This window comes from Micromonospora sp. NPDC005806 (assembly GCF_042871425.1).
In the GTDB taxonomy this organism is placed as follows: domain Bacteria; phylum Actinomycetota; class Actinomycetes; order Mycobacteriales; family Micromonosporaceae; genus Micromonospora.
Genome location: NZ_JBIAIL010000016.1, coordinates 54,980 through 112,650 on the forward strand (window position 1 = coordinate 54,980; position 57,671 = coordinate 112,650).

Annotated in this window: 40 protein-coding genes and 1 pseudogene (2 of these 41 running past the window's edge); 29 read left to right on the plus strand and 12 right to left on the minus strand. The window is 70.7% G+C overall.

What is annotated here, in order from left to right:
- The 3 genes from ACFYOS_RS18545 to ACFYOS_RS18555 form a co-directional block, all read left to right on the plus strand.
- Positions 1–513 carry the final stretch of an MFS transporter gene (locus ACFYOS_RS18545; RefSeq protein ID WP_387142630.1) on the plus strand. 795 nt of this gene lie to the left of the window's left edge, so 513 of the gene's 1,308 nt are visible here — the last part of the coding sequence; its start codon lies beyond the left edge, outside the window; its stop codon occupies positions 511–513.
- A 44-nt stretch (positions 514–557) separates the two neighbouring features.
- Positions 558–4,553, plus strand: coding sequence for an ATP-dependent RNA helicase HrpA (hrpA, locus tag ACFYOS_RS18550; protein ID WP_387142633.1), 3,996 nt, complete (start codon positions 558–560; stop codon positions 4,551–4,553).
- 86 nt (positions 4,554–4,639) lie between these two features.
- Positions 4,640–5,167 carry a hypothetical protein gene (locus ACFYOS_RS18555; protein ID WP_387142636.1) on the plus strand — a complete coding sequence of 176 codons (528 nt, stop codon included), beginning with the start codon at positions 4,640–4,642 and terminating at the stop codon, positions 5,165–5,167.
- A gap of 1 nt (position 5,168) precedes the next feature.
- On the opposite strand, the gene ACFYOS_RS18560 is transcribed toward ACFYOS_RS18555, so the two are convergent.
- Positions 5,169–6,098 carry a LysR family transcriptional regulator gene (locus ACFYOS_RS18560; protein ID WP_387142639.1) on the minus strand — a complete coding sequence of 310 codons (930 nt, stop codon included), beginning with the start codon at positions 6,096–6,098 and terminating at the stop codon, positions 5,169–5,171.
- Positions 6,099–6,133: 35 nt separating this feature from the next.
- On the opposite strand from ACFYOS_RS18560, the gene ACFYOS_RS18565 reads away from it, so the two are divergent.
- The 4 genes from ACFYOS_RS18565 (at position 6,134) to ACFYOS_RS18580 (ending at position 11,113) form a co-directional block, all read left to right on the plus strand.
- Positions 6,134–6,865: a succinate dehydrogenase cytochrome b subunit gene (locus tag ACFYOS_RS18565; RefSeq protein WP_387142642.1), complete on the plus strand. Its 732-nt coding sequence runs from the start codon at positions 6,134–6,136 to the stop codon at positions 6,863–6,865.
- A gap of 1 nt (position 6,866) precedes the next feature.
- The gene (locus tag ACFYOS_RS18570; RefSeq protein WP_387142645.1) at positions 6,867–8,801 is read left to right on the plus strand and encodes a fumarate reductase/succinate dehydrogenase flavoprotein subunit; all 1,935 of its coding nucleotides are present in this window, start codon (positions 6,867–6,869) and stop codon (positions 8,799–8,801) included.
- Complete coding sequence (locus ACFYOS_RS18575) at positions 8,798–9,559, plus strand: succinate dehydrogenase/fumarate reductase iron-sulfur subunit (protein WP_387142648.1); 762 nt, start codon at positions 8,798–8,800, stop codon at positions 9,557–9,559. Before ACFYOS_RS18570 ends, ACFYOS_RS18575 begins: the two co-directional genes overlap by 4 nt.
- A gap of 408 nt (positions 9,560–9,967) precedes the next feature.
- Entirely contained in the window at positions 9,968–11,113 is a 1,146-nt protein-coding gene (locus ACFYOS_RS18580; RefSeq protein ID WP_387142651.1) for an MBL fold metallo-hydrolase, read from the plus strand.
- 3 nt (positions 11,114–11,116) lie between these two features.
- On the opposite strand, the gene ACFYOS_RS18585 is transcribed toward ACFYOS_RS18580, so the two are convergent.
- Positions 11,117–12,628, minus strand: coding sequence for a deoxyguanosinetriphosphate triphosphohydrolase family protein (locus ACFYOS_RS18585; protein WP_387142654.1), 1,512 nt, complete (start codon positions 12,626–12,628; stop codon positions 11,117–11,119).
- On the opposite strand from ACFYOS_RS18585, the pseudogene ACFYOS_RS18590 reads away from it, so the two are divergent.
- Positions 12,627–15,133: pseudogene (locus ACFYOS_RS18590) on the plus strand (Tex family protein). The gene ACFYOS_RS18585 and the pseudogene ACFYOS_RS18590 overlap by 2 nt on opposite strands.
- Before the next feature lie 42 nt (positions 15,134–15,175).
- Here the strand turns inward: ACFYOS_RS18590 and ACFYOS_RS18595 are convergent.
- Positions 15,176–16,270: an LCP family protein gene (locus ACFYOS_RS18595; RefSeq protein WP_387142657.1), complete on the minus strand. Its 1,095-nt coding sequence runs from the start codon at positions 16,268–16,270 to the stop codon at positions 15,176–15,178.
- Positions 16,271–16,374: 104 nt separating this feature from the next.
- On the opposite strand from ACFYOS_RS18595, the gene ACFYOS_RS18600 reads away from it, so the two are divergent.
- From ACFYOS_RS18600 to ACFYOS_RS18645, 10 genes are all read left to right on the plus strand, one after another.
- Entirely contained in the window at positions 16,375–16,794 is a 420-nt protein-coding gene (locus tag ACFYOS_RS18600; protein WP_387142660.1) for a hypothetical protein, read from the plus strand.
- 220 nt (positions 16,795–17,014) lie between these two features.
- On the plus strand, positions 17,015–18,202 hold the full coding sequence (locus tag ACFYOS_RS18605) for an aminotransferase class I/II-fold pyridoxal phosphate-dependent enzyme (protein ID WP_387142663.1): 1,188 nt from the start codon (positions 17,015–17,017) through the stop codon (positions 18,200–18,202).
- 332 nt (positions 18,203–18,534) lie between these two features.
- The gene (locus tag ACFYOS_RS18610; protein WP_387142666.1) at positions 18,535–19,524 is read left to right on the plus strand and encodes a lipid II:glycine glycyltransferase FemX; all 990 of its coding nucleotides are present in this window, start codon (positions 18,535–18,537) and stop codon (positions 19,522–19,524) included.
- Between the two features lie 496 nt (positions 19,525–20,020).
- Positions 20,021–20,683: a sugar transferase gene (locus ACFYOS_RS18615; RefSeq protein ID WP_387142669.1), complete on the plus strand. Its 663-nt coding sequence runs from the start codon at positions 20,021–20,023 to the stop codon at positions 20,681–20,683.
- A gap of 154 nt (positions 20,684–20,837) precedes the next feature.
- On the plus strand, positions 20,838–22,100 hold the full coding sequence (locus tag ACFYOS_RS18620; protein WP_387142672.1) for a nucleotide sugar dehydrogenase: 1,263 nt from the start codon (positions 20,838–20,840) through the stop codon (positions 22,098–22,100).
- Positions 22,101–22,285: 185 nt separating this feature from the next.
- Entirely contained in the window at positions 22,286–24,283 is a 1,998-nt protein-coding gene (locus tag ACFYOS_RS18625; protein WP_387142675.1) for a heparinase II/III family protein, read from the plus strand.
- Positions 24,280–25,464: a glycosyltransferase family 4 protein gene (locus tag ACFYOS_RS18630; protein ID WP_387142678.1), complete on the plus strand. Its 1,185-nt coding sequence runs from the start codon at positions 24,280–24,282 to the stop codon at positions 25,462–25,464. The genes ACFYOS_RS18625 and ACFYOS_RS18630 overlap by 4 nt, the downstream gene beginning before the upstream one ends.
- Complete coding sequence (locus ACFYOS_RS18635) at positions 25,458–27,266, plus strand: ABC transporter ATP-binding protein (protein WP_387142681.1); 1,809 nt, start codon at positions 25,458–25,460, stop codon at positions 27,264–27,266. The genes ACFYOS_RS18630 and ACFYOS_RS18635 overlap by 7 nt, the downstream gene beginning before the upstream one ends.
- 433 nt (positions 27,267–27,699) lie before the next feature.
- The gene (gene gntA / locus ACFYOS_RS18640; protein ID WP_387142684.1) at positions 27,700–28,551 is read left to right on the plus strand and encodes a guanitoxin biosynthesis heme-dependent pre-guanitoxin N-hydroxylase GntA; all 852 of its coding nucleotides are present in this window, start codon (positions 27,700–27,702) and stop codon (positions 28,549–28,551) included.
- Positions 28,551–29,153, plus strand: a complete 603-nt coding sequence (locus tag ACFYOS_RS18645; protein ID WP_387142687.1) for a DUF1989 domain-containing protein — start codon at positions 28,551–28,553, stop codon at positions 29,151–29,153. Before gntA ends, ACFYOS_RS18645 begins: the two co-directional genes overlap by 1 nt.
- A 228-nt stretch (positions 29,154–29,381) precedes the next feature.
- Here the strand turns inward: ACFYOS_RS18645 and ACFYOS_RS18650 are convergent, their stop codons facing one another.
- From ACFYOS_RS18650 to ACFYOS_RS18660, 3 genes are all read right to left on the minus strand, one after another.
- Positions 29,382–30,584 carry a glycosyltransferase gene (locus ACFYOS_RS18650; RefSeq protein ID WP_387142690.1) on the minus strand — a complete coding sequence of 401 codons (1,203 nt, stop codon included), beginning with the start codon at positions 30,582–30,584 and terminating at the stop codon, positions 29,382–29,384.
- Between the two features lie 66 nt (positions 30,585–30,650).
- Positions 30,651–31,937 (minus strand): hypothetical protein, encoded by a 1,287-nt coding sequence (locus tag ACFYOS_RS18655; protein ID WP_387142693.1) that lies wholly within the window; start codon positions 31,935–31,937, stop codon positions 30,651–30,653.
- A gap of 184 nt (positions 31,938–32,121) precedes the next feature.
- Positions 32,122–34,254: a bi-domain-containing oxidoreductase gene (locus ACFYOS_RS18660; RefSeq protein WP_387142696.1), complete on the minus strand. Its 2,133-nt coding sequence runs from the start codon at positions 34,252–34,254 to the stop codon at positions 32,122–32,124.
- 212 nt (positions 34,255–34,466) lie between these two features.
- On the opposite strand from ACFYOS_RS18660, the gene wecB reads away from it, so the two are divergent.
- Positions 34,467–35,546: a non-hydrolyzing UDP-N-acetylglucosamine 2-epimerase gene (gene wecB, locus ACFYOS_RS18665; RefSeq protein ID WP_387142699.1), complete on the plus strand. Its 1,080-nt coding sequence runs from the start codon at positions 34,467–34,469 to the stop codon at positions 35,544–35,546.
- Positions 35,547–35,599: 53 nt separating this feature from the next.
- Here wecB and ACFYOS_RS18670 read toward each other — a convergent pair whose 3' ends face one another.
- From ACFYOS_RS18670 to ACFYOS_RS18680, 3 genes are all read right to left on the minus strand, one after another.
- On the minus strand, positions 35,600–35,809 hold the full coding sequence (locus ACFYOS_RS18670; RefSeq protein WP_387142702.1) for a sugar transferase: 210 nt from the start codon (positions 35,807–35,809) through the stop codon (positions 35,600–35,602).
- 101 nt (positions 35,810–35,910) lie between these two features.
- Positions 35,911–37,161, minus strand: a complete 1,251-nt coding sequence (locus ACFYOS_RS18675) for a hypothetical protein (RefSeq protein ID WP_387142705.1) — start codon at positions 37,159–37,161, stop codon at positions 35,911–35,913.
- Position 37,162: 1 nt separating this feature from the next.
- Entirely contained in the window at positions 37,163–38,455 is a 1,293-nt protein-coding gene (locus tag ACFYOS_RS18680) for a glycosyltransferase family 4 protein (protein WP_387142708.1), read from the minus strand.
- A gap of 505 nt (positions 38,456–38,960) precedes the next feature.
- On the opposite strand from ACFYOS_RS18680, the gene ACFYOS_RS18685 reads away from it, so the two are divergent.
- The 3 genes from ACFYOS_RS18685 to ACFYOS_RS18695 all read left to right on the plus strand — a co-directional run bounded on the left by ACFYOS_RS18685 (position 38,961) and on the right by ACFYOS_RS18695 (position 43,719).
- Positions 38,961–40,307, plus strand: coding sequence for a UDP-glucose dehydrogenase family protein (locus ACFYOS_RS18685; RefSeq protein WP_387142800.1), 1,347 nt, complete (start codon positions 38,961–38,963; stop codon positions 40,305–40,307).
- 540 nt (positions 40,308–40,847) lie between these two features.
- Positions 40,848–42,743 carry a polysaccharide biosynthesis protein gene (locus tag ACFYOS_RS18690; RefSeq protein WP_387142711.1) on the plus strand — a complete coding sequence of 632 codons (1,896 nt, stop codon included), beginning with the start codon at positions 40,848–40,850 and terminating at the stop codon, positions 42,741–42,743.
- A gap of 79 nt (positions 42,744–42,822) precedes the next feature.
- Entirely contained in the window at positions 42,823–43,719 is an 897-nt protein-coding gene (locus tag ACFYOS_RS18695; protein WP_387142803.1) for an NAD(+)/NADH kinase, read from the plus strand.
- A gap of 36 nt (positions 43,720–43,755) precedes the next feature.
- Here the strand turns inward: ACFYOS_RS18695 and pgm are convergent, their stop codons facing one another.
- Positions 43,756–45,399, minus strand: coding sequence for a phosphoglucomutase (alpha-D-glucose-1,6-bisphosphate-dependent) (gene pgm, locus ACFYOS_RS18700; RefSeq protein WP_387142714.1), 1,644 nt, complete (start codon positions 45,397–45,399; stop codon positions 43,756–43,758).
- 28 nt (positions 45,400–45,427) lie between these two features.
- Positions 45,428–46,660, minus strand: coding sequence for a glucose-1-phosphate adenylyltransferase (gene glgC / locus ACFYOS_RS18705; RefSeq protein ID WP_387142717.1), 1,233 nt, complete (start codon positions 46,658–46,660; stop codon positions 45,428–45,430).
- 95 nt (positions 46,661–46,755) lie between these two features.
- Here glgC and glgA point away from each other — a divergent pair, with 95 nt between their 5' ends.
- From glgA to glgB, 3 genes are read left to right on the plus strand one after another with little or no spacing between them, the layout of a single operon-like run.
- Positions 46,756–47,964 (plus strand): glycogen synthase, encoded by a 1,209-nt coding sequence (glgA, locus tag ACFYOS_RS18710; RefSeq protein ID WP_387142720.1) that lies wholly within the window; start codon positions 46,756–46,758, stop codon positions 47,962–47,964.
- A gap of 38 nt (positions 47,965–48,002) precedes the next feature.
- Positions 48,003–50,099: a maltotransferase domain-containing protein gene (locus ACFYOS_RS18715; protein WP_387142723.1), complete on the plus strand. Its 2,097-nt coding sequence runs from the start codon at positions 48,003–48,005 to the stop codon at positions 50,097–50,099.
- Positions 50,087–52,189 carry a 1,4-alpha-glucan branching protein GlgB gene (gene glgB / locus ACFYOS_RS18720; RefSeq protein ID WP_387142726.1) on the plus strand — a complete coding sequence of 701 codons (2,103 nt, stop codon included), beginning with the start codon at positions 50,087–50,089 and terminating at the stop codon, positions 52,187–52,189. Before ACFYOS_RS18715 ends, glgB begins: the two co-directional genes overlap by 13 nt.
- 77 nt (positions 52,190–52,266) lie before the next feature.
- Here the strand turns inward: glgB and ACFYOS_RS18725 are convergent, their stop codons facing one another.
- Complete coding sequence (locus ACFYOS_RS18725; protein ID WP_387142729.1) at positions 52,267–53,307, minus strand: App1 family protein; 1,041 nt, start codon at positions 53,305–53,307, stop codon at positions 52,267–52,269.
- A 119-nt stretch (positions 53,308–53,426) separates the two neighbouring features.
- Here ACFYOS_RS18725 and ACFYOS_RS18730 point away from each other — a divergent pair, with 119 nt between their 5' ends.
- The 4 genes from ACFYOS_RS18730 to ACFYOS_RS18745 all read left to right on the plus strand — a co-directional run.
- A complete protein-coding gene (locus ACFYOS_RS18730) occupies positions 53,427–55,037 on the plus strand; it encodes a hypothetical protein (protein WP_387142732.1) in 1,611 nt (536 codons plus the stop codon).
- 22 nt (positions 55,038–55,059) lie between these two features.
- Positions 55,060–55,857, plus strand: a complete 798-nt coding sequence (gene yaaA / locus ACFYOS_RS18735) for a peroxide stress protein YaaA (RefSeq protein WP_387142734.1) — start codon at positions 55,060–55,062, stop codon at positions 55,855–55,857.
- A 114-nt stretch (positions 55,858–55,971) separates the two neighbouring features.
- The gene (locus tag ACFYOS_RS18740; protein ID WP_387142737.1) at positions 55,972–56,643 is read left to right on the plus strand and encodes a hypothetical protein; all 672 of its coding nucleotides are present in this window, start codon (positions 55,972–55,974) and stop codon (positions 56,641–56,643) included.
- Positions 56,644–56,803: 160 nt separating this feature from the next.
- Positions 56,804–57,671, plus strand: the 5' portion of a protein-coding gene (locus ACFYOS_RS18745; RefSeq protein WP_387142739.1) for a TAXI family TRAP transporter solute-binding subunit. The gene runs 95 nt beyond the window's last position; only the first 868 of its 963 coding nucleotides appear in the window; it begins with the start codon at positions 56,804–56,806; its stop codon lies beyond the right edge, outside the window.

Here is a 57,671-nt window from a genome sequence, read left to right on the forward strand (position 1 = left end):
GCCGGGGCGTTCCTGGGCACCCTCACCTCGCTCCGGTTCGCCAGCCGGTTCGGGTACGGGCGGACCTTCGCCGGCGCGCTGACCCTGTCCACCGGCACCCCGCTGCTGATCGCTCTGCTGCCCGGTACCGGGCCGGCCCTGGCCGGCGCCCTCGCGGCGGTCCAGCTCGTCAGCGGGTTCGGGCTCGGCATCGCCAACGTCCTGTCGGTGACGCTGCGGCAGATCGTGCTGCCCAGGGGCAGCCTCGCCCGTAGCAACGGCGGATACCGGCTGCTCACCTTCGGCGTACTGCCGCTGGGCAGCGCGCTCGGCGGTGTGCTCGGGCAGACCCTCGGCAGCCGGGTCGGGGTGGCGGTCGGCGCCGCCGGCCTGGCGCTGTCGGCGGTGCCGATGTTCAGCCGTCGGATCCGGTCGCTGCGCCGCCCCGACGAGGCGAAGCCGCCCGTCATCGACCGGCCGGTGGCACCCGCCGGCCGGGACGGCGCCCGGCTGAGCCCGGCCGCCGGGCGGTAACCCGGGAGCGGTCGGGCCGTGGGCTGCCTATCCTTGGCGACGACATGCAGAATCCAGCCGCACCCGCCGCACCCGAGACCGCCCGTGACCTGCACCGCCGCCTCTCCCCCCTGATGTTCCGCGACCAGCGCCGGCTCCAGCGGCGGCTGGACGGGGTCCGGAAGCTGCGCGACCCGCAGCGGCGCGAGGCGGCGCTGGCCGAGATCGCGGCCGAGGTGGCCCGGGCGGAGGCCCGGCTGGCGAGCCGGCGGACCGCCGTGCCGGCGATCACCTACCCGGCACAGCTGCCGGTCAGCGAGCGCAAGGACGACATCGCCGCCGCCATCCGCGACCACCAGGTGGTGATCGTGGCCGGCGAGACCGGCTCCGGGAAGACGACCCAGCTGCCCAAGATCTGCCTGGAGCTGGGCCGCGGGATCAACGGGTTGATCGGGCACACCCAGCCCCGGCGGCTGGCGGCGCGTACGGTGGCGGACCGGATCGCCGAGGAGCTCGGCACCGAGCTGGGCGACGTGGTCGGCTACAAGGTGCGCTTCACCGACCAGGTCAGCGAGAACAGCCTGGTCAAGCTGATGACCGACGGCATCCTGCTGGCCGAGTTGCAGACCGACCGGATGCTGCGCCAGTACGACACGCTGATCATCGACGAGGCGCACGAGCGCAGCCTCAACATCGACTTCATCCTCGGCTACCTCCGGCAGCTCCTCCCCCGCCGCCCCGACCTCAAGGTGGTCATCACCTCGGCGACCATCGAGACCGACCGGTTTGCCCGGCACTTCGCCGACGCCGAGGGCAACCCCGCGCCGATCGTCGAGGTGTCCGGCCGGACCTACCCGGTGGAGGTGCGCTACCGGCCGCTGGTCGAGGTCACCGAGGCCGAGGAGGAGGACGAGGCCGACGAGGAGAACGTCCGCGACCAGATCCAGGCCATCGGCGACGCGGTGGAGGAGCTGGCCGCGGAGGGACCGGGCGACATCCTGGTCTTCCTCAGCGGCGAGCGGGAGATCCGGGACACCGCCGAGGCGCTCGGCAAGCTGGTGGAGAAGAAGCGCTCCCTGCTGGGCACCGAGATCCTCCCGCTGTACGCCCGGCTGTCCACCGCCGAGCAGCACCGGGTCTTCGCCCCGCACACCGGACGCCGGGTGGTGCTGGCCACCAACGTCGCGGAGACCTCGCTGACCGTGCCCGGAATCAAGTACGTGGTGGACCCGGGCACGGCCCGGATCTCCCGGTACTCCAGCCGGCTCAAGGTGCAGCGGCTGCCGATCGAGCCGGTGTCGCAGGCGTCGGCCAACCAGCGCAAGGGCCGCTGCGGCCGGACCTCGGACGGCATCTGCATCCGCCTCTACGACGAGCAGGACTTCGAGTCCCGGCCCGAATTCACCGACCCGGAGATCCTGCGGACCAACCTCGCCTCGGTCATCCTCCAGATGACCTCGATCGGGCTCGGCGACATCGCCGCGTTCCCGTTCATCGACCCGCCGGACCGGCGCAACATCACCGACGGCGTCAACCTGCTGCACGAGCTGGGCGCGCTGAACCCGGCCGAGACCGACCCGGCGAAGCGGCTCACCGCGCCGGGCCGGCGGCTGGCCCAGCTCCCGGTCGACCCCCGGCTGGCCCGGATGGTCCTCGAGGGCGAACGCAACGGTTGCGCCACCGAGGTGGTCGTGATCGCCGCCGCGCTCTCCATCCAGGACCCGCGCGAACGGCCCGCCGACAAGCAGGCCCAGGCCGACCAGGCGCACGCCCGGTTCGCCGACAAGGAGTCGGACTTCGTCGCGTACCTGAACCTCTGGCGGTACCTACGGGAACAGCAGCGGACCCTGTCGTCCAGCGCCTTCCGCCGGATGTGCAAGGCGGAGTACCTGAACTACCTGCGGGTCCGCGAGTGGCAGGACATCGTCAGCCAGCTGCGCCAGGTGCTGCGTACCTCCGACAAGGGTGACGGCCGGCGCGGCGGCGGCGCGGACCTGCCGGAGGAGATCGACACCCCGAAGGTGCACCAGTCCCTGCTGCCCGGCCTGCTCTCGCACATCGGGCTCAAGGACGCCCAGAAGCACGAGTACCTGGGGGCGCGCGGGGCGAAGTTCGGGATCTTCCCCGGGTCGGCGCTGTTCAAGAAGCCGCCGCGCTGGGTCATGGCCGCCGAGCTGGTGGAGACCTCCCGGCTCTGGGGCCGGGTGGCCGGCCGGGTCGAGCCCGAGTGGGTGGAGCCGCTCGCGCAGCACCTGGTCAAGCGCAGCTACAGCGAGCCGCACTGGGAGAAGAAGCAGGCCGCGGTGATGGCCTACGAGAAGGTCACCCTGTACGGCATCCCCATCGTCACCTCCCGCAAGGTCAATTTCGGGCGGATCGACGCGGGCCTCAGCCGTGAGCTGTTCATCCGGCACGCCCTGGTGGAGGGCGACTGGCAGACCCACCACCAGTTCTGGCAGGACAACCAGCGGCTCCTCGAAGAGGTGGCGGAGCTGGAGAACCGGGCCCGGCGCCGGGACATCCTGGTCGACGACGAGACCATCTTCCAGTTCTACGACCAGCGGATCCCCGCCGACGTGGTCTCCGGCCGGCACTTCGACGCGTGGTGGAAGAAGACCCGCCGGGAGCAGCCGGACCTGCTCACCCACCACCGCGACCTGCTGATCAACTCCGGTCGCGGCGGGGTGGACGAGACCGACTACCCGGACGAGTGGCGGGCGGACGCCGTGACCCTCCCGCTGACGTACACCTTCGACCCGGGGACCCCGACCGACGGCGTCACCGTGGACATCCCGCTGCCGCTGCTCAACCAGGTGCCCGCGGAAAGCTTCGACTGGCAGGTGCCCGGCCTGCGCGAGGAGCTGGTGATCGCGCTGATCCGGTCGCTGCCCAAGGCGCTCCGGCGCAACTTCGTCCCGGTGCCCGACTTCGCCCGGGCCGCCCTCGCGGCGATCACGCCCGGGGAGGAGCCGCTGCTCGACGCGCTCACCCGGCAGCTGCGCCGGATGACCGGGGTGACCGTCCCGCCGGAGGCCTGGGACCCGACGAAGCTGCCGCCGCACCTCCGGGTCACCTTCCGGGTGCGCGGTGAGGACGAGAAGCCGGTCGCCGAGGGCAAGGACCTGCCGGCCCTGCAACGCCAGCTCCGCCAGGAGGTACGCCAGGTCGTCGCGGCGGCCGCGCCGGACGTGGCCCGGACGGGGCTCACCGAGTGGAGCATCGGCACCCTGCCGCGCACCATCGAGCAGGTCCGCGCCGGGTACGCGGTGACCGCGTACCCGGCCCTGGTCGACGAGGGCGCCACCGTCGGGGTGAAGGTCTTCGACTCCCCGGCCGAGCAGGAGGCCGCGCACTGGGCCGGCACCCGCCGGCTGCTCCGGTTGACGGTGCCGTCGCCGGCGAAGTTCCTCCAGGGGCGGCTGAGCAACGAGGCCAAGCTGGCGCTCAGCCGCAACCCGCACGGCGGGGTGCAGGCGCTGATCGAGGACGCGGCTGGCGCGGCGATCGACAGGCTGATGGCGGACGCGGGCGGCCCGGCCTGGGACGCCGAGGGCTTCGCCGCGCTGCGCGACAAGGTCCGTGCCGACCTGATCGACACCGTGGTCGAGGTGATGAACCGGGTCCGCCAGGTGCTCGCCGCCGGGTACGCGGTGGAGCAGCGGCTCGGCGCCACGAAGAACCTGGCCGTGGTGGCCGCCCTGGCCGACATCCGCAACCAGCTCGGCGGCCTCGTGCACAAGGGTTTCATCACCGAGGCCGGGTACGCCCGCCTGCCCGACCTGCTGCGCTACCTCACCGCCATCGAGCGCCGGCTGGACCGGCTGCCCGGCAACCCGCAGCGGGACAAGCAGCAGCAGGACCGGATCGCCGTGGTACAGCGGGAGTACCAGGACATGGTGGCCGCGCTGCCACCGGCGAAGCGGCAGTCGGCGGCGGTCCGGCAGGTCCGCTGGATGATCGAGGAGCTGCGGGTGAACGTCTTCGCCCAGGCGCTCGGCACCCCCTACCCGGTCTCCGAACAACGCATCTACCGGGCGATGGACGACGCCGAGGGCCGCTGACCAGGCCGGTCGCTTCGACATACCCGGCCGCCGGCGGGGTACCCGCACCCCCACGAGCCTCCGACGAGCTGGTGGGGTGGGTACGCATGGCGGCAGGGCCGACGGCCGAGGTCAGCTACCAGGCGCGGCGGCTCCGCGTCACCGTCGAGATGCCGTTCGACGAGTTCCGGAAACGGTACGAGGCGGCCGTTCCCGAGTACGACCCGCCGACGTTCGGCGCGCTCGTGAAGCGCGGGGCGGACTGGTCGGAGATGGTCGCCCTCATGGATCGTTCGGCGCCGCACGGGTTCCTCCGCTACTGGGGCAGCGACGTCGAGCCGCTGATGACCCTGGCCGGCGATCCCGGACCGTGTGCCGTGTACCTGATGGGCAACCACGTGATCATCGAGGAGATGTACCGGTACGACCCGGACGCGTTCCTGTACGCGCCGCTGCGTCCGGTGATCTCCAGCCGCTCGAGCGGCAGCACACAGTTCAGCATCGACCAGCCGAGCCTGCTCTTCGGCTCCTTCGGCGACGACCGCATCACGAAGGTCGGCGTCGAGCTGGACCGGAAGGTCGCCGCCCTGCTCCGACACCTGGGCGCTCCGGTGCCACCGGCCCTCGCCGGCTGACCTACAGCGGCTCCACGCCCGGAGGCAGCTCGTCGCTGGCGGTGGCGTGGTGGACGTACTCCAGGAGGATGCGGCGGAGTTCGCGGCCGGCGTGGGTGGGTACAACGTCCCGGCGGCGGGCCACCGCGATGGTCCGGCGTACGCCGGGTGGGGCGAGCCGGGTGACCCGGATGCCGGACCGGCGGGCCACCACGATGCCGGGCACCAGGGCGACGCCGAGTCCCGCCTCGACGAAGCTGAGCACGGCGTCCATCTCCCCGCCGTCCACGGACAGGGTGGGCTCGAAGCCGGCCTCCCGGCATGCCTGAAGGGTGGCGTCGCGCAGGTCGTAGCCCTCCCGGAACATGACCAGGGGCTGGTCGCGCAGGTCGGTGATGCGCAGCTCGCCGGTGGCGGAGGTGGCGGGCAGTGGGTCCACCGAGGCGACCACCAGGCTCTCCCGCAGGATCGGGTCGGCCCGCAGCCCAGGGTCGGTGCCGGCCGACGGCATGATGATCAGCGCCAGGTCGAGGTCGCCGCGGAGCAGGTCGCGGACGAGGTCCTGGGAGCCGCCCTCCTCGACCCGCAGGTCGACGGTGGGGTGGGCGTCGCGGAACCGGCGCAGCACCGGGGGCGCGAGGGAGGTGGCCAGGCTGGGTGTGGCGCCGAGCCGGACCCGGCCCCGGCGCAGCCCGACCAGCTCCTGCACCTCCCTGGTGGCGGTGTCCACGTCGGCGAGGATCCGCTTGGCCAGCGGCAGCAGCACCTCGCCCGCCGCGGTGAGGGTGATGTTGCCCCTTACCCGCTCGAACAGCGGGGCCCCGAGGTCGGTCTCCAGGGCGTGAATTTGCTTACTCAAGGAGGGCTGGGTGATGCCGACCAGATCGGCAGCTTGGGTGAAATGTCGTACTTCTGCGACCGCCACGAAGTACCGGAGCTGATGGAGCTGCATCTACATAGCTTATGGCTATCAAGACTGCGAAGTCGATGCATTGGACGCCTGATCGAACTGCTCCTAGCGTCGGTCGTGTGGTAATCACGAAAACTCGGTCGCCCATCCGTTCGAATGTCGGCCTCAAGGCCGTCATGGCGGTGACGGGCATCATCCTGGTGCTGTTCCTGGTCGCGCACATGCTCGGCAACCTGAAGATCTTCACGGGCGAGACCTCGTTCGACCACTACGCGCACTGGCTGCGCGAGATCGGGACGCCGCTGCTCCCGTCGACCTGGTACCTGTGGATCCAGCGCACGGTCCTCACCGTGGCCGTGCTGGCGCACATCGGATCGGCCACCGTGCTGGCGATGCGCGCCCGGGCCGCCCGCCCGGTGCCGTACGCGCACCGCAAGAAGATCCACGTGAACTACGCGGCCCGCACGATGCGCTGGGGTGGGGTGATCATCCTGCTCTTCGTGATCTACCACATCCTGGACCTGACCACCGGTCACCTGAACCCGCACGGCGTCACGACCAACCCGTACGGCAACGTGGTCGCGGACTTCGCCCCGGAGCGGTGGTACGTCACGCTCTTCTACGCCCTGGCGATCGTCACGCTCGGCTTCCACCTGCGCCACGGCGCCGCCAGCGCGTTCCGCAGCCTCGGCCAGCAGACCCCGAAGGGCGAGCGCCGCGCCCGGGCCGCCGCGCTGGTCTTCGCCGTCGTGCTCTGCGCCGGCTACCTGGTGGTCCCGTTCGCCGTACTCACCGGATTGGTGGCCTGACATGGATCTCTACACCGAAGGCGACCCGATCGCCGACACCAAGGCTCCGGACGGCCCGATCGAGACCCGGTGGGACCGCCACCGGTTCGAGATGAAGCTGGTCAACCCGGCCAACCGGCGGAAGCTGACGGTGATCGTGGTCGGCACCGGCCTGGCCGGCGGCTCCGCCGCCGCCACCCTGGCCGAGCAGGGCTACCACGTGAAGTCCTACTGCTACCAGGACAGCCCGCGCCGGGCCCACTCGATCGCCGCGCAGGGCGGCATCAACGCCGCCAAGAACTACCGCAACGACGGCGACTCGGTGCACCGGCTCTTCTACGACACCGTCAAGGGCGGCGACTTCCGCTCCCGCGAGTCGAACGTGCACCGGCTGGCCGAGGTCTCGGTCAACATCATCGACCAGTGCGTCGCCCAGGGCGTCCCGTTCGCCCGCGAGTACGGCGGCCTGCTCGACACCCGCTCCTTCGGCGGCGCGCAGGTCCAGCGCACCTTCTACGCCCGGGGCCAGACGGGCCAGCAGCTGCTGCTCGGCGCGTACCAGGCCCTGGAGCGGCAGATCGGCCTGGGCAACGTGGAGATGAACGCCCGCCACGAGATGCTCGAGCTGGTCATCGTCGATGGTCGGGCGCGCGGCATCGTGGTGCGGGACCTGGTCACCGGTGAGATCACCACCGAGATGGCCGACGCGGTCGTGCTCGCCTCGGGCGGCTACGGCAACGTCTTCTACCTCTCCACCAACGCCAAGGGCTGCAACGTCACCGCCTCCTGGCGGGCGCACCGCAAGGGCGCGCACTTCGCCAACCCCTGCTACACGCAGATCCACCCGACCTGCATCCCGGTCTCCGGCGACCACCAGTCGAAGCTGACCCTGATGAGCGAGTCGCTGCGCAACGACGGCCGGGTCTGGGTGCCGAAGGCCAAGGGCGACGACCGCGCCCCGCGGGACATCCCCGAGGACGAGCGGGACTACTACCTGGAGCGGATCTACCCCTCCTTCGGCAACCTGGTCCCCCGGGACATCGCGTCCCGCGCCGCGAAGAACGTCTGCGACGAGGGTCGCGGCGTCGGTCCCGGCGGGCTCGGCGTCTACCTCGACTTCGCCGACGCGATCAACCGGCTCGGCCGCGAGGCCATCGAGGCGAAGTACGGCAACCTCTTCGAGATGTACGAGCGGATCACCGGCGAGGACCCGTACCGGGTCCCGATGCGGATCTACCCCGCCGTGCACTACACGATGGGCGGCCTCTGGGTCGACTACGACCTCCAGTCGACCATCCCGGGCCTGTTCGTGATCGGTGAGGCCAACTTCTCCGATCACGGCGCGAACCGGCTCGGCGCCTCGGCGCTGATGCAGGGCCTGGCCGACGGCTACTTCGTGCTGCCGAGCACCGTGGCGAACTACCTGGCCGCCGGCCCGCTCGAGAAGGTCGACGCCAGCCACCCCGAGGCGGTGGCGGCCCGCACCGAGGTCGAGGATCGGCTCCAGCGGCTGCTGGCGATCAATGGCGACCGCACGGTGGACTCGTTCCACCGGGAGCTGGGCCAGATCATGTGGGAGCACTGCGGCATGGAGCGCTCCGAGGCCGGGCTGCGCAAGGCGATCGACGAGATCCGGACACTGCGCGACGAGTTCTGGCAGCGGGTCCGGGTCCCGGGCGACGGCGAGGGGCTCAACCAGTCGCTGGAGAAGGCCGGCCGGGTGGCCGACTTCTTCGAGCTGGCCGAGCTCATGTGCATCGACGCCCTGCACCGCGAGGAGTCCTGCGGCGGCCACTTCCGGGCCGAGTACCAGACCCCCGACGGTGAGGCGCAGCGCGACGACGACCGGTTCGCCTACGTGGCGGCCTGGGAGTACACCGGCACCGGTCAGCCCGTGCTGCACAAGGAAGACCTGAAGTTCGAATACGTCCACCCCACGCAGCGGAGCTACAAGTGAACCTGACCCTGCGCATCTGGCGCCAGAACGGCCCTGAGGACAAGGGTCAGATGGTGACCTACCAGGTCGAGGACGTGTCCCCGGACATGTCGTTCCTGGAGATGCTCGACGTACTCAACGAGCGGCTCATCCTGGACGGCGAGGAGCCGGTCGCGTTCGACCACGACTGCCGCGAAGGCATCTGCGGCATGTGCAGCCTCATGATCAACGGCGAGGCGCACGGCCCGCAGCGCGGCACCACCGCCTGCCAGCTGCACATGCGGCAGTTCTCCGACGGCGACACGATCGACATCGAGCCGTGGCGCGCCCGGGCCTTCCCGGTCGTCAAGGACCTGGTGGTCAACCGGAACGCCTTCGACAAGATCATCGCCGCCGGCGGGTACGTCACCGCCCCGACCGGCAGCGCCCCCGAGGCGCACTCCACCCCGGTGGCCAAGGCCAACGCGGACGCCGCCTTCGAGTCGGCCGCCTGCATCGGCTGCGGCGCCTGCGTGGCCGCCTGCCCGAACGGCTCCGGCATGCTGTTCACCGCCGCCAAGATCACCCAGCTCTCGCTGCTGCCGCAGGGCCAGCCCGAGCGCTACACGCGGGTGATCGGCATGGTGGACGCGCACGACGAGGCCGGCTTCGGCGGCTGCACCAACATCGGTGAGTGCGCGGCGGCGTGCCCGAAGGGCATCCCGCTGAACACCATCGGCCGGCTCAACCGGGACTACCTCAAGGCGTCGTCCAAGCGCGCCGGCACCCCGGGCTCCTGAACCGACCGTCGACCCACCCCCGGCCGCCGCACCCATCGAGGGTGCGGCGGCCGGTCCGTTTCCCGGGCCAGCCGACCGGGACAGATGTGCAGAGACGTCCTTTGGAGCTGAGTCGTCTGCGATGTCGCCAGCCCGGCCAACGCCCACGCGAACGCCGCGCAGGGCGGCCGGCGCGACAGCGGTGAGTCGCCTGCGACATCAGCTCCAAAGGTGCTCGCCACCTCTGCGGCGCCCTCACCGCGGCGGGTTCAAACCCTCCCTCACGGGTAGCAATCCGATGGTCGGTATCCAAGAGGAGACATTCCGGCACGAAGGCGTCGAGCTGCTCACGCCGTGACCTCCCGCGGCTCACGGGGCAGCGCGCCGGGTGGATACCGTGTACTGCGGACGACGGCGGAGGGACGGATCATGCGCGCACCAGCGGACCGGGAACTGGACCGGGCACTCGGCGGGCGGCTGTGGCGGATGGCCGGGTTGGCCGCAGTGGCCGGCCTGGCGTGGGCGGCCCGGGACGTGCCCGCCCAGCTCGGCGGCCGGCTCACCGGGGCCCGGGCGGAGCGGGCCGCCCGCTCCCCGCGCTTCCGGGACGGCACCTTCCACAACCCATCGAGCACCCGCACCATGGTCGCGGACCCGGGCCGCAACCTGCTCAAGGAACTGGTCTTCGGTAAGCAGAAGCGGCGGCCCGACAGCCCCGTCCCGCTGCTGCGCCCGACCGACGACCCGACGCCGACCGACACCGGGCAGGAACTGGCCGTCGTCTGGTACGGCCACGCCTCCGCGCTGCTCGAGATCGAGGGGCACCGGGTGCTGCTCGACCCGGTGTGGAGCGACCGCTGCTCCCCCTCCGCCCTGGTCGGCCCGCGCCGGATCCACCAGCCGCCGGTACGCCTCGAGGAACTGCCCCGCCTCGACGCCATCCTGATCTCGCACGACCACTACGACCACCTGGACATGGCGACCGTGTGCGCGCTGCTCGCCCAGCAGTCCGCGCCGTTCCTGGTGCCGCTCGGCGTCGGCGCCCACCTGGAGCGCTGGGGCGTGCCGGAGGAGCGGATCGTCGAGCTGGACTGGTCGGAGAGTCACCGCGTCGGCGGGCTGACCCTCACCGCCACCGCCGCCCAGCACTTCTCCGGGCGCGGGCTGCGCCGCGACGGCACCCTGTGGAGCTCCTGGGTGGTGGCCGGGGCGCGGCGCAAGGTCTTCTACACCGGCGACTCCGGCTACTTCGACGGCTACGCGGAGATCGGCGCCGCGCACGGGCCGTTCGACGTCACGCTCATGCAGATCGGCGCGTACGACCGCGCCTGGCCGAGCATCCACATGTTCCCGGAGGAGGCGGTCGCCGCCCACCTCGACCTGCGCGGCGGGCTGTTCATCCCGGTGCACTGGGCCACCTTCAACCTCGCCCTGCACGACTGGTCCGAGCCGGTGGACCGGCTCTGGGCCGAGGCGAAGGCCCGGGATGTCCGGCTGGCGGTGCCCCGCCCGGGCGAGCGGGTGGTGGTCGACGAGCCGCCGGCGGTGGACGGCTGGTGGCAGGCGATCGCCTGAGGCCTAGAGCACGAACGCGTCGGTCCAGAGCGCGCCGGAGCGGCCCGAGAGGGAGTCCAGCATCGCCACCGCCTGCCCGTCGGTGAGCTGGGCGACGAAGTCGACGATCGCCCGGCCCCGGGCCCGGCCGATCCGGTCCGGCGTACGCGGGTGCAGCTCCGCCTCGGCCAGCTCGACCAGGTCGTGCAGCCGGCGGGGCAGCCGGGACTCCTCCTCCGGGTCGAGCAGCCACTCCCAGAGCGCCTCCACCAGCGTGCCGAGCAGCCGCGCCTGGCCGCGCTGGTGCAGCGCCAGGTCGGGCCGGGCCAGCACGAATCGGTGGTGGACGAACTTGAGCACCTGCACCTCGTGCCACTGCGCCGGGGCCAGCAGCACGTACCCGGAGCGGACGTCCGGCTCCGGGGTCACCGTGATGGCGTCGACGAAGCGGGTGGACCAGCGCGCGGAGAAGCGGGCGACGTACTGCTCCGCCTCGATCGAGCCGTCGAACGGCAGCGCCAGCAGCCCCTCCACCAGCTCCTCGCGGACGTGCTCGACCGCGGCGGCGAACGCCTCGTCGTCGGCGATCCAGGCGTCCTTGCGGCGCAGCTGCCGGCGCAACCGCTCGATGGCCGCGCCGGGCCGGCGCCCCGCCGCGGTCAGGGCCGACCCGGTGATCGAGCGGAAGTGCCCGCACTCCCGCTGCCAGGCCATCAGCTCCGCGGCCACCGCACCCTGCTGGAGCACCCCGACCCGGTAGAAGTCCTCCACGTCGTGGATGGCGTACGCGATGTCGTCGGCGGTGTCCATGACCGACGCCTCCGGGGTCTGCTGCCAGTCCGGGATCCGCCCGACGAACGGCTCCCGCGCCTGGCGCAGGTCGTCCACCTCCGTCCGGTACGCGCCGAACTTCACCGACCCGCTCTGCGGGTCGTCCAGCGGGGCGGCCGCGCCGCGCGGCGCCGGGTCGAGGTGCCGCGGGTGCGGATCCGGGTGGTCCAGCCGGGTCCACGGGTACTTCAGCATCGCCGCCCGGACCGCCGCCGTCAGGTCCAGGCCGGTGGTGGCCGCACCGCGGATCTCGGTGCTGGTGACGATCCGGTACGACTGGGCGTTGCCCTCGAAGCCGTCGGGCAGCCCGAGCCGCTGCCGGGCCAGCCGGTCCAGCACCCGCTCCCCCAGGTGCCCGAAGGGCGGGTGGCCGAGGTCATGGGCGAGCGCGGCGGCCTCCACCACGTCCGGGTCGCAGCCGCCCAGCTTCTCCAGCAGGTCGCGGTGTGCCGGGTCGGCGGTCAGCCGCTCGGCGATCGCCCGGGCCACCTGCGCCACCTTGAGGCTGTGGGTGAGCCGGTTGTGCACCAGCAGGCCCGACCCGCCCGGGCTGATCACCTGGGTCACCCCGTTCAGCCGGGCGAAGAAGGGGGACGCGACGATCCGGTCCCGGTCGGCCCGGAACGGGCTGGCGGCCAGGTCGCCCAGCGCCCGGGCGCTACCGCCGAACAGCCGCCGGGCCCGAGGGTCGGGAGGTGGTTCCATGATCGCCACGCTAGCGCGCGGCCGGGCCCGGCGGCAGTCGTCCGGGGGGCCCGGCACAATGCAGGGCGGAACCCACCGGAGAAGGCGGATCAGATCGTGACCCAGTCTGTGCATCAGCGGATCGCCGAGGAGCTCGGCGTCGCCGAACGTCAGGTGCGGGCGGCCGTGGAGCTGCTCGACGGCGGCGCCACCGTGCCGTTCATCGCCCGCTACCGCAAGGAGGCCACCGGCCTGCTCGACGACGCGCAGCTGCGCACCCTCGAGGAACGGCTGCGCTACCTGCGCGAGCTGGACGAGCGGCGCGCCGCGGTGCTGGAGTCCATCCGCGGCCAGGGCAAGCTCGACGAGGCCCTCGAGGCGCAGATCATGGCGGCCGACTCGAAGTCCCGGCTGGAGGACATCTACCTGCCGTACAAGCCGAAGCGGCGGACCCGGGCGCAGATCGCCCGCGAGGCCGGGCTGGAGCCCCTCGCGGACACGCTGCTCGCCGACCCGACACAGGACCCGAAGGCGGTCGCCGCCGGCTACGTAGACGCGGACAAGGGCGTCGCCGACCCGGCCGCCGCGCTGGAGGGCGCCCGCGCCATCCTCATCGAACGCTTCGCCGAGGACGCCGACCTCATCGGCACCCTGCGCGAGCAGATGTGGTCGCGGGGCCGGCTGGTCTCCCGGGTACGCGACGGCCAGGAGACCGCCGGCGCCAAGTTCGCCGACTACTTCGACTTCGCCGAGCCGTACACCAAGCTCCCCTCGCACCGGATCCTCGCCATGTTCCGGGGCGAGAAGGAGGGCGTGCTCGACCTGACCATGGACCCGGAGGCCGAGGGCGATTCCGACGCCGTGGTCACCGGCCCGACCCGGTACGAGGCCGGGATCGCCGGCCGGTTCGGCGTCACCGACCAGGGGCGCCCGGCCGACAAGTGGCTCACCGACACGGTGCGCTGGGCCTGGCGTACCCGGATCCTCATCCACCTCGGCGCCGACCTGCGGATGCGGCTCTGGCAGGCGGCCGAGGAGGAGGCCGTCCGGGTCTTCGCCATCAACCTGCGCGACCTGCTGCTCGCCGCGCCCGCCGGCAGCCGCGCCACCATGGGCCTGGACCCGGGCCTGCGCACCGGCGTGAAGGTGGCCGTGGTGGACGCCACCGGCAAGGTGGTCGCCACCGACACGATCTACCCGCACGAGCCGCGCCGGCAGTGGGACGCCGCCATCGACAGCCTGGCGAAGCTGGCCGCGACGCACGGCGTCGAGCTGGTCGCCATCGGCAACGGCACGGCCAGCCGGGAGACCGACAAGCTCGCCGGTGAGCTGATCAAGCGGCACTCGGAGCTGAAGCTGACCAAGGTGGTGGTCTCCGAGGCCGGCGCGTCGGTCTACTCCGCCTCCGCGTACGCCTCACAGGAGCTGCCCGGGCTGGACGTGTCGCTGCGCGGCGCGGTCTCCATCGCCCGCCGCCTCCAGGACCCGCTCGCCGAGCTGGTCAAGATCGATCCGCGTTCGATCGGCGTCGGGCAGTACCAGCACGACCTGTCCGAGGTGAAGCTGTCCCGTTCCCTCGACGCGGTCGTCGAGGACTGCGTGAACGCGGTCGGCGTGGACGTCAACACCGCCTCCGCGCCGCTGCTCACCCGGGTCTCCGGCATCGGCGCCGGGCTGGCGGAGAACATCGTGCTGCACCGGGACGCCAATGGTCCGTTCCGCACCCGCGCCGAGCTGAAGAAGGTGGCCCGGCTCGGGCCGAAGGCGTTCGAGCAATGCGCCGGCTTCCTGCGGATCCCCGGCGGCGACGACCCGCTCGACTCGTCCAGCGTGCACCCCGAGGCGTACCCGGTGGTGCGCCGGATCCTCGCGCACACCGGGCAGGACCTGCGCGCGCTGATCGGGAAGTCGACCATCCTGCGCGGGCTCAGGGCGACCGAGTTCGTCGACGACACCTTCGGCCTGCCCACCGTGACCGACATCCTGACCGAGCTGGAGAAGCCCGGCCGCGACCCACGCCCCGAGTTCAAGACGGCGACGTTTGTCGAGGGCGTCGAGAAGATCAGTGACCTGGTCCCCGGCATGCTGCTGGAGGGCGTGGTGACCAACGTGGCGGCGTTCGGCGCGTTCGTCGATGTGGGGGTGCACCAGGACGGGCTGGTGCACGTGTCGGCCATGTCGAACACGTTCGTGAAGGACCCGCGGGACGTGGTGAAGTCCGGCGACGTGGTCCGGGTCAAGGTGCTCGACGTGGACGTGCCGCGCAAGCGGATCTCGTTGACCCTGCGGTTGGACGACGAGACCTCGGGCAGTGGTGGGCGACCGCAGGGCGACGGTGGCGGACGCGAACGCGGTGGCCGGCGGAGCGACCAGGGCGGTGCGCGCGGTGGCCAGAGCGCGGCAGCGCGCGGTGGCCAGAGCGCGGCAACGCGCGGCGACCGGGGTGGCCGGCAGCAGCGGCAGGGCGGGGCCGCAGCGGCCAACAGCGCGATGGCCGACGCGCTGCGCCGGGCCGGTCTGGCCTGACCACCGGCGGCCTGGGACCCCCGTCGGTCCCGGGCCGCCGACTCAGTTCCCGTTGACCGCGGACCGGTTCTGGGTCAGCCAGTCGTCCATCCTGTCGTCCTTCACCGCCGCGAAGAGCCTTTCCGAGGCGGCCAGGTCAGGGAAGATCACACTCTGGTCACCGACCATGCCCGTGCCGGTGGTAGGGCTCGTCAGCATGGCGATGGATTCGACCCGGATCTGGCGCAGGCCCCACAGGGTGTCGAACACCGACAGGTTCTGGTCCACCTGCACGGCACCGGCGGTGGCCCGCAGGAAGTCGTTGAGCTGTCCAGGGTTGGTCACGACGCCCTTGCTGGTGGCCTCCTGCACCACGGCGGCGATGATCGCCTGCTGGTGCCGCATCCGGCTGTAGTCGCCGTCGGCGAACTGCTTGCGCTGCCGGGCGTAGTCCAGCGCCAGGGCGCTGTTCATGTGGTGTACCCCCGGCTGCAGGACCCCGCCGGGGGCGAGGTCGGACTTGAAGGGCCCGTCGACGGTGACGTCCACGCCACCGAGGCCGTCGATGACCTTGCCAAAGCCCTCGAAGTCCACCACGACGACGTGGTCGACGCGTACCCCGGTGAAGCCCTCGATCGTGCGGACCAACAGGGGCACCCCGCCCCACGCGTACGCCGCGTTGATCTTCGCCTTCACCGGCCCGCCGCCGTCCTCCGGCAGCGACTGCGGAATCGTGGTCCAGGTGTCCCGCGGGATCGAGATCAGCTGCGCCCGGTCCCGGCTGTGCGGCACGTGGAACAGCATGATCGTGTCGGTGCGCGAGACGATGTCGCCCGGCTCGGCCCGGTCCTTGCCGACCACCAGGAAGTTGAGCGCCGAATCGGCCGCCCGTACCGGCCGCTGCTCCTCCTGCAGTCCTTGGAACGCGTCGAGCTTGTCGACCTGGTTCTCCAGCGACCGCACGTACAGCCAGCTGCCGAGGCCACCACCGCCGATCACCACGAACGCCAGGATCGCGATCACCGCCGCCACCTGCGCCAAACGCCGCCGGGGCCACCACCGCCGGCGGCGCCCGCCCGGCCCGGCCAGGTGCCCGTTCGGGTCCCACGGCGGCCGCGACGTCTGCCCCATCTCGCCGGGACGAACCTTCTCCACCATGGAAACGGAGGGTACGCCATGAAAAGTGATAAAGGGGTAAAACGGGAAAGATGGTCGCCCCCCTGTCCAGGCCCGACCGCCTGACGTCGCGTACCGTCTGCGCGATGGACGACTGGCGTGCGCAGCGGGAGCGGGCGGTACGGGCGCACGCGGCCGCGGAGGAGCGGCGCCGGCTCGACGAGGCGGCGGAGGCCGCCCGGCTGGTGGCCTGGTTCGCGGCGGAGGCGGACCGGCGCGGCCTGCGGCGCACCCGACTCACCGTCCGGCCCTGGCACGGCGGCGGCCGGTACCGCAGCCGGCTTACCGGGTGGTACGTCGATCGGGCCCGCAGCCGGGCCGTCGACGCGCGCGGGAGCTTCTACCTGTTGACCGTCCCGCCGAGCCTGCGGGCCCGCCTGTTCGGCGCCGACCCACAGCCGCAGCCGGCGCCGCTGGTCGTCGGGCAGGGCGGACGCGACGGCGAGTCCATCCCGCTCCGCGCGCTCCTCACCCGCCGGCTGGACGCGGGCAACGACTGGCCCTGACCGCCCCGGGTGGTCCGCCGCGCCTCCAGGAGAGCGCGTCGGGCCGCCGTGCGGTGCCCGCTGCCGGGAGCCAGGCGGCGATGACCGAATCGCTCGCATTGCCATGACTACGGGCAAAACAGTCACAAAGCGCCCCTTTTGTCGTTAGGTCACCGAGAAGCCGCCCAGCCGGTCCGACCGGTCGGTGCCGGGCAACGCGATCAGCACCGGAGGTCGACCAATGACGTTCCCGGACCGGGTGAGCGCACCTGTGGTCCGCCAAGCCGGGCCCGAGCCGGCGGCCGAGCGGATCCTCCTGTCGCCCCCCGACGTCGGCGCGCTCGAGGAGACGTACGTCCTGAACGCGCTCCGGTCCGGTTGGGTGGCGCCCGTCGGCCCCGACCTCGACGCGTTCGAACGCGAGGCCGCGGAACGGGTCGGTTGCGCGCACGCGGTGGCGCTCTCCTCCGGCACCGCCGGACTTCATCTGGCGCTGGTCGCGCTCGGCGCCGGCCCCGGGGACGTCGTGGTGGTGCCGACCCTCACGTTCGCGGCGACGGCCAACGCCGTGGTCTACACCGGAGCGGAACCGATCTTCGTCGACTGCGAGCCGGCGACGGGCAATCTGGATCCCGACCTCCTCCACGATCTGCTCCGTGACCTGCAGCTACGGGGCCGCCGGGTCGCCGCCGTGCTGCCCGTGGACATCTTCGGCAGTTGCGCCGACTACGGCCGCATCCTGCCGCTCTGCGCGGAGGCCGGAGTGCCGGTGGTGGAGGATGCCGCCGAGGCACTCGGCGCGGTCCACGCCGGACGCGCCGCCGGCTCCTTCGGCCGCGCGGCAGTCCTCTCGTTCAACGGCAACAAGATCATCACCACCTCGGGCGGCGGAATGCTGCTGTCCGACGACGCCGCACTCGCGGCCCGCTGTCGCTACCTGTCGACCCAGGCCCGGCAACCGGTCACCCACTACGAGCACACCGAGGTGGGCTACAACTATCGGTTGAGCAACCTGCTCGCCGCCTTGGGGAGGGCCCAGCTGCGCCGCCTGGACGAGATGGTGGCCCGGCGTCGGCGCCTGCGGGAGCGCTACGCGAAACTGTTCGCCGCGGTCCCGGGGGTCCGCCTGCTGGCGGACGAGGACGAGGGGGCCAACTGCTGGCTCACCGCGATCATCGTCGATCCGACCGTCGCCGGCTGGCGAGCGCGGGATCTCGCCGACCATCTCGGCGCACTGAGGATCGAGACCCGTCCGGTGTGGAAGCCCATGCATCTGCAACCGGTCTTCGCCGGCGCGCGGTCATTGCTCACCGGAGCAGCGGAACGACTCTTCGCGGACGGTCTGGTCCTGCCCAGTGGCTCCGCGCTGAGCGAGCGCGAGATCGTCCGCGTCCTCCACGCGACCCGACAGTTCCTGGGCGGCCGTTGAGGGGACGCGCGGAAGCGACGCGATGAAACTGGAGCGTCGTGTCGCCCGCAATATCAGCGCAGCTCTGGAACGGCAGGGTGCCCGGCCGGCGAAGGCGATCGCGGGAACACTGCTCCGAGCCACTCCCTTTCCTGGTAGAACCAGAACGATTTGCCGCGGCGCCGGAGAGGCATTAGCTGACCCACCGGGGGCAGGGTGCAGCTGCCGAAGGAAGGACGGTTGTTACGATGCGAGTTTCGCTATGGGATGCGCGGGATCCGGAAACAGCTTCCGAATGGCGCTCACGTTGTGCGAACTGGCCGGCCCGCGAGGTCTTCGCCGATCCAGCTTACGTGCGACTCTTCGCCACCGAACGGGATCAACCGCTCGCAGCCTTCGCAGAGACCGATTCGGGATTCATTCTCTACCCGTTCGTCCTCAGGCCGATCGACGCTCCGCACCTGTGCGGACAGTGGCGTCCGAGCTTCGACATCACCAGCGCCTACGGTTACGCCGGCGCTTTCACCAGCGGCGCAACCGACGTTGACGCCAAGAGCTTCTGGAGCGCCTTCGACGAGGTCTGCCGGGAACGCCGCGTCATCGCGGAGTTCACCAGGCTGTCCCTGTTCGAGTCGGAGCGCCTCGCCCCGCCGGCGCTCGTGACCCAGAAACTGACCAACGTAGTTGTGGACCTCCGCGTGCCGGAGGACCAACTGTGGCGCTCATTCGAGTCAAAGGTGCGGCGCAACGTCAACAAGGCGACGCGTAGCGGGGTGCAGATCGAGGTCGACGAGGACGGCCGGCGACTGACCGACTTCGTACGCATTTACACTGACACGATGCGCCGGCGACAGGCGGCGGAGAGCTACTACTTCCCACGTTCGTTCTTCGAGGCGATCGTGCGCGATCTGCCCGGGCAGTTCACCTTCTTCCATGCCCTGCACGACGGGCGCGTCATCTCGACAGAACTGGTGCTGGTCTCCGGCCTGAGCCTCTATTTCTATCTCGGCGGCACGGACGAGGCCTTTTTCGACCTCCGCCCGAACGAACTGTTGAAGTTCGAGGTGATGCGGTGGGGTCGTGCACGCGGGAAAGAGCGCTACGTGCTCGGCGGCGGGTACGCCCCTGACGACGGAATCTTCCGGTACAAGAAAGCCTTCGCCCCCCAGGGACTGCTTCCCTATCACGTCGCCTCGCGCGTGCTCGATGCAGAGCGGTACGAGTCACTGGTGCGGGCACACCTGGCCGAAGGGCGGCGGCGGGACGAGGCATGGCAACCGGACGACAGCTTCTTCCCCACGTACCGGCGCCCCTTGCCCTCCAGCAGACCCGAAGGCGATTGAGCACCCGATAGGCGGCAAAGCACCGCGCATGGTCGGATTGTGCGCCAGATCCGGCCTCTTTCCCGGGTACCGCCGGCACCTACCGTCCGCACCGGCTTGACCAAGACTCCCCGCGGCCCACCGGCGCCGGGAACGGGCCCGCCACGGCGCCCCGTCGGTCCGAACACGCCGATGTCGAGCGTGCCTCCGGCACCGCGTCGACGCGATCGCCGGATTAGTACGATTTGGCGATTTCGGCAACATTCGGTCGAACGGCACGATACGGTTACATACGCGCGTGCACCGGACATATCGGCCCGACCACCGATGCAGTGCATTGGCAGGTTGCGACGAGCTTCCGTCCGGCGCGGCGTGCCTCGCGGTGACTACGGGGTCGCCGGGGCAACGCGGACGACATTTCGGAAGTCGGGCTCCGCCCGGCTGCCGCGCGAAGCCATGCCCAGACGCCAACGGACTACATGGCTGACGCGACGACTGAATTGTGGGGAGCACTATCGTGGTCACTGAACGCCATCCGCACGACCGGCTCAAGCGGGCACTTGACATCTTCGTCGCCAGTCTCGCGCTGCTGGTCCTGTCACCGGTCCTGCTGGGTGTGAGCGTCGCGGTTGCGCTGGCGATGGGCCGCCCCGTGCTCTTCCGGCAGAGCAGGCCGGGACGCTACGGCGCGTTGTTCGAGCTGCGGAAGTTCCGGACGATGCAGCCGCCGGGTCGTGGTCGGGTCAGTGACGGCGAACGACTGACCCGCCTGGGCAGGTGGCTGCGCCAGACCAGTTTGGACGAGCTGCCGACGCTGTGGAACGTGCTGCGGGGCGACATGAGTCTGGTCGGACCGCGCCCCCTCCTGGTGCAGTACCTCGACCGGTACACCCCGGAGCAGGCGCGCCGCCACGAGGTGCGTCCTGGCGTGACCGGACTGGCCCAGGTCCGCGGTCGCAACGCGCTGAGCTGGGAGGAGAAGTTCGCCTACGACGTGCGGTACGTCGACGGGCGGTGTCTCCGCCTCGATCTGCGCATCCTGCTGGAGACGGTGGTCAAGGTCGCGCGTCGCGACGGCATCACGGCTGACGGCCACGCAACCGCCCCCGAGTTCTTGGGCACCGCACAGTCGCTGGCAGATGCCAGCCATGGCGGCACCTCTCGTGACGCGACCTGGTGAACCTGGGTGCCCGCTTCAGGCGGAGCCTGGCTGACGCCTGCCGCGCTTCCCTGCCCCTCAACGTGAATGTTCCGTTTTTGTCGGTTATCGAGTCGTCTGAGACGAATGTACGTAAGCTTGCTAGTTGCGCGCGTCGCGCTGTTTGGAGGGCAAAGTGGGGGTTGAGAAGCTGGTCGTCATTGGCCAGGGGTACGTCGGTCTCCCGCTGGCGATGAGGGGAGTGGAGGCCGGGTTCGATGTAGTCGGCATTGACCTCGACGAGAGTCGCGTCAAGCGACTCACCTCGGGCGAATCGTTCGTCGAGGACATCCCCGCCGACCGGCTCGGCCGAGCCTTGGACGCCGGTCACTACCACCCCACCAGCGAGTACGCGGACGCCGCCGGCTTCGACGTCTGCGTCATCACCGTTCCCACACCGCTGCGCGACGGCACCCCCGATGTCAGTTACATCGAACAGGCCGGCGCCAGACTCGGCCCGCACGTCAGCCACGGGTGCACGGTGATCCTGGAGTCGACCACCTACCCGGGCACCACCGAGGAGCTGCTCCGCCCGCTGCTGGAGGCGGCCAGTGGGTTGCAGAGCCCGGGCGACTTCCACCTGGGATACAGCCCGGAACGCATCGATCCGGGCAATCCGACGTGGCGGCTGGAAAACACGCCGAAGGTGGTGTCCGGGATGGACGCCGCGGCGTTGCATCGGGTGGAAGCGTTCTACCGGCGGATCGTCCAGCGGACCGTCCCGGTCGACTCGACCCGGGTGGCAGAGCTCACCAAGCTGATCGAAAACACGTTCCGTCAGGTCAACATCGCCCTGATCAACGAGGTGGCGGTACTGTCGCACGAACTCGGCATCGACGTGTGGCAGGCGATCGACGCCGCAGCGACCAAGCCGTTCGGTTTCATGTCGTTTCGGCCGGGCCCGGGCGTCGGCGGGCACTGCCTGCCGATCGACCCCTGCTACCTGTCCTGGCAGGTGAAACGAACCCTCGGCCGGCAGTTCCGGTTTGTGGAACTGGCCAACGACATCAACCACGAAATGCCCGGGCACGTAGTACAGCGGATCATGACTGGGCTCAACCGGCAGGGCCGGGCCGTCAACGGGTCCCAGCTGCTGGTGCTCGGTCTGGCGTACAAGAAGAACACCGGCGACATGCGCGACTCCCCGGCCATCGAGATCATCCGCCGGCTCCAGTTGCTCGGCGCCCAGGTTCGCGCCGTCGAGCCGTACGCCGAGCCGCACCACATTCCTGACGGCGTCGCGGTGGTCGACCTGACCGAACGCGAGCTGCGGACCGCAGACGCGACGGTGGTGGTCACCGACCACGACTGCCTCGACTACGACCTGGTCGTGGACTGCGCGCCCTACGTCTTCGACGCCCGCGATCGCTGCCGAGGCGACAACGTCGAGCAGCTCTGACCGTGGCGGACCGGCCCACTGGAGCTTGGCCCGCCGAACCAGCCACGCCCGGGCAGCCGGTGACGGCAGGCCGGGCCCGGGCGGACAACTAGCACCCGTACGTCCAAATATGCGTGAAATCGGACAGGCGCAGCCGCCGAAGACACCGGGCGATCGCCACGGTCGCCGTACCCGGAGGGAAGTCGATGGGAAACACCGGTCTGCGCACGATCGCCGCAGACACGCGCGCCTTGGGCCTGTCGGCGCCGCTGCGCGCGGCGTACGAGGCATCGAAGCGCGGCGGATTCCACGCCGTCCTGTTTCGCGGCCGGACGCACTGGCACCACCCGGCGACGCCGGTGCCGCTGACCAACACGCTGCCCACCGGCGACGAGGCGGGGCAACGGTGCCTCGACGACGCCCGGGGTGTGCTGCGACAGGGGCTACGCGTCTTCGGGCGCCGGGTGCCGACGGGCGTATCGGCGCCATGGTGCACCGACCCGCTGACGGGGCGGCAATGGCCGGCGCGCGAGCCGTGGTGGCGGATCGACATCCGTTCCGAGGCACGGCTGTCGGACGTGAAGCACGTCTGGGAGGCGGCACGCCACCGTGACCTGGTCGTCCTGGCGCGCGCGGCCCGCCTCGACCCCGCCGGACCGTGGCTGGACGAGCTCACCGGCCTGCTGCGGTCCTGGTGCGAGCAGTCACCGCCGGAGCAGGGCGTGAACTGGTACTCGAGCCTCGAACTTGCCCTGCGCGCGATTGCCTGGAACCAGATCCTGGCGCTGGCCGGCGAGCGGCTCCCCCGCGACTTGGTGACCACCATGGAGCGGCTGCTGCTGGCCAGCGCCCGGCACCTCGTGGTCGAGCTGCCGTACACGGTGAGCAGCATGCGCAACAACCACATGCTCGGCGACGCGCTCGGGTTGATCGTGTTGTCGCGCCTGTTTCCCACCGCGCGGCGGGCGGGGTGGTGGGCGCGCACCGGCGAGAGGATGTTCTCGGCCCAGTTGCGCCGGCACATGGCCCCCGACGGCCGGATGATCGAGGACTCGCTGTCGTACCACCGCTTCGTCCTCGAGATGCTCATCGTGCGGGTGATGCTCGGGGACGCGCCGGCCGACGTGCGACGTGACCTCCACGCGGCCAGCCTGCACCTGACTCGGCTTGGCGTATTCGACGGCGACCTGCCTCAGTACGGCGACTGGGACGAGGGGCGCCTGCTCGCGTCATCCGGCGACCCGCTCGATGTGGCCGGGTCGGTCGCGCTCGGCCTGGTGCTGTCCGGCGAGCGAGTGCCACCGCGGTGGTATGCGGACTTCGACGAACTGGCGTGGTATGCGCCCGTGCCGCCGAAGGAGGCCGCGCCTGGGGCGGCCGCGCCGATCACCTATACCCGGCCGACCTCCGGGGGCATCGCACGCGTCGAGCGCGGGCCATGGCGCGTGTGGTTCAAGGTGGACAGCGGGCCTTCGCACGGGCACGCCGACCTGACCTCGGTATGGATCAAGCACGGCGGCAGGTGGGTGATCGCCGACCCCGGCACCGGTGCGTACAACGGCCCGCTGGAGATACGGAACGGGCTGCGAACCTCCGCCGCCCATCCGGTACGCCGGCCGGACGGGCGCGACCAACTCGTGCCGCATCGCGCGTTCCGGTGGCTCAACACCGCGCGCGGATACCTGGGCCCGCCGCTCGTGTTGCCGGACCGCACCATCCTCTTCGGCTGGCACGACGCGTACGCGCGCGGCCAGCGACCGGTGCGCGTCGGCCGCGCCGTCGTCGTGGCCACCGATTACGTGGCGATCGTCGAGTTCGCCGACCCGCCGGGCACCGCAAAGTGCTGGTCGCTGACCATCCCGCTGCATCCGGACGTCACGGTGGTGGACAACACCCTCGTGGCCGGCGAGAGCACCCTCGATGTGTTCGGGCTGGACGGACATACGGCGGCGCGCGGGCAGAAGACGCCGTTCGCGGGCTGGCACAGCCGCACGTACGGGCACTGGGAGCCGGCGACGTGGATCACGGCCGAGAGCCGGGCCGACACCGCGGTCTGGGGGATCGGGACGGTACCCGGATCGCCGACCGAACCGACCGCGCTCGACGGTCTCCGGTTCGAGGTGAATTGGGATCGCGCCGGCGCGTGCCTCGTCGTCACCAACATCGCGTCGGGAGAAGTCCATCACGTGAGAGCGCCGCAATGACGCAACACAGGGTCCTCGTCTTCAACCACTTCGCCGTGCCCCGGGGCTATCCGGGCGGTACCCGGCACGTCGAGCTGTTCAGCCGGCTACCTGGGTGGTCATACGTGGTCCTCGCGGGTCGCCGCAACATGGTGACCGGGCTGCCGCAGCAGGCAGAGCCGGGATTCCATCCGGTCGCCGTGACGCCGTACCAGGGCAACGGTCTGGGCCGGGTGGTCAACTGGGCCAGCTACGCGGTGACCGCCACGGCGGCGGGCCTGCGGCAACCCCGCCCCGATGTCGTGTACGCGTCCTCGCCGCACCTGCTGGCCGGCCTCTCCGGCTGGCTCGTGGCGGCGGTCCGGCGCGTGCCGTTCGTCCTGGAGATCCGGGACCTGTGGCCGCGCGTGCTCGTCGACATGGGAAAGCTTTCGGAAAGATCGTTGGCGTACCGAGCGCTGGAGCGCCTGGAGCGGTTCCTGTACCGGCACGCCGATCACGTGGTGATCATGGCGCCTGGCGTCCGGGCCGCGGTCGCTGGCAAGGGCGCCGCGCCAGAGAAGATCGCCTTCATCCCCAACGGGGCCGACCCGGAAGACTTCGTGCCCAGCACCGTTCGCGACGAGCTGCGGCGGCGGTACGGCTTCACCCGCCGGACCGCCATCTACGCGGGAGCGCACGGCCCCGCCAACGGGCTCGACCTGCTCCTGGACGCGGCCGAGGCGGTGCCTGACCTCGACGTCGTGCTGGTCGGGTCGGGTGTGGAGAAGCCGCGCCTGCAGGCGGCGGCACACGGCATTCGCAACGTACGCTTCCTCGACCCGGTACCGAAGACCGAGATCCCCGACATTCTCCACGCGGCCGACCTCGGTGTGCACGTACTCGCCGACGTCGAGCTGTTCCGCGCCGGGGTCAGCCCCAACAAGGTCTTCGATTACATGGCCGCCGGGTTGCCGATCGTCACCAACAGTCCGGGGATCGTCGGCGATCTCGTCCTGGGTGCCGGCGCCGGGTACGTGGTCGCCCCGAGCAACCTCGCCCATGGCCTCGGCCAGGTGGCCCAGGCGAGTCCGGAGGAGTTGGCGAAGATGGGCGCGGCGGGCCGGCAGTGGATACGCGAGAACCAGTCGCGCACGGCGATGTCCCGTGCCCTCTGGCAGCTGCTCGCCCCGCTGGTCGGCGCAGGCGAGGCGCCATGCTGACCGCCGTCTGGCGCGCCGCCAGGTTGCTCGACCCAGGTACCCGGCGCGGGCTGATCCTGGGCATTCCCGTCGCGCTCGCGGTGACCCTGCTCGAACTGGCCGGCTTCGTGGCGCTCGCCGCGTCCGTCCAGGTGCTCGCGGCACCGCAGCTGCTGCACGACGCCGGACCGAGCACCCTGGTGGGACTGGCCCGCCGCGTCGCCCACCCGCAGGACCTCACCGACTTCGTGGCGACCGTGGGCGGCGTCGCCGTCACGCTGCTCATCGCGCGCGGTGTCGCGGCTTGCGCGCTCGCGTGGTGGCAGGCCGGGCTGTTGGCCCGCGCCGAGGCGACGCTGTCGGCCAAGCTCTTCCGCAGGTTCATGGGCACCAGCTACGAGTTCCACCTGCAACACCACTCGGCCGACCAGATTCGCACCGTCATCCTGTCGGTCCGGTGGCTGACAGCCCGCGTCCTGCTTCCCGGTACCACGATCATCGTCGACGCGTCGCTGATCCTCGGCCTGGCTACGGCGCTGCTGGTCATGGAACCGGTGACCGCGCTCGTGTCGATCAGCGCGCTCGGCGGCGCGATGGTGATGTACCTGTTCCTGGTGCGCCGGTGGGCGCGGCGGATGGGGGTCGACGACGAGCGGCTGATGTCGCGCGACCAGCGCCTCGTCCAGGAGGGCTTGCGCGCGGTGAAGATGCTCACCACCCTGGGCCGGCGCGGCACCGTGGTGCGGCGGTTCGAGACGGCACGCAGCGAGCACGCTTACGCGCTTCGCGGGCTGTTCTTCATCTCCAACCTGTCGCGGTACTACCTGGAATCCGTGGTGCTGCTGGTGATGGCGGTGGCCGCCGGCACGGCGATCCTGGGCGGCGCGGACGTACTCGCGTCCGTCGGGGTCATCCTCGCCGGGTCGATGCGGCTCCTGCCGTCGGTGCAACGCGTCCTCGCGATGGTCAACCTGGTTCGGGTGGGCATGGGAAGCCTCGACCAGGTGGAGAAGGATCTCGCCGCGGCGGAGAACGACATCGAGAGATCGGCCGCGCACGGCGACCTGCAGCCGGTCGCGTTCGAACGGTGCATCGAGTTTCGCGACCTGACCTACCGCTACCCGGCCGCGGCCACCCCCGCACTCGACTCGATCAATCTCACCGTCGCGATCGGCGAGTCCGTCGGCATCGTCGGCCCGTCCGGATCGGGGAAGACGACGCTGGTGGATGTCCTGCTGGGACTGCTGCAACCCGCCTGCGGCGGCATCTACGTCGACGGCGTCAAGATCACGTCCGAGCGGGTGCACGGCTGGCGCGCCCGCATCGGGTACGTCCCGCAGGACACGGTGATCATTGATGACACGGTACGCCGCAACGTCGCGCTCGGGCTCGACGACGAGGAGATCGACGACGTGGCCGTCGAGCGCGCGATAGCGCAGGCGCAACTGCTCGACACCGTACTCGCGATGCCCGACGGCTTCGACAGCGTGCTCGGCGAGGACGGCGTCCGGCTCTCGGGGGGGCAGCGGCAACGCATCGGGATCGCGCGGGCCTTGTACGTGCAGCCGGACGTGCTGGTCCTCGATGAGGCCACGGCCGCGCTCGACACCGATACGGAGAAGCAGATCGTCGAGACCATCGAGAAGCTGTATGGCAAGATCACGGTATTTGTCATCGCGCACCGGTTGAGCACGGTCCAGCGGTGCGACACCCGCTTGGTCCTCGACCGGGGACGCGTCACCAACGGCCGAGGCCCCGACGCGCAACCGGCGGGCCAACCGGATCCGCCGGATCTCAGCACGCCTGTTCCCGTCGATCTGTGAAGGCGGGCGTCTAACGATCTTCGCGGCTATCCTCCTGGCCGTCGGCCAACGCCTTCGCCTGCCGCAGCAATATCGGTCCGCGCAATTTGTGTCAGTCAGCCTTTCAGTCCGCCGGCACTTCTCTAGTATGGGCCTGGCCGAGTTTTCATAGCTATGAATCAGATAAACGTTCATAATCAGATTCAACGGGAGCGCCTGTGTGCAATATGGACTGGTTCGGAGCGGTTGGGAATACCAATGGTGGCGGTGATCTTTGGTCCGACATCGCCCTCCAGAATGCGTTGGCGACCGACCTTTCCGAGACAGACTCGCTCGGCGGCACACCTACGGCTACCTGGAACGGTAGGTCGTGACGGCGCGACCACTGCCTCCCGCGGGAACAGGTGCACAGGTGGTCTGGGATCAACTACTCCGGCGCCAGGGTGATGGGACGGTGACCCGCCCCGAGCTGATGGTGGAGCCGGCCGCCGGGTGGGTGGCGGCAGAGATTCCACCTACGGACGCGGTACCCGTGGCCCACGGCGTGTTCACCGTCCAAGGGCGCCGGTTGTGCCGGATCAGCGACGGCCGCCCCGCCCACGCACGCACCCGACTGCTCCATGACAAGTTTCGAGCCGCGGTCCTGAGCAGTGCGTACCCGTGCGTGATGGGGGCATCGGCGATGCGCGCCGACAACTACGCCTTTGCTGTGTACGAGGAGCTGGGGGCAGAAGAATCGGCCCGTTGCCTTGCCACGGATCTCGAGTGGTTCGTGCAGAGCTACGCGGCCCGTCGCACGCCGCAGGAACCGTTCGCAACGTTCATCTCGATGTATGAACGTCCGATGGTCGACGATGAGGCCGACTTCGAACGCTTGCTGTGGCGTCACTTGAGTTTCGTGCACGAGTGGGACAGGCGGAGGTGGCCTTGGGATCCAGCTGTTTCGATGGATCCGGATGACCCGCGATTTTCCTTCAGCGTCTCCGGTCAGGCTTTCTTTGTGGTCGGTATGCATCCAAAGGCATCCCGCATCGCGCGAACCGCTCCAGCCCTCACGCTGGTCTTCAACCTGCACGCACAGTTCGACGCCCTGCGACAGCAGGGGCAGATGGATCGGGTCAGCCGGACTATTCGCGCCAAGGACGGACGTCTGCAGGGCCGCCCCAATCCCATGCTCACGCAGTTCGGCGAGGCCCCTGAAGCGCGACAGTACGCGGGGCGTGAGGTCGAAGCCGACTGGCAATGTCCCTTCGCCGCACCCGCCACGAGCACGGCCGGCGCCGCTTTTCCGAATGGAGCAGACTGATGACGGATACCACCACCACCCAGCGTCTCGCGCCCCAGACCGGCACAGCGTTCGAGCTACCGGCCGGGGCATATCTCCGGGTCATCGATCCGACCGGAGAACAGGTCAGCGACCTGTACGCCGTATCGGCCGATGATCGAGCGGAGCACCTCTCGTCCGGCCGCAGCCTGGACTACGCCGAGAAGCTATGGCTTACCACCGGTGACGTGCTCTACAGCAATCGCAGCCAACCGATGCTACGGATCATCGAAGACGCTGTGGGCAGGCACGACTTCACCCTCACTCCCTGCTCTCAGCAGACCTTCGACCTCCTCTATCCGGACCATGAGGGCTATCACCCGAGCTGCCACGAGAACATCGCGGACGCCTTGGCCATGTACGGGGTGGCCGTTGACCACATCGGCGTAACCTTCAACATCTTCATGAATGTTGTCTACGACAGCAGTACTGGGAAGATGCTGCTCGGGCCCCCGATGAGTCGGCCAGGGGATCACATTCTGCTGCGCGCCGAGTCCGATCTCGTTGTGGCACTGACGGCCTGCTCGGCCGAGAACTCCAACAACGGAGCCCTGAAGCCTATCGATTTCACTGTGGACCATTAGACGATCCGCGGTGAACCGCGAGTACGCTGCTGGCCGAAGACCCTCGGTAGGGGCCCTGGACCGGGCGGAACTACCGCGATGGCCGGCGTGCTCGGGATCGTCGCGGCGACGCCGCGTCGGCGCAGCTGGGCCCTGATCTGGCTGGCCATCAACCAGCGCCGCGACGCCGAGCACGTGACCGGGATGCAGAGGCGGCTCGGACGGCTGCGGAGCTCGGCCGCGGGTCTGTCATGCGCGCTCGGTCTGCCGCTCGCCAATACCGCCTGCCGCCACCATTGGCGCCACCGCCCTGCCCGCAAGGCGCGCGAACAGGTCATCCATGAGCGCCCCGCTGGAAACCTGGCTGCCCAGCCAGGCTTGGTACGCATCGAGCACCCTGGTCCGCAACGCGCGCAGCTCTTGCGGCGACATGCGCGCGAGAAGCGACAGGTACGCTGCGAACCCGTCCGTGTCGGACCAGGACAGGGCGACGCCGCCGGCCTGGCGCGCGAGATCGGTCCACGGCGTCGCGTCGGAGATCACCGGGCACAACCCCGCGGCCATGGCCTCCCGGATCGCGTGGCCGAAATTCTCCCCGCTGGTCGGAAGGAAGAACACGTGCGCCCAGGACAGCGCCTCGGCCACGTCCTCATGCCGTACCGAACCCACGAACTCCACGCGGACGTGCCGTGGCAGCCGCGCGGCCAACTCCTGGCAATGGTGGTAGTACGCCCGATCCGATACGGGGCCGATCACGCGCAGGTGTACGGGCTCGGCCACCCTACCCACGGCGGCTATCGTGCCCGCGAGGTTCTTCTTTGGGCCAATGCGCGAAAAATAGCAGACCCGCAGTGCGCCGGATGGCGCCGCAGTTTCGCCGGACTGTTTGGCGACGAGGCACTCCTCGGGTTCGAACGCGACGGAAACCAGCTCGACCGGGCGGCCGGGCAGCCACCTTCTGATGCTGTCCATCTCATCGGTCGAGGTGCAATGGATGGTCGCCCCGAGCCTGGCCAGCAGGAGCCGCAAGACGAGGAGCCCCACCCGTTTGCGCCGCGTCTTGAGCCCGAGCGCGCCGGACAGCAGTTCGCCCCTTGGCGCGAGCAGCACCGGCCGGCGCGCGACCAGGCCAAGGCACATGAGCGTCAGCGGAACCATGGTGAACTCCCGGTTCCACAGACTGTTGAAGTAGTACACGTCATGGCCCAGCCGCATGAAACGGCGCATCGCGCGAAGATACGCCAAGCGTCTACTGAGATCGACATACATCACGTGCCGGCGCCGGAACTCGACAATCTCCCCCGATCGCGCGACGGGGAACGGTTCTGCGTCACCGGCGTCCCGGTCGCGCGTGAAAACCGTATACGTGATATCCGAGTCGCGAGCGGCAGTGATCGCCGAAACGCTGCGGATGGGTCCGCCGGCGCGGTACGCGGGCACGAAGTAGCCCACGAACACGCCTACGCGAACCGCCCCAGTCCGGTCAGGCTCTGGCATCCGGGCCTCCTTGGAAAACGATCACGACTGTGAGGGGATGGCCGGTCCCCGTTCCTCCAGCGATGGGGATGGGCTCACCTGATTGGCCCGCTCGTTGCCGCGCAACTCTGATATCGCGAAACGGACCTTCCCGGTCGGTGTCCGTTGTACTTCGTCAACTCGGACGTAGTTGACCTCCATCGCCTGCCCGACAAAGTTGCGAAGTGAGTGGTCCAGCGCCTCCAAAGAGCCTGCCGACCATCCGACAGACGGCACGTATCTCACGGTCAGGCTGCCGTTCTCGTGCTGAACAACCTGCGCCTCCGCCAGTCCGAGGGCAGGTATGAAAGCGGCAGCTGGCGCGGCAAACCGACCATCGGGAAGGACAATGACGTCATATTGTCGGCCGTCTATAGACGCGACAAGCCTTCCCGCCCGCCCGCAAGTGCAGTGATCCTTGTCAGCGACCGCAAGATCACCAGTAGCGTATCGCAGCAACACAGTTGCCCCGTTGCCGTACGGCGTGCCAACAATCTGAGACAACCCACCACCCTGATTGATCAACTCAACCTCGGCGAAGTCTTCATCGACATGCAGCCGCCCTTCGACACATTCAGAGATATTGGCGACCTGTTCCGCGAGACCGTAATGTTGGACTGGTGTCACACCGAATGCATCCTGGATACTCTTCAGCTGCCAAGGCGTTAGATTCTCGCCACCAACGGTGAGCACGAGAGGCTGGTAATCAAGACCCAGGCCTCTCTCCAGCATGCATCTTGCCAAACTCGCTATGACTGACGGAAAGCCGTGAATCCACGGCAATCGCGACCGATTGAGCCTGTCAACGTAACACTGCACGGTAGCTGGCGATATATGGTGTCCACTGAAACGCACTTCACGGCCCGGGTAATTCGTTCTCCAGTACGGCGCGCCCTGGCCCTCTCCCATGAAGCGCCGGCCGCTAAAGAAGGCGCACCAGGTGCCTCTCGTGATCCCATGCCAATGCCTGTAGCGCCACCAAACAGCCCACATCTCCGCGATCGCGTTGGCGTCCTTGAATATAGCCAGGGATGATCCTGTTGTGCCGGAAGTCCGGACGATGCTGTCGCCCTTCACCCGCGGTCGAGCAAGGAAATCGTTCGGACGGTCACGCACATCGCTTTTGTGCGTCAAGGGTATTTCAATGAAGGCGCTGTCGTCGACCAGGTCACGCCATGTTGCGCCCATCCGTTCGAAAACACTCTTGTAGTACGGGGTACGGGAGGCATGTTCCAGGACAGCAGCTCGCCTCTTTTTGCGGAATGTTGACATCCGCTCCGGGTCCCACATGTCTCGCTCCTCGTACTCGGCAAGGCGCCGATCGAAGAGCCCTCCATACCTCTTTCTGTTCACTCCCACGCCAGCAACTGACATCAGTATATTCTGGGCCATTGCCGGAAGCCGGAAGTAGATGTCATTCCGATTAGTCACAACACATCCTTCGCCCGGCTTGAGTTCAGCCGCGCTTGCGCGTTCATGAGCTGAACCCGGCGCCCACGGCGTTCGCAGGGTCCACCTGCGTCAGCAGGCGCGACGGGTTCACCTGGATGCCGGCCAAGGCGGCAACCACCGACAGCGCGGCCTTCGTCGTACCGAACGATGCTTCGAGCTCCGGTTGGTCGGGCGCGTCCCCGGCGATCGCCGTGCGCACGTGGGCGAGCAGTTCCTGGTGTCCCTTGCCCACCGGTACGCGCTTTACCTCCACGCCGTCGATCTCCAGGCGCCGGAAGTCGTCGATCACCACGCTGTGCCCGCGGCCGAGCACTTCCACGCGTTCCTTCGGGGTACGCCGGTGCCCGCCCGTGCAGTACGTGATGGTCGCCGTGGACCCGTCCGGGTACCCGAGCAGCACGCTCACGTCCTCTTCCAGCGCCGTTTCGCCGCGACCGCTGCCGTGTGCGTGAACGACGCTCGGCTGCTCCCCAATGAGCCACGACGCGAGGTCGATGAAGTGGCACACCTCGCCGCAGACGCGGCCGCCCTGGCACCGGTCGTGGTACCAGTGCGAGTGGGGTAGCGACCCGGCGTTGACCCGGTAGGCGACGGTCAGCGGCCCGGATCCGGCGGCCAGGACCTTCCTCGCGCGTACCACCATGGGCGCGTGCCGGCGGTTGAAGCCGGCGAACAGGTGGCCCGAGTTGCGGTCATAGGCGGCCGTGACCTCATCGAGCTCGTCCTGCGTCAGCGCGATCGGCTTCTCGACGAACACGTGCTTGCCGGCGTCGAGCGCCTGCACGACCAGGCGGGCGTGAGAGTCGTGGCGGCTGAGGATGAACACCACGTCGACGTCGTCGCGGGTCAGCAGGTCGTCGACGGTCGGCACCACGGCAGCGATGTCGTTGCGCTGCGCGAGGTGGGTCGCCGACAGGCCCTTGGCGGAGGTGACGGCGGCGAGATCGTCCGCCCAGCCGGCCGCTTTGAGCGCGGGCAGGAACGTCGCCCTGGCGTAGTTCCCGGCGCCGATCAGCCCCGCCCGCAGCCGCGGCGAGCTGCGGCGCGGCCGGATCGTGATCGCGCTGCGGCACGGCTGCGCCGGCGCCGCGTAGCTGAGCTGCACGGCGAGCGAACGTCGGTCGGAGTCCAGCACGTCGTACGCCGCCGTCGCGTCCTCCACGGCGAAGACATGAGTGACCAGGTCATCGACCGTGACCCGACCACTGGCCACCAGGTCGAGGTACGCCTCGATGTTGCGCCGCGCAGTCCAGCGCACGTGGCCGATCGGATAGTCGACGCCCCATTCCTCGTAGGTGCGGTCGTAGCGGCCGGGACCGTAGCTGCGCGCGAACCGAAGATCCAGTTCCCGCTCGTAGAACTTCCGGCGGTCGAGCTCCAGCCCGACGTCACCGACGACGACCAGCCGGCCGCGATCGCGGGCGATCTCGGTAGCCCGCGCGACCGGCTCCGACGACCGCGTCGCCGCCGTGACCAGGATCGCGTCGACGCCGCGGCCACGGGTGATCTCGATGATCTGTTCGGTGGTCGGCGCGCCGGCCTCGACCAGACCGACCGCGCCCGCGCCTCGGGCCAATTCCGCCGTCCAGTCACGCAGGTCGATGCCGATGACGTTGAGACCGGAGGCGAGCGCCAGGCGTACCGTCAGTTGCCCGACGAGGCCGAGGCCAAGGACCGCGACGGAGCTGCCCACACCCACCTCGGCCTGACGCAGCCCCTGCAGCGCGATGGCCGCAACGGCGCCGAACGCGGCAGCCTGATCTGATACCGCCTCTGGGACTGGCACCGCGAGCAGACCGGGCACTGCCTGATATTCCGAGTGCCCCGCCGATGCCGTGGCCACGCGCATCCCGGGCCGAATGCCATCGGTCGCGGCCCCGGCGGCGACGACGACACCCGAGGCGCTGTACCCGAGCGGCATGTCCTCGTCGAGCCGGTTGCGCACGGCGGCGAGCGTCGAGCGGACGCCCTCGGTCCGCGCCTTGCCCACGACCTGGCGGACCAGATCCGGCCGCGCTCGGGCCTTGCGCAGCAAGCTCGCCGAGGCAAGCTCACGCACGGCGCGCTCGGTTCCCGCGGACAGCAGGGACCTGCGCGTGGCGACGAGCACCTCGGTGGCGCCGGGCTCGGGCTGCGGTACCTCGGCGACCTTCAACTCGCCGCCGGATACCGACTGGACAACTTGCTTCACTGGGCGTGCCTGCCTTCGCGGAGAACGTCGGGTATGCGGCTGGCGGCGCACCAGGGCGGCCGCGCCGCGGCGTATCGGTCAATCGGGATTCTATGGGATCAGAAGGCCCTCAACGGATAACTTGTACTATTAGTACATTGCCCAGCTGGTCAACCCGGAGTGCCACGAGGAGACACATGTCTGCCACCGCTGTCCTGCACGTCGCGGGCGCACGCCCGAACTTCCCCAAGGCAGCGCCGGTGATCCGGGCGCTCGACCGTCACGGCCTCCGGCAATTGCTCGTCCACACCGGACAGCACTACGACGAGCGGATGTCGGAGGTCTTCTTCCGCCAGCTGCGCCTGCCCGAGCCCGACATCAACCTCGGCGTGGGATCGGGAAGCCATGCGTGCCAGACCGCTGGCATCATGGCCGGCCTGGACGAACTGATGGCCGCGACCCGCCCGGCACTCACGGTCGTGTATGGCGACGTCAATTCCGCACTCGCCGCAGCCCTCGTCGCGACAAAGCTGGGGATCCCCGTCGCGCACGTCGAGGCCGGCCTGCGCAGCTTCGACCGGTCGATGCCCGAAGAGGTCAACCGCATCGTCGTCGACCACGTGTCCGATCTACTGCTCGCGACAAGTGCCGACGCCGTGGCACATCTCGGCAACGAGGGGATCGCGGCAGAAAAGATCCACTTCGTCGGCAACCCGATGATCGACACGCTCCTGGACAACCCCGACCGCTTCGACGTCGCCGCTATCCGCGCCGCTCTCTCGCTGCCCGACCGCTACATCGTGGCGACGCTGCACCGCCCGGCCAACGTCGACGATCCCGCCGGCGTGATCGACCTGGTCAAGGCGATGCACGCGGTGGCCGACCAGCTCCCGGTCGTCCTGCCGCTGCACCCGCGCGGCCGGCGCCACCTCGAGGACGCGGGCCTGCTCTCGCACCGCGCGCTACGCGTGGTCGAGCCGCTGGGTTACATCGAGTTCGTCAGCCTGGTACGCGGCGCGGCGGTCGTCGTCACCGACTCCGGCGGGGTACAGGAGGAGACGACGGTGCTAGGGGTGCCGTGCCTGACGCTGCGGCCCAACACCGAGCGCCCGGTCACGATCACCCACGGCACCAACCGCCTCGTCACCCGGGCGGCGCTTGCCGAGGCCGTGACAACCACGCTAGATGCGGAGCGACCCGCTGCGTGTACCCCGCCGTTGTGGGACGGCAAGGCCGGCGAGCGCATCGCGGACATCATCGCGGGTGTGCTCAGGTAGCCAGAGCCCGTCCCCACGCTCCGGCGGCCCGACCAGCACCAACGGGTAGGCGCTCAGGAACTCGGTGCGCTGCCTTGCGCGCCGATACCTTCGCGCCGCAGCACGACGAACACCGTCTCAACGAGAATGGGCAGGTCCAGGCCGAGGCTGCGGCGGTCGACGTACTCGACGTCGTAGGCGAACTTGCCCTCCCACGGCAGCTGGCTTCGCCGGCGCACTTGGCGGCGCACCCCGCGATCACCGCTCTGGACCTCGTGCCGCACGGGGCCCTGATCGACGAATGGCTGGCCGCATCGGCGATCTTTCAATCTCACTCGCGATCGGCGATCCGGCATCACCGGCATATCGGATCCGGTCGGCGACGTCAGACGCGAAGCGCCAGGTGCGGATCTAGTGCGGGTGCCCGATGCTGCTCGGTGCTCTTCTCGCGTTTGGACAGCATGATCGCCAGGAACACGGGGGATGCCGACACGGTGTACTGGAGCAGCCCGATCACCGTGTCGGGGTATGTGCTTATCCAGACCAGGGGACCGGCGATGACCAGGCACAACAGGCAAAGCCGGATGGGGCCCGGTCCTCGTCCCACCGAGAGCAGGCTGGCGACCACAAGTGCCCACAGTCCGCAGTAGACGATGACCGCGATCGGTCCGTCGAGGAAGTACACGGTCCCCAGCGTGAGGAACGTGAATGACGACGTGGCGCTGCCGCCGAAGTATTGATTGATCTTCGCTCCGGTGGAGATGAGTGGCCGCTCCGGGTCCAGGATCCTCGGCACGAGGCCGTACCGGGGAAGGTCTGCAATTCCTGGCTGACCGACGTCAACGGGAACGTCAATGCCGCTGGCCCGGGTGACCTGGGTATCGAACCGCAGCCGGTCGGTGGCGGACTTGTCGGACACAGCGATGCCGTTCGCGACCCGGACCTCGTTCCGGGCAGTGAAGATCGTCGGCCAGACGAGGAAGAGCAGCGCCGTGGCGACGACGACGTAGCGAAACCTGATGGCACCAAGTATCAACCCCGCGGCGAAGACGAACGTCAGGTAGCCGATGAGCGGTGCGGATCTCGCGGTGAGGAACACCAGGTAGACCTGCACTCCGATGAGCGCCAGCGTCCAGCGGTAGAAGGCTCCGGGACGGGCGCGTCCGCTCAGGAAACTGAATAGGAGCAGCGCGAACGCGACGTAACTCCAGCCCGCCACGAGCGCGCTGGCGCCGGCCACGGGGGACGCCGCGACCTTGCCGGTCACCTGGGTGACGATGGTGCCCCGCCCGGCCGTCGTCCCGACGACATCGGCGATCATGCTGACAATCGCGACCAGCCGGGCGATCAGGAAGATGTGCGGATGGTCCGTCCGGGTGGAAATTGCACCCTTACGCCAGGTCTTCCGGCCCCAGATCAGCAGCGCGGCGGTCTCCACCGTCGTCGCACCCGCCATCGCCAGCGCCAGCAGCCGCAGGATGAACCCGGTCTCGGGGTTGTGGTTGATCACTGCCATCGGAACGATCAGAACGGCATAGGGCGCCAGGAGCAGCGCGGTGGCTGGATAGTGCCGCAGCAGCGCGAGCGGCAGAGACTGGGACTTGGTCAACGTGGCCGTCGTGGCCGGTTCCGTCATCTCAGTCATGCTGTCCGTGACCGGCCGGGAGTGGTGTGGTTGACGACGGCCCGAGAAGCCCGTCGTAGACGGCGACAAACCGATCGATGGCGGCTCGGGAGGAGAACTCCGCCATGCACCGGCTCCGGCCGTTGATGCCCAGTTCCCGTCCCTCCCCGGCCAGCACCGCCAGCACCCTCTCAGCGAAGAGATCCGGCACGTCGTCGAGCTTGGCCAGCGGCACGAGCCAGCCGGTGACCCCGTCGACGATCGTCTCCCGGGTACCGTGGGTGTCGGTCGAAACCACCGGGAGGCCGCACGCCATCGCCTCCAGCACCGATATGCCCAAGCCCTCCTCGTAGGACGTCTGGAGAAAGACCGAGGCGGCCCGGTACAACTCGACCAGTTCGGTGAGGGCGACGTCGGAACGGACGGTGACCCGGGACTCCAGCCCAAGCTGTCGCACCAGGGCGGGGATGATCGGCGCCGGAGTGCCCCGGCCGGCGAGTACCAGGGGTGGGACAGCTCCGTCCGTCGCCACCATCCGCGCGTAGGCGCGGATCATCAGGTCGAGGCCCTTGCGTGGCTCGCCCAACCGGCACACAGACAGCAGGTGACCGTCGCCACGCCAGCCGGACGGCGCCGGCGAAAACGTGTCGGTGTCCACCCCCGGCGGAGCCTTGACCACGTGCCGCTGCCCAAGTGACATCACGTAATCCAGCATCGCGGCGTTCTCGACGAGCACGGCGTCGACAGCACGCAACGCCACTCGCTCGAACCGAGTGGTGGCGCTGGTCATCAGCTGACGCCAGCGGCGCACCGGCATGGGCCAGGCGGCCTGGCGGGATGCGCGCTCCCAGACGACCGGGCTCGCCGATTGCACCGCGATCGGCACTTCGGCGGGCAACACGGCGAACGCCAAGGCCGGTGAGCCGGAGACCACCTGGACCAGGTCGTAGCCGCGCAGCGCGGCGGTCAGCTCACGTCGAGGCCGGTAGCGCATGGCCTCCACCTCGACGGCGTTCGCGCCCCAGTGGCGCACCGCGGGGTCCTCGACGTCCAGCCTCAACAGACTCGACCGCGCCCAGGAAGTGGGGGCCAGCAGGCGACGACTCGACGGATCACGGCTGGAGGTCGCCAGGTCGTGGATGTCGACCACGTACGCCCCGGTCGCCGCGAGGTTGGCGGCCAGCCACCGGGCAACGGCGGGTACCCCGCCCCCGATACGGAAACCAGATGTGACGAGGGCCACGCGTCGCCGCTGCGGCGCCGTCCCCCGTCCCTGGGACGCCCCCAGGGTGCGGTCCAGAATCACGTAACTACCACTCTCTCGACAGACGCGCTGTTGCGGTGGCGACGGGGCGAGGATCGGCCGCCAGCGACATCGGCGGCCGGGAGTCGCACAGGACCCGCGGCGTCTACGGACGCGAAGGCAGCCGGGCCCGGCTCCCGCCAAGGCTGCACCTCGGTCAACGACCGACTCAGCACTGGGACACGCGGCCGCCCCTGCCCATCTCGGTGGTGGACTTTCCACCGAAAAACGTGAAACAAGCGTCTTATCCTGATCGCGGTGGCTAAGTATGTATTACCCCCGCGGTTCGGAAGTCCCAACGTGTCGCACCGCCGGGTGAACGCAACCACGAGAGAGCTCATTGGAGCCTCAGATGCCACCCACCACAGCCGTACGCCCCACGTCACTGCGGGCGCACCGGGACCCGACAACGGCTTGCCACGGAGGCCTGACCGTGACCTACCAGCGCCATACGCCGCCGGCCGACGCCGCGGCGGTCACCCCGCCGTCGGGTGCCCCGCGTCCCCGGTTGGCCTTCCTCGGCACCGGATACCTCGGCACGACGTACGCGATCTGCTTCGCTGAGCTGGGCTACGAGGTGATCGGCTTTGACGTCGACATCGACAAGATCGCCAGACTGGCCGATGGCGAGGTGCCGTTCCACGAGCCCGGCCTGGACGAACTACTCAAGCGCAACCTGGCCGCCGGGCGACTACGGTTCTGCACCAACCTGGCAGAGACCGCCGACTTCGGCGACGTGCACTTCATCTGCGTGGGCACCCCGCAACGCGTCGACGGCATGGGTGCCGACCTGTCCCATATCGAAGCCGTGGTCACCGGCCTGGCGCGGCATCTGACCCGCAAGGCGCTCATCGTCGGAAAGTCCACCGTGCCGGTCGGCACCGCCGAATGGGTCGAACAACTCGTCGGGAAACACGCCCCCGCCGAACTGGGCGTCGAGGTGGCCTGGAGCCCTGAATTCCTGCAGGAGGGCTTCGCCGTCGAAGACGTCCTGCGACCCAATCGCATAGTAGTCGGCGTCAACAGCGAGTGGGCCAGCCGCATGCACTACGCCGCCCACAAGGGCGTGCTCGACCTGGCCGCCACCGAAGACCGCGAACTCCCCGTCGTGGTCACCGACTTCGCCACCGCCGAGTTGGTCAAGGTCGCCGCCAACGCCTTCCTCGCCACCAAGGTCTCGTTCATCAACGCCATGGCCGAGGTCTGCGAAGTCGCCGGCGGCGACGTCACCCAGCTCGCCCGCGCCCTCGGCTACGACCCCCGCATCGGCAACCGTTTCCTGCAAGCCGGCGTCGGCTTCGGCGGAGGCTGCCTCCCCAAGGACATCCGTGCCTTCCAAGCGCGCGCCCAGGAACTCGGCGCCGGCGAAGCGCTCCGCTTCCTCCATGAGGTCGACCTGATCAACCAACGCCGGCGTACCCGCGTCCTGCAACTCGCCGCCGACCTGCTCGCCTGCCGCAGCGGGCCCGCTGGTCCCGACCTGTCCGGTACCCGCATTGCCGTGCTCGGCGCCACATTCAAGCCCAACTCCGATGACGTGCGCGACGCCCCCGCCCTGGCCGTGGCCGCCCTGCTGGCCAAAGCCGGCGCATACGTGCACGTCTACGACCCCCAGGGCATGCACAACGCCCGCCGCGCACAACCCGATCTCACCTACGCACCCACCATGACCGACGTCGTCCGCGATGCCGACCTCGTCTGCGTCCTCACCGAATGGGCCGACTTCCGCAACGCCGATCCCCACGCCCTCGGCACGCTCGTCACCAACCGCCGCATCATCGACGGCCGCAACTGCCTTGACCCGACACTGTGGATCCAGGCCGGCTGGGAGTACCGCGGCATGGGCCGACCCTGACTCCACCCCCGGGCGGGGCCGGTTGGGTGACCTCGCCGCTGAGCCGCATTCGGCTCGGGCTCATGTTCCACCCCACCCGGGAGTCGTCGAGGTGGTCCGGACCATCCTCGACCGGGCCCCACCTCGCGGCGTGGAACCCTACGGCGCGGGGGCGCCGGTGCGCCTTCGACTTCCTCACCGAACTGTTCCGCAAGCCGAGGGCAGGCAGGCTTGCCGATCGCCAGCCCCCGTCGACCTGGCCGAACTGCTGGAACAGCATCGCCCTCCGCCGGAATGGCCAACAACATCCGCGACCTGCGTCCTGATCGGCCGGTCCCCGTCGGACGAGGGCACGCGACCAGGAGTTGGGCGCTGACCGGGCACCGCGTCCCCGTGCCCCGGGCTACGGCCTCTCGCGCCACAAGCGGCGCAAAAGGGATCCAACGAGCTAAAGACAGCGAAAGCATCATGACAGGGCCGTAAAGCGGGCTAAATAGTTCTTACCTGACGAAGAGGACCAAAGCCCGCCAGGCATAGCAAACCAGCACTCGGGAGCCATCGATGCAGCTCAGCGCGGCCGCGCCGACCCACACCCACGCAACCGACCGGCGGAAGGAGATCCGGCGCCGCACCGCGGCACTGCTCGCCAGCGATACCGCGGCGTGGATCGGCGGATTCACCGCAGCAGTCTGGACCAGATACGAATTCGACCTCACCACCGGCCAGATCACCCGAGCCATCGGTGCCGGGCTGGCCGCCGCCGGACTGCATTCCGCCATGGCCCTGCTCCGGCGCCGGTACTGGGGGCGACACCCGGTCGGCAGCCTGCACGAGGTGCGAGCGTTGGCCGGCACCGCCGCCTGCACCGTGGCGATCATGCTGCTGGCCGTCCTCCCCATGGCGGAGCGACCGGTGCCTGCCAGCACTCCGCCGGTGGGCGCGGCGGTGGCCCTGCTCATCATGCTGTCCATCCGCACGGCGTACCGCCACCGCCGCGACCGCGCCCTGCGCCCGAGTAGCCACTCCGCGACTCCGGTGCTGCTCTTCGGGTTGGGCTCGGCCGGGCAGTCCCTGCTACGCGCCATGGTGAGCGACCCCCGGGGCCGGTACCTGCCGGTCGGCCTGCTGGACGACGACCCGGAGAAGCAACAGCTGCGCATCGACGGGGTGCCGATGCTCGGCGGGCGCCGGGACATCGCCGCCGCGGTCGCACGGACCGGGGCGACCACCCTCATCTTCTCGGCGGCCAACGCCGACGCCGGACTGATCAGCGAGGTCCGTACCGCCGCCCTGGCGGCCGGGGCCGCCCTCAAGGTTCTTCCCCCCGTACGCGAGCTGGTCGATCACCGGATCAGCGTGGCCGACGTACGCGACGTGAACATCAACGACCTGCTCGGCCGCCGGCACGTCGTGGGTGACATCACGAGCGCCGACTCGGAGATCGCCGGTCGCCGGGTGCTGGTGACCGGCGCCGGCGGCTCGATCGGCTCCGAACTCTGCCGGCAGATCGCCCGCGCCAACCCCCGCGAACTGATGATGCTCGACCGGGACGAGTCCGCGTTGCACAGCCTCCAGCTGTCGCTCTCCGGCCGGGCGCTGCTGGACAGCTCCGACCTGATCCTCGCCGACGTGCGTGACGCCGAGCGGCTCGCCCGGATCATGGCTGAACGCCGGCCGGACATCGTCTTCCACGCCGCCGCACTCAAGCACCTGCCGCTGCTGCAACAGCACCCCGGCGAGGCCGTGCAGACCAACGTCTGGGGCACCCTGGCGGTCCTGGAGGCGTGCCGGGGGGTGGCGAAGTTCGTCAACATCTCCACCGACAAGGCGGCGGACCCGATCAGCGTGCTCGGCTATTGCAAGCGGATCACCGAACGGCTCACCGCGCACGCCGCGGCCAACTTCCCCGGGACCTTCCTCAGCGTCCGCTTCGGCAACGTGCTGGGCAGCCGCGGGTCGGTCGTCACCGCGTTCCGGGCGCAGATCGAGGCCGGGCAGCCGATCACGGTCACCGACCCAGAGGTGACCCGCTACCTGATGACTGTCCAGGAGGCGGTGCGCCTGGTGCTCCAGGCCGCCGCGATCGGCCGGGACGGCGAGGCGCTCGTACTCGACATGGGCAAACCCGTTCGCATCGACGATGTCGCCCGGCAACTCGCGGCCCAGGCCCCCGGCCCCGCACAGATCGTCTACACCGGGCTGCGGCCCGGGGAGAAGCTCCACGAGGAGCTCTTCGGCACCGGCGAGGCCGATGTCCGGCCGCTGCATCCGCTGATCTCGCACGTCACCGTGCCCGCACTCGACCCCATCGAGGTCAATTCCCTCGACCCCGCCGACGAACCGGAGAAGCTGATCGCACAGCTGGCCGCGCTCTGTGATCTGCCGAGCCAGCTACCGTCGGCCGCGCTGGTGCCGCACAGCCGGTCGGCCGAAACCTCTGCCCCGCCGCCGCTGTGAGCGGTGGGTGCACCTTCCGGTACGCCCCCCGGGCGGCCCGTCCCTGTGGTGAGCTGTACGGGTGGCGGGGCTGGGTCTGATGCTGCACCCCACCCGGGACGTCTCCGAGGTGGTCGGGATCATCGAACGGTGGGCGTCGCGCCACCGCAAGACGCTGATGGTGCGTGCGGAGGACGCGCACCGGGTGCCGCCCAGCGTCGAGCCGGTCCCGGTGAGCGAGGTGGCCGGTCGCGCGGACGCGCTGATCAGCATCGGCGGGGACGGCACCATGCTGGGCGCACTGCGCTCGGCCGTCCGCAACCCGAAGCCGGTGCTGGGAGTGCACCTGGGCCGGCTCGGGTTCCTCGTGGAGGTCGAGCCGCCGGACCTGCCGACGGCGCTCGACCGGCTCGTCGCGCACGACTTCACCGTCGAATCGCACGCCTGTCTGGCCTGCGACGTGTGCGGGGACGACGTGGTGGCCTTCAACGACGTCGCGCTGGTCCGCCAGCCCGGCTCCGGCTTCGTCACCGCCAGCCTCGCCGTGGACGGCCAGCGATACGGCTACTACCGCTGCGACGCCCTCGTGATCAGCACGCCGACCGGCTCGACGGCGTACAGCTACGCGGCGGGCGGCCCGCTGGTCTCCCCGGCGGCGGACGCGGTGGTGGTGACCCCGTCGGCGCCGATGGCCGGCATCTCCCGGTCGGTGGTGCTCGCGCCGGAGGAGAGCATCCGGCTGGAGCTTCAGCCCAACTCGGCGGCGGTTGCCGTCGAGATGGACGGGCTGGTGATCCGGGACGCGGCGACCGAGGGGGCCGTGGACATCAGCTATCGCCGGGACGCCGGCCTGGTGGTCCGCTTCGACCCGGGTCGCTACCGGGAGCGCAACCAGCTCAAGCTGAGCCTGCTCGACCTGCCGTTCCTCCCCGACCAGCTCCGCGAGCTGCTCCCCGACGAGCTTCGGCAGCAGCGCGAGCTGCCGCCGCCCTGCTGACCGGGCCGCCGCCCGGAAGATCCGGCGCCGCCCTGCTCAGGCCTTCGACAGCACGCCGTCGACCAGGGCCTTCGCCTCCTCCTGGATCCGGGCCAGGTGCTCCGGCCCGTGGAACGACTCGGCGTAGATCTTGTAGACGTCCTCGGTGCCGGACGGCCGGGCGGCGAACCAGCCCGACGCGGTGGTCACCTTCAGCCCGCCGATCGACGCGCCGTTGCCCGGGGCGGTGGTGAGGATGGCGGTGATCGGCTCGCCGGCCAGCTCGGACGCGCCCACCTGCTCGGGCGACAGCTTGGCCAGCACCGCCTTCTGCTCCCGGCTGGCCGGGGCGTCGATCCGGGCGTACGCGGGCGCGCCGAAGCGCTCGGCCAGCTCGGTCCAGTGCTGGCTCGGGGTCCTGCCGGTGGTGGCGATGATCTCCGAGGCGAGCAGGCAGAGCAGGATGCCGTCCTTGTCGGTGGTCCAGGTGCCGCCGTCCCGGCGGAGGAAGGAGGCGCCCGCGCTCTCCTCGCCGCCGAAGCCGACCGCCCCGTCGAGCAGGCCGGGCACGAACCATTTGAAGCCGACCGGCACCTCCAGCAGCGGGCGGCCCAGGTCCTCGGCGACCCGGTCGATCATGGAGGAGGAGACCAGGGTCTTGCCGACCGCCGCGGCCGGCCCCCACTGGTCCCGGGTCCGGAACAGGTGGCCGATCGCCACCGCCAGGTATTGGTTGGGGTTCATCAGGCCACCGTCGGGGGTGACGATGCCGTGCCGGTCGGCGTCGGCGTCGTTGCCGGTGGAGACCTGGAACTTGTCGCGGGCGGCGATCAGCGAGGCCATCGCGTTCGGCGAGGAGCAGTCCATCCGGATCTTGCCATCCCCGTCGAGGGTCATGAACCGCCAGGTCGGGTCGACGTTCGGGTTGATCACGGTGAGGTCGAGCCGGTGCCGTTCGGCGATCTCCCCCCAGTACGCCACGCTCGCCCCACCCATCGGGTCGGCGCCGATGCGCACCCCGGCGTCGCGGATGGCGGCGATGTCCAGCACCGCGGGCAGGTCGTCGACGTACCGGCCGAGGAAGTCGTACGCCCCGGTGGTGTCGGCGGCGCGGGCGCGCGCGTACGGGACGCGCTTCACCTCCTTGAGCCCGGCGGCGAGGATGGCGTTCGCGCGGTCCTGGATCCACTTCGTGGCGTCGGTGTCGGCGGGCCCGCCGTGGGTGGGGTTGTACTTGAAACCGCCGTCGTCCGGGGGGTTGTGCGACGGGGTGATGACGATTCCGTCGGCGAGGCCGGCGGTCCGCCCCCGGTTGTGGGTGAGGATGGCGTGCGACAGCGCCGGGGTGGGGGTGTAGCCGTCGCGGCTGTCCCGTAGCACGGTGACGTCGTTGGCGGCGAGCACCTCCAACGCGCTGACCTCCGCCGGGGCGGAGAGCGCGTGGGTGTCCCGGGCGAGGAAGAGCGGGCCGTCCAGGCCCCGCTCGTGCCGGTAGTCGCAGAGCGCCTGGGTGACGGCGAGAATGTGGTCCTCGTTGAAGGCGTTCTTCAGGCTGGACCCGCGGTGCCCGGAGGTGCCGAAGGAGACCTGCTGCGCCGGGTCGGCCGGATCCGGGTGCTCGGCGTAGTAGGCGGTGACCAGCCGGGGTACGTCGACCAGGTCGGCGGGCTCGGCGGGCTGGCCGGCACGGGGGTGGGCCACGACGGGATCCTCCTCGAAGTACGGGCGGTCAGGGCTCGACGCGCTGACCCTTGCCGATGACGACGATGCCGTTGTCGGAGACGGTGTAGCGCTGCCGGTCCTTCTCCAGGTCGACGCCGATCTCGGCGCCCTCCGGGACGTAGACGTTCTTGTCCAGGATGGCCCGTCGGACCACCGCGTGCCGGCCGATCTCGACGCCCTGCATGAGCACCGCGCCGTCCACGTGCGCCCAGGAGTGGACCTTGACCTCCGGCGCGACGATCGAGTTCTCCACCAGCGAGCCGGAGATCACCGACCCCGGCGAGACCAACGAGCTGACCGCCCGGCCGACCCGCTCCCCCCAGGCGTGCACGAACTTGGCCGGCGGGTACGGCGGCTGGTTGCTGTAGATCGGCCAGTCGAAGTTGTAGAGGTTGAACACCGGGTGGACGTTGATCAGGTCCATGTGGGCGTCGTAGAAGGAGTCGAGCGTCCCCACGTCCCGCCAGTAGCCGCGGTCCCGGTCCGTGCTGCCCGGCACGTCGTTGTCCCTGAAGTCGTAGACGTTGGCCTCGCCCCGCTCGACCAGCATCGGGATGATGCTGCCGCCCATGTCGTGCTTGCTGCTCTTGTCCTCGGCGTCCCGCTCCACCGCGTCGATGAGCGCCTTGGTGGTGAAGACGTAGTTGCCCATCGAGGCGTAGATCTGGTCGGGCGCGTCGGGCAGGCCGACCGCGTCGGTGGGCTTCTCCCGGAACGCCCGGATCCGCCGGCCGTCCTCGCCGACCTCGATCACCCCGAACTGGTCGGCCATCGACAGCGGCTGGCGGATGCCGGCCACCGTCACCGCGGCACCGGAGGCGATGTGGTCCTCCACCATCTGCCGCGGGTCCATCCGGTAGATGTGGTCCGCGCCGAAGACAATCACATACTCCGGCTGCTCGTCGTAGATCAGGTTGAAACTCTGGTAGATCGCGTCGGCCGAGCCGGCGAACCACCACGGACCGCGGCGCTGCTGCGCCGGCACCGGCGTGACGTAGTTGCCGAGCATGGTCGACATCCGCCACGTCTGGGTCACATGGCGGTCCAGCGAGTGGGACTTGTACTGGGTCAGCACGACGATCTTGAGATAGCCGGCGTTCGCCAGGTTGGAGAGGACGAAGTCGACCATGCGGTACATCCCGCCGAAGGGGACGGCCGGCTTCGCCCGGTCCGTGGTGAGGGGCATCAGGCGCTTGCCCTCCCCGCCGGCCAGGACGATCGCGAGCACCTTGGCAGCCATGCTCAGACGCTATCCATCCCGCCCCAAGTTCACCACTCGTACGCGCACAGTTCCGCACCGGGTGCGGCGTGGGAATCTGCATTAGGGTGCCGGGCATGACCGATTCCGCCCGCCTGCGCGTCGACCTGCTCACCCGCGAGTATCCGCCGGAGGTCTACGGCGGGGCCGGGGTGCACGTCGAGTACCTGGCGCGCGAGCTGCGCCGCCTCGCCGACGTGCGGGTGCACTGCTTCGGCGCGCCCCGCGACGAGCCGGGGGTCACCGCGTACGCCGAGCCGCCCGGGCTGGCCGGGGCGAATCCCGCGCTCCGGACCATGGGCGTCGACCTGGAGATGGCGGCCGGCTGCGCCGGCACCGACGTGGTGCACAGCCACACCTGGTACGCCAACCTGGCCGGGCACACCGCGAAGCTGCTGCACGGGGTGCCGCACGTGGTCACCGCGCACAGCCTGGAGCCGCTGCGCCCGTGGAAGGCCGAGCAGCTCGGCGGCGGATACGCGCTCTCCTCCTGGTGCGAGCGGACCGCGTTCGAGGCCGCCGACGCGGTGATCGCGGTCAGCGAGGGAATGCGGCAGGACGTGCTGACGGCCTACCCGGCGGTGAACCCGGACCGGGTGCGGGTGGTCCACAACGGCATCGACACCGTCCAGTACGCCCCGGACCCGGGCACCGACGTGCTGGACCGGCTCGGCATCGACCCGGCCCTGCCCAGCGTGGTGTACGTCGGCCGGATCACCCGGCAGAAGGGCCTGCCCTACCTGCTGCGGGCCGCCCGGGAGCTGCCGACCGACACCCAACTCGTGCTGCTCGCCGGCGCGCCGGACACTCCGGAGATCGCCGCGGAGGTCGAGGGGCTGGTCGAGGAGCTGCGGGGCAACCGATCGGGGGTGGTCTGGGTCGCCGCGATGCTCCCGAAGCACGAGGTGATCCAGGTGCTCACCCATGCCACGATCTTCGTCTGCCCGTCCGTCTACGAGCCGATGGGCATCGTCAATCTGGAGGCGATGGCCTGCGAGACGGCCGTGGTGGCCACCGCCACCGGCGGTATCCCGGAGGTGGTCGTCGACGACGGGACCGGGCTGCTGGTGCCGATCGAGCAGGCCGGCGACGGCAGCGGCCGGCCGCTGGACCCGGAGCGGTTCGTGGCCGACCTGGCGGGGCGGATCAACGAGCTGCTGGCGGCCCCGGAACGGATCGTGGAGTTCGGCCGGGCCGGCCGCCGCCGGGCCGTCGAGCACTTCTCCTGGGACGCCATCGCGCAGCGGACGCTGGAGGTGTACCGGTCGGCTGGCGCCGCCGGCTGACCCGAGCGCGAAGCGATCTCGCGCAGTAGGTTGAACCGGTGACCGGACGATTCCCGATCGAAGACGTCTCCCCCGTCGTCTCCTGCGGTCGCTACCCGGCCAAGGCGGTGGTCGGCGAGATCGTGCCCGTGTCGGCCCGTGCCTACCGCGAGGGGCACGACGCGCTCGGCTGCAACGTGGTCTGGCTCGGCCCGGACGGCGCGGCCCGCCCGTTCAGCCGGATGCGCCCCGGCGAACCGGGCCAGGACCGCTGGCACGCCACCATCCGACCGGACGCCGTCGGCACCTGGCGGTTCACCGTCGAGGCGTTCCACGATCCGTACCTCACCTGGCAGAACGCGGTCACCAAGAAGCTCGCCGCCGGCCAGGGCCCGGCCGACCTGGCCAACGACCTGGCCGAGGGCGCCCGGGTGCTGGAGGCGGGCTTGAAACTCGTGCCCGACGCCGACCACGAGCGGGTCCGGGCGGCGGTGCTCGCGCTGCGCGACGAGGACCTCGACCTGCCCCGCCGGGTCGGCCCGGCGCTGGACCTGGCGCCGCTGCTCTGGGACCATCCGGTCCGCGAGCTGGTCACCACCGGGGACGAGTACCGGCTCTGGGTGGACCGGCCCCGCGCCCTCTTCTCCGCCTGGTACGAGTTCTTCCCCCGTTCCGAGGGGGGCGTCCCGGGCACCGTCGACACGCCGGCCCGGTCGGGCACCTTCGTCACCGCCCTGGAACGCCTGCCGGGCGTCGCGGCGATGGGCTTCGACGTGCTCTACCTGCCGCCGATCCACCCGATCGGCCGGGTCAACCGCAAGGGCCGCAACAACTCGCTCACCGCCGGGCCCGACGACGTGGGCTCGCCGTGGGCGATCGGCGCCGCCGAGGGCGGCCACGACGCCATCCACCCCGACCTGGGTACGCCGAAGGACTTCCGCGAGTTCATCGCCGCCGCCGCCGAGCAGGGCCTGGAGGTGGCGATGGACCTGGCGTTGCAGTGCGCTCCGGACCACCCGTGGGTGACCGACCACCCGGAGTGGTTCACCACCCGGGCCGACGGCAGCATCGCGTACGCGGAGAACCCGCCGAAGAAGTACCAGGACATCTACCCGCTGAACTTCGACAACGACCCGGAGGGCATCCGCGCGGAGATCCTGCGGGTGGTGCTGCACTGGGTCGGCGAGGGCATCCGGATCTTCCGGGTGGACAACCCGCACACCAAGCCGTTCGATTTCTGGCACTGGCTGATCCGGGAGGTCAAGAAGGTCGACCCGGACGTGCTCCTCCTCGCCGAGGCGTTCACCCGCCCGGCGATCATGCACGGTCTTGGCAAGATCGGCTTCACCCAGTCGTACACCTATTTCACCTGGCGCACGACGGCGGCCGAGATGCGGGCCTACTGCGAGGAGCTGGTCGCGGCCGCCGACCACATGCGACCGAACTTCTGGCCCAACACCCCGGACATCCTGCACGAGTCGCTCCAGCACGGCGGCCCGCCGATGTTCAAGATGCGGGCGGTGCTGGCCGCGCTGCTCTCCCCCTCCTGGGGCATGTACGCCGGCTTCGAGCTCTTCGAACACGTCGCCCGCCCGGGCGCCGAGGAGTACCTGGACAACGAGAAGTACGAGCTGCGCCCACGGGACTGGACCGGGGCGCAGGAGCAGGGCCGCTCGCTCGCCCCGTTCATCGCCAACCTCAACCGGGTACGGCGCGACAACCCGGCCCTGCACCGGCTGCGCAACCTGCGCTTCCACGACATCGACAACCCGGCGCTGCTCTGCTGGTCCAAGCACGACCCGGACACCGGCAACACGGTCATCGTGGTCTGCTCGTTCGACTCACAGGCGGTGCAGTGGGGCAACACCACCCTCGACCTGCCGGCGCTCGGCTTCGACTGGCACGAGCGGTTCACCGTCCACGACGAGCTGACCGGGGCCAGCTACGACTGGGGGCAGCGCAACGCGGTGCGGCTGGACCCGTACCTGCAACCCGCGCACGTCCTCACCGTGCGCCGGCCCGTACCGCCGGCCGAGCCCGAGCCGCCGGCCCCGGCGGCGCCCGACCTGACCGTCGCAGACGTACCCGCCGACCTCTCCGGCGGCACCGCCCCGACCGCACCGGCCGCGAAGGACGACGCACGATGGACCAGCTGATCGCCGGCGAGGCGTACGACCCGCACGCCGTGCTCGGCGCGCATCCCGCCGACGGGCGCACCACCATCCGCACCATGCGTCGCGGGGCGGCCGAGGCGGCCGTGCTCGTCGGCGACGAGCGGCACCCGATGAAGCGGGTGCACGACGTCGGCGTCTTCGAGACGGTGCTGCCCGGGGAGGTGCTCGACTACCGGGTCGAGGTGGACGGCGCGGTGCACGACGACCCGTACCGCTACCCGCCCACCGTCGGCGAGCTGGACCTGCACCTGATCGGCGAGGGGCGGCACGAGCGACTCTGGGCGGCGCTCGGCGCCCGGGTCTTCGACGAGGGCGTGGCGTTCTCCGTCTGGGCGCCCAACGCCCGCGGGGTGCGGGTGATCGGCGACTTCACCGGCTGGGGGCCGGACGACGGCTGGCCGATGCGCTCGCTCGGGTCGAGCGGGGTGTGGGAGATCTTCGTGCCCGGCGCGCCCGTCGGCGCCCGCTACAAGTACCGGATCCTCGGCGCGGACGGGCACTGGCGGGACAAGGCCGACCCGATGGCCACCCGCACCGAGGTGCCGCCGGCCACCGCCTCCGTGGTGCACGACTCGGCGTACGAGTGGGGTGACGCGGACTGGCTGGCGCGGCGGGCGAAGCGGAAGCCGCACCAGGAGCCGATGAGCGTCTACGAGGTGCACCTCGGCTCGTGGCGGCCCGGCCTCGGCTACCGGGATCTGGCCGAGCAGCTCACCGCGTACGTGACCGGGTTGGGCTTCACCCACGTGGAGTTCCTGCCGGTGATGGAGCACCCGTTCGGCGGCTCGTGGGGCTACCAGGTCACCGGCTACTACGCCCCCACCGCCCGGTTCGGCGACCCGGACGACTTCCGCCACCTGGTGGACCGGCTGCACCAGGCCGGCATCGGGGTGATCCTCGACTGGGTGCCGGCGCACTTCCCCAAGGACGAGTGGGCGCTCGCCCGTTTCGACGGCACCCCGCTCTACGAGCACCCCGACCCGCGGCGCGGCGAGCACCCCGACTGGGGGACGTACGTCTTCGACTTCGGCCGCCGAGAGGTGCGCAACTTCCTGGTCGCCAACGCGCTCTACTGGCTGGACGAGTTCCACGTCGACGGGCTGCGGGTCGACGCCGTCGCCTCGATGCTCTACCTGGACTACTCCCGCCGGGAGGGGCAGTGGGCGCCCAACGTGCACGGCGGCCGGGAGAACCTGGAGGCGATCGCGTTCCTCCAGGAGGTCGACGCCACCGTCTACAAGCATCACGCCGGGGTGGTGATGGTCGCCGAGGAGTCCACCGCCTGGCCGGGGGTGACCCGGCCGACCGACGAGGGCGGGCTGGGCTTCGGCTTCAAGTGGAACATGGGCTGGATGCACGACACCCTGCTCTACACCTCGAAGGACCCGATCTACCGGCAGCACCACCACCATCAGCTCACCTTCTCCCTGGCGTACGCCTGGAGCGAGAACTACGTGCTGCCGATCAGCCACGACGAGGTGGTGCACGGCAAGGGCTCGCTGGTGGGCAAGATGCCCGGCGACACCTGGCAGCGGCTGGCCAACGTGCGGGCGCTCCTCGCGTACATGTGGGCGCACCCCGGCAAGCAGCTGCTCTTCATGGGCTGTGAGCTGGCCGACGACCGGGAGTGGAGCGAGGAACGCGGCCTCGACTGGTACCTGACGCACGACCCGGCCCGGGCCGGGGTGCAGCGCCTGGTCGGCGACCTGAACCGGGTCTACCGGGCCACCCCGGCGCTGTGGTCGCAGGACACCGAACCGGCCGGCTTCCGCTGGATCGCCGGCGACGACGTCGCCAACAACACGGTCTCGTTCATCCGGATCGCCCCCGACGGCGCGACGCTGGTCTGCGTGGCGAACTTCTCCGCCCGGCCGCTGGAGGGCTACCGGATCGGCCTGCCGGCCGCCGGGACCTGGACCGAGGCGCTCAACACCGACGCCCACCACTACGGCGGGTCGGGGGTGGGCAACCTGGGCGCGGTGCACGCCGAGAGCGTGCCCTGGCACGGGATGATGGCCTCGGCCTCGCTCCGGGTGCCGCCGCTCGGCGTCCTCTGGCTCCGCCGCGACTGAGTCGACAGCTGCACCGCCGAGGTCCAGGTGGCCGGCTCCGACAACTGACGATCGGTGCGGGCCGGCCGGGTCGTTCGTCAGACCAGGCCCGCCTCGCGCAGGAGCTTCCAGAGGCCGGCGCCGTCGGGGGCGGAGAGCCACTTCTGCCCCACCGGGCCGGCGGTGGGGCGGCCCGCCGGGGCGGGCAGGGTGCCAGCGAGCACCGCCTGGGTGGGCGAGAGCCGGCGGATCGCCACCCCGGCCACGTTGTCCGGGTGCGCGGCGGCGAACTCGCGGTAGATCTCCTGGTCGTGCTGCCCGTCGTCGCCGATCAGCAGCCACCGGACGTCCGGGAACTCCCGGGCCAGCGTGGCCAGCGTGGCCCGCTTGTGCTCCCGGCCGCTGCGGAACCACCGGTCGGCCGTCGGCCCCCAGTCGGTGAGCAGCAGGGGCCCGGCCGGGTAGAGGTGCCGGGAGAGGAACCGGGTCAGCGTCGGCGCGACGTTCCAGGCCCCGGTGGAGAGGTAGAAGACGGGTGCGCCCGGGTGGGCGGTGACCAGCCGCTCGTACAGCACGGCCATGCCGGGGACGGCGGCTCGAGCGTGCTCGTCGAGGACGAAGGTGTTCCACGCGGCGAGCAGCGGCCGGGGCAGCGCGGTGACCATGACCGTGTCGTCGATGTCGGAGAGGATGCCGAAGCGGACGTCCGGATCGAGGATGCGGACCAGAGCCTCGACCGGCTCCGCGTCGGGGACGCTGAGGCGTACGCAGCCCCAGCCCGGGGTGAAGTCGGCCGCGATGACCGTGTCGACGAAACCGCTGCGGTCCGCGGTGACCTCCTGGCGTACGCCGCCGGCCTCGACGGTGACGGTGGCGTACTTGGCCGGCAGGGTGGCGAAGCTGCGCCAGCCACGGACCTTCTCCAGCCGGCCCCGCTGGCGGGTGTCGGGGCGACCGAGCAGCACCCGGCAGAGCACCCGCGCCCAGCCCGGGGCGCCGTACCCGGCGTACGCGATGATGTTGACCTGCCACCCGGTGCGCCGCAGCCGGCGTTCCACCAGGTTGTGCAGGGCATCCTCGATCCGCGCGGCCCGGTGCAATTGCGGCACGGCCAGTTGGTCCGGTGGTGTCGGCGGCACGCTGCCACCCTGCCACAGCCGGCGGACACCGGCCACGCGAGTCGGCTGCGCCGATCCACCCCGTCGCCGGCCGGCACCGTGACAGACTGCGGTCGCAGGCGACGACGGGGGCGTTGGTCGTGTGGACACCAGTGCGGAACCCGGGACGGTGGCGTCCGGCGCTGGACCGGCCGGCGCTGGTGGCGCTGCTGCTCGGGGTGGCCGGAGTCGGCTACCGCCTGGTCCTGACGCTGCTCACGCTGCCCACCTCGAACAGCGACGAGGCGACGTTCGGCCTCGCCGCCGTGCACATCGGCACCGGCCACGAGCGGCCGGTATTCCTGTACGGCCAGCACTACATGGGCATGCTGGAGTCCTACCTGGCAGCGCCACTGGTCGCCTGGGCCGGGCCGAGCTGGCCGGTGCTGCGGCTGCCGCTGCTGGCGCTCTACGCGGCCTTCCTGTGGCTGTCGTACCGGCTGACCCGCCGCCTCTTCTCCCGCTGGCTGGCCACCTTCGTGGTCGGCCTGCTGGCGCTCGGCTCGGAGCGGGTGGTCCGCGACCAGCTCACCATGGTGGGCGGGCGGCCGGAGGTGAAGCCGGCGGTGCTGGCGATGCTGCTGATCGCGGTGGCCCTCGGCGAGCGTCGGGTGCGGCACCGCTGGCTGGCCACCGGCCTGTTCGGGCTGCTCGCCGGGGTCGCGCTCTGGTCGGACTGGTTGATCGTGCCGTACCTGGCGGTGGCCGGGCTGGTGCTGGTGTGGGCGGCGCCCCGGGACCTGATCGGCTGGCCGGGGGTGCTGCTGGTGGCCGGGTTCCTGGTCGGGGTCGCCCCGATGGTCAAGGACAACATCGTTGCCCCGGACGGGCAGGACTCGCTGTCGGTGTTCCGGACGATCAGCACCAAGGACGGCGTGGCCCCGTCCTGGTCGGAGCGGCTGCACGGCGGGCTGGCGGAGGGCGCGCCGCTGGCTTCCGGGCTCTGCCCGACGGCGGGCTGCGCCCGCTGGCAGGAGTGGTTCGGCCTGCTCTACCCGCTGCTGCTGGTGGCCGCCGCCGGGCTCGGGCTGGTCGCGTACCGGCGGGCCGCCGACCCCGCCGCGCGGCTTCGGGCGGTCGCGCGGCTCGCCCTGGTCGTCGGCGCCGCGCTGACCCTGCTCGGGTACGTCCGCAGCGCGCTAGCCGCCACCGATCCGCTGGGCAACGCCCGCTACCTGTCGGTGCTGCAGATCTCGCTGCCGGCGGTGCTCTGGCCGCTCTGGCTGGCCGCCGCCCACGCCTGGCGGGGCACGGCGGCCGTGGCCGCCCGGGTGGGTGGCGCGGCGGCCGGTCTGGTGCTGGCGGCGCTCACCGCGGCCGCGGTGGCGGCCACCGTCGCGTTCGTCGCCGACGCGCCGTCGCTGCGCGCCGAGGAGCAGCGGGCCCGGGCGTTGGCCGACGCGGTCCGCCGCGCCGGCCTGCACGAGGTGTACGGGGACTACTGGACCTGCAACCGGCTGATCTTCAACACCGGCGAGACGGTGACCTGCGGGGTGCTGGACGGCAACCTGACCCCTGGGCAGAACCGCTACCCGGCGTACTGGAAGCGGGTGGGGCAGGCGGCCCGGCCCGGGTACGTGCTGGCGGTCGGGTCGTCGGCGGAGCGAGCGCTGCGCCGGTGGCTCGGCGCCCGGGCCGACGCGGCCGTGGTGGCCGAGGTCGGCGGCTATCGCGTGTACCACCCGGACAGCGCCGTGCGGCCGTGGCGCTGAACCCGGGTCGTACCCTGATCCGATGCTCATCCTGCTTCCCCCGTCCGAAGGGAAGGCCGAGGCCGGCACGGGCCGGCGGCTGGACCTGTCCCGGCTCTCCCTGCCGGAGTTGACCCCGGCCCGCGCGGAAGTGCTGGCCGCCCTGGTCGCGCTCTGCGCCGGTCCGGACGAGGCGGCGGCCCGGGCGGCGTTGGGCCTCAGCGAGGGGCAGCGCGCCGAGCTGCGCCGCAATGCCCGGCTGCGGGAGGCGGCCACCGCACCGGCCGGGCGGATCTACACCGGTGTGCTCTACGAGGCGCTCGACCTGGCCTCGCTGCCGCCCGCGGCGGAACGGCTGGCCCGCCGCTCGCTGCTGATCAGTTCCAGCCTCTGGGGCGCGGTACGCCTCACCGACCGGATCCCGCCGTACCGCTGCCCGGTCGGGGCGAAGCTGCCGGGGATCGGCGCGCTGTCGGCGTACTGGCGCCGGGCGTTGGCCCCGGCGATGGCCACGGCCGCCGGTACCGGTCCGGTGCTGGACCTGCGCTCCGGCGCGTACGCGGCCACCTGGGCGCCGCGCGGGCCGGTCGCCGGGCGGACGGTCACGGTCCGGGTGCTGCACGAGCGCACCGTCGACGGGGTGCCGACCCGCTCGGTGGTGAGCCACTTCAACAAGGCCACCAAGGGGCGGCTGGTCCGCGACCTGCTCACCGCCGACGTCCGGCCGCGCACCGCGGACGCGCTGATCGGGGCGCTGCGCGACCTCAAGTACGCGGTCGAGGAACAGCCCACGGCGGCGGGCCGGCCCCGCCAGCTCGACATCGTGGTCAACGAGCTGTAAGGGCCGGCTGAAGCAGTCCCTTGCCGCAAATTTTGCTCAAGGCTCGGGCGCAGCGGTTTCGCCCCGGCGGTGACGGGTTCACGGTAAAGAAACCCTGACGCAAGGAGCACCCCGATGGCCGCCGAATCCATCAGCCTGCTCGACCGGGCCCGCCCATCGCCCGTACCGCCACCGCTGGACTGGCTGACCCTGGCCGACGCGTTCGAGGTCGCCTGCCTGCTGCGCTGCACCCCACCCCCGGCCACCGACGTCCGCCGGACCGACGTCGGGACGTACCGGGGCGGGGTCGCCGAGTTCAACCGGGAGGACGCGGCGCGCCGGATGCGGCAGCTCCTCGGCCGCCTCGACGTGCCGGTCGAGCACGAGCTGGCCACCGGAGGGCTGCGCCGCCGCTACGAGCTGCACCGGCTGTACGTGCCCCGGGAGCACCGGTCGACGTACGCGACCCTGCTGGAGGCCGGCTGGCGGCAGGGCCGCCGGGAGCTGCTCGGCGGTCCGGTCCCCGGCGCCTCCATGGCGCGGCGGGTGTGGCGGCCCCGGCTGGCCGCCGCCGCCTGGCGGGCGGCGCTGCTGGCCGGCGGGCGGCACGTCCGCCGCCACAGCCTGGGCATCCGGCTCGCCGACCGGGACCTGGCCGCGGTGCTGGTGCGCGGCGCGGCGCTGCTGGAGGTCCCGGCGATGCTCCGGCCGGGCTCCGGCTGCTTCCTGGTGAGCGTCCCCAACGGCGCGCACCGCACGCGGATCGTGGACAGCGCCGCCCTCGTGCCCCCCGCAACGGCCTGCTGAGCCGCACGCCCGGCGGCCGTCCGCGACCGCGCCGCCCGGGTGGCTCCCCTGCTCGGGGGAGCGGGGCCTCCACCGGGACCGAGGCCCCGCTCCCCCGGAATCCACACCGACCGCCGCTCCGGGTTGCGCGGCGGGCGGTGCACGGCGCACAGTGCAGCGCGTGAGCCGACACTGGTCCGTGCCCGGGCGACGCCGGGTCGCCGCGCCGGTGGCGCTGCTGATGCTGCTGGTGCCGGCCGTCGCCGGGCTCTCCGCCTGCCGGGACGAGCCCACCGAACCGGTCCGGATCAGGATCGCCACGGGCAGCCCGACCGCCGTCTACCACGCCTTCGGCCAGTCGCTGGCCGCCATCCTCAACCGGGAACTGCCCGGGGTGCGCGCCAGCGTGGTGGTCACCGCCGCCTCCGCGCAGAACATCCGGCTGGTCGGCTCGGGCCAGGCGGAGCTGGGTTTCACCCAGGCCGACGTGCTGCCCCCGCGCGCCCCGGAGCATGCCACCGTGCTCGCCGTGGCCCGCGTCTACGACGACCTGCTGCACCTGGTCACCACGGCCGGCGGCCCGGTGCGGACCCTTGCGGACCTGCGCGGCCGGCGGGTGTCGGTGGGCGCCGACGGCTCCGGCACCGAGGTCACGGCGATGCGGCTGCTGCAGGTGGCCCAGCTCGGTGGCGACCAGGTACAGCAGGAACACCTGGGCCTGGACGACTCGGTGGCCGCGCTGCGTGCCGGCCGGATCGACGCGTTCTTCTTCTCCGGCGGCCTGCCGGTGCGCGGGGTGGCGGAGCTGGCCGCCAGCACCGCCGTCCGGATGGTGGACCTGGGCGAGTGGACCGAGCCGCTGCGCCGGGGCTACGGCCAGGTCTACGTGACCCGGGACATCCCCCGCTCGGTGTACCGGACGGAACCGGTCAGCACGGTGGCGAATCCGAACTACCTGATCGTCCGCGCCGACCTGCCGGAGGCGCTGGTGCGGGAGGTGACCCGGCTGCTGATGGAACGCCGGGCGGAGCTGGCCGCCGCGCACCCGG

Bases quoted from the DNA above. Each gene is read 5' to 3' on its own strand.
- hrpA (WP_387142633.1), top strand. From the start codon at position 558: ATGCAGAATCCAGCCGCACCCGCCGCACCCGAGACCGCCCGTGACCTG.
- ACFYOS_RS18555 (WP_387142636.1), top strand. From the start codon at position 4,640: ATGGCGGCAGGGCCGACGGCCGAGGTCAGCTACCAGGCGCGGCGGCTC.
- ACFYOS_RS18560 (WP_387142639.1), bottom strand. From the start codon at position 6,098: ATGCAGCTCCATCAGCTCCGGTACTTCGTGGCGGTCGCAGAAGTACGA.
- ACFYOS_RS18565 (WP_387142642.1), top strand. From the start codon at position 6,134: ATGCATTGGACGCCTGATCGAACTGCTCCTAGCGTCGGTCGTGTGGTA.
- ACFYOS_RS18570 (WP_387142645.1), top strand. From the start codon at position 6,867: ATGGATCTCTACACCGAAGGCGACCCGATCGCCGACACCAAGGCTCCG.
- ACFYOS_RS18580 (WP_387142651.1), top strand. From the start codon at position 9,968: ATGCGCGCACCAGCGGACCGGGAACTGGACCGGGCACTCGGCGGGCGG.
- ACFYOS_RS18585 (WP_387142654.1), bottom strand. From the start codon at position 12,628: ATGGAACCACCTCCCGACCCTCGGGCCCGGCGGCTGTTCGGCGGTAGC.
- ACFYOS_RS18595 (WP_387142657.1), bottom strand. From the start codon at position 16,270: ATGGTGGAGAAGGTTCGTCCCGGCGAGATGGGGCAGACGTCGCGGCCG.
- ACFYOS_RS18600 (WP_387142660.1), top strand. From the start codon at position 16,375: ATGGACGACTGGCGTGCGCAGCGGGAGCGGGCGGTACGGGCGCACGCG.
- ACFYOS_RS18605 (WP_387142663.1), top strand. From the start codon at position 17,015: ATGACGTTCCCGGACCGGGTGAGCGCACCTGTGGTCCGCCAAGCCGGG.
- ACFYOS_RS18625 (WP_387142675.1), top strand. From the start codon at position 22,286: ATGGGAAACACCGGTCTGCGCACGATCGCCGCAGACACGCGCGCCTTG.
- ACFYOS_RS18630 (WP_387142678.1), top strand. From the start codon at position 24,280: ATGACGCAACACAGGGTCCTCGTCTTCAACCACTTCGCCGTGCCCCGG.
- ACFYOS_RS18635 (WP_387142681.1), top strand. From the start codon at position 25,458: ATGCTGACCGCCGTCTGGCGCGCCGCCAGGTTGCTCGACCCAGGTACC.
- ACFYOS_RS18645 (WP_387142687.1), top strand. From the start codon at position 28,551: ATGACGGATACCACCACCACCCAGCGTCTCGCGCCCCAGACCGGCACA.
- ACFYOS_RS18655 (WP_387142693.1), bottom strand. From the start codon at position 31,937: ATGTGGGACCCGGAGCGGATGTCAACATTCCGCAAAAAGAGGCGAGCT.
- wecB (WP_387142699.1), top strand. From the start codon at position 34,467: ATGTCTGCCACCGCTGTCCTGCACGTCGCGGGCGCACGCCCGAACTTC.
- ACFYOS_RS18675 (WP_387142705.1), bottom strand. From the start codon at position 37,161: ATGACGGAACCGGCCACGACGGCCACGTTGACCAAGTCCCAGTCTCTG.
- ACFYOS_RS18690 (WP_387142711.1), top strand. From the start codon at position 40,848: ATGCAGCTCAGCGCGGCCGCGCCGACCCACACCCACGCAACCGACCGG.
- ACFYOS_RS18695 (WP_387142803.1), top strand. From the start codon at position 42,823: ATGCTGCACCCCACCCGGGACGTCTCCGAGGTGGTCGGGATCATCGAA.
- glgC (WP_387142717.1), bottom strand. From the start codon at position 46,660: ATGGCTGCCAAGGTGCTCGCGATCGTCCTGGCCGGCGGGGAGGGCAAG.
- glgA (WP_387142720.1), top strand. From the start codon at position 46,756: ATGACCGATTCCGCCCGCCTGCGCGTCGACCTGCTCACCCGCGAGTAT.
- glgB (WP_387142726.1), top strand. From the start codon at position 50,087: ATGGACCAGCTGATCGCCGGCGAGGCGTACGACCCGCACGCCGTGCTC.
- yaaA (WP_387142734.1), top strand. From the start codon at position 55,060: ATGCTCATCCTGCTTCCCCCGTCCGAAGGGAAGGCCGAGGCCGGCACG.
- ACFYOS_RS18740 (WP_387142737.1), top strand. From the start codon at position 55,972: ATGGCCGCCGAATCCATCAGCCTGCTCGACCGGGCCCGCCCATCGCCC.